The sequence below is a fragment of the Bacillus sp. CGMCC 1.60114 genome (assembly GCF_042676365.1).
GTDB lineage: Bacteria > Bacillota > Bacilli > Bacillales > Bacillaceae_G > Bacillus_A > Bacillus_A rhizoplanae_A.
Genome location: NZ_JBHTHG010000004.1, coordinates 173,014 through 224,322 on the forward strand (window position 1 = coordinate 173,014; position 51,309 = coordinate 224,322).

Sequence of the window (51,309 nt, forward strand, 5' to 3'; positions counted from 1 at the left end):
ATTCACGGTTAACAGAAAAAGGGGGAACAATATGTTTCAAAAAATGAGTATTCGAGGTCGCATTATAAGTCTAGCTGTTGTTCTTATGTTATCTCTTGTGATTGGATTTGGAATTTTTACGAATGTGATATTGAGAAGTGGTGTTGAAAGTAGTATTGCCACATTTGGGATAAGCATTGAACAAGCAATTGCCAAGAATTTTGACGTAGATTCTTATAAGGAATGGCTGCAGAATCCAAAGAAAGATGATACTTACTGGAAACTTCGCGAGCGTTTAAATACGATTCGTGAAAACAATGGAGCTCTATACCTTTATACATTACAAATTAAGAATGGCAAGACATATATGATTATTGATGGACAACCAAAGGATTCAAAGATACAAGTTGCCATTGGAGAAACGACAAGCATGAACTATCCCGATATAGACCAAGTATTGTCCGATAAAGCAATTCATACTGAGATTATTAAAGACGAAAAGTATGGAGATTATATGACTGTCATTGTACCTATTAAGGATAAAAGCGGCAAAGTATTTGGTGCTCTTGGGATGGATATAGATGCGTCCAAAGTTAAAGATATTGCAGGGGAGGTTGCCAAGGAACATGTTCCCAAATTACTTTTATTTATCATAGTGATTTTTGTTTTCTCTCTTATTATCTTAACTGTATTTATTCGTCGCATCTTAAAGCCGCTCGGCGCAGTAGAACAAGCAGCCACACGCATAGCACAGGGGGATTTACGGGATACAAACATTGCATATACAAGAGAGGATGAAATAGGTCGTATTGTAGGAGCATTTCAACATATGACGCTCTATTTGCGATCTTTAGTCAATGACGTGCAGACAACGGCGCAGACAGTAAAACAAGCATCCAGTAATCTTGTATCTTCTTCTTGCTATCTTCAAGAGCAGAATAATATGATATTGGCCGCAAGCGATGAAATAGCATCTAGTAATACCCATACGGTTCAGTCTATGGAACGGACGACTGAAAATATTCAAAGTTTTGAACAAGAAGTCAAAGGAGTCGCAGAAGCTGTTGAACAGATGGATTTTATTTCAGGAGTTGTGAAAAAAGCCGGTCATGAGGGGGAGCAATCTCTGCAAGAATCACTGAACCGGAGTGAAGTGACTGGAAAGAGCTTTGAGGCACTCTGGAATACAATGAATACCCTGTTAGAGCGTGTTAAGGGGACCGAAGAAATTGTGCAAACTATTGACGATATTGCAATACAAACAAACTTGCTTGCTTTAAATGCCTCCATTGAAGCGGCACGTGCGGGGGAAAGCGGAAGAGGATTTGCGGTTGTAGCAGAAGAAGTTCGCAAGCTGGCTGAAAAAACAGCAGAGCACACTGACCGTATCCAGAAAATAACGCAAGATATCCGTACTGAAACAGAAGAGGCTAATCTAGAACTGACTGCTGCTTTAAAGAAATATACCGAACAAAATAACCAGGTCAAGGAAGTAAAAAATCAAATGCAGGGATTAAAGAGTGTAACGAATGAATTGAATGAAGCGCTTCAAAATGTAACAAATCGTGTTCATTCCATTCAGCAGCAACAAACATCTATTCAAAATGAAACATTATCTGTAATGTCTGCTAGTGAAGAAACTGCTGTGGCGACAGAACAAGTAAATGAAATTATTCAAACAACAGCTGAAAAAATTAATGAATTTGTAACTGAAGTGAATGTTATTGATCGGGATGTAAAGGAGCTTGTTCAAAAAACAAATCAATTTATTCTTAACAGTTAGGGTACTCGCTACCATATGCATGAATACGGAAAAATTCTGTTCACAAGGTGTTGAAACAGGCTTTCTCCGTATTTTTTTCTACCTTTTTCCAATATATCGACATAGGAATTTGAAATTTGATATAATATCTATAATCGCATTATTTAGAAAAATTAAAAAATAATAAATGGTGCAAATCAATCATAATGTTTACTGAGTGAACTTGTATTTGTAAGGGGGGAGAGGGTTTCACAATGGCAAATGTATATGAAAACAGTTATATGATTGTCGTCATTTTTTTGCTATTAGGTATATTACTGCCGATTGTAGCGCTCACATTAGGGAAGTTGCTGCGTCCACATAAACCGAATGCAGTGAAGGAAACAACATATGAAAGTGGAATTGAGCCGTTTCATGATGCAAACGTGCGCTTCCATGCTCGTTATTATATTTTTGCATTGCTTTTTGTCATTTTTGATGTAGAAACTGTATTTTTATATCCGTGGGCGGTAGCGTATGACAAGCTAGGTCTATTTGCATTAGTGGAAATGCTCATCTTTGTTATTATGCTACTCATTGGTCTTGCATATGCTTGGAAAAAGAGGGTGTTACAATGGCTATAAATTTTGAAGATATTCATCCGCAAGAACGTGCTGAATTAGAACGAAATATATTTTTTACAACGCTTGAACAAGTAAAGGGCTGGGCTCGCAGTAATTCGTTATGGCCGATGACATTTGGACTGGCCTGTTGTGCGATTGAGATGATGGGAGTTGGCTCCTCACATTATGATTTAGATCGATTTGGTTCTTTCTTCCGGACGTCACCGCGTCAATCAGATGTCATGATTGTATCTGGAACAGTAACAAAGAAAATGGCACCAATCGTTCGTCGTTTATATGATCAAATGCCAGAGCCGAAGTGGGTCATTGCGATGGGATCTTGTGCAACGGCAGGAGGACCATATGTGAACTCCTATGCTGTTGTAAAAGGGGTGGATCAAATCGTACCAGTGGATGTATACATTCCTGGATGCCCGCCAAATCCAGCAGCTTTAATTTACGGTATTAATAAATTAAAAGAGAAAATTCGTTACGAAGCAAAGACAGGGAAGCAGGTGACGAATAAATGAGCGACCAAGATAAAAATATAGATGATGCGAAAAAAGAAGCGGCAAGACGTGCAAAGGAAGAAGCGCAGAAGCGAATGGCGGCGCGTCAGGAAAAGGAGATTCCTATTGTAGAAGAAAAAGAGAAAGCGCTGTCAAATGAAAGTGAAATAGATGCAGCAGAAGCAAAGCGCCGTGCAGCAGAAGAAGCGAAAGAAAAGGCGAAGGAACTAGCGGCGCAAAAGGCATCGGAAAGACAAGCATCCGGTGATGATGAAAAAGCGAAAGCAATCGCAGAAGCGAAGGCGGCTGCGCTAGCGAAGCAGAAAGAAAAGGAAGAAGAATCGCCAGAGGGTGACGAGAAAGCGAAAGCAATCGCAGCAGCAAAAGCAAAGGCGGCTGCATTAGCGAAGCAGAAAGAAAAGGAAGAAGAATCGCCAGAGGATGACGAGAAAGCGAAAGCAGCGGCAGCAGCAAAAGCAAAGGCGGCTGCATTAGCGAAGCAGAAAGAAAAGGAAGAAGAATCGCCAGAGGGTGATGAGAAAGCGAAAGCAATTGCAGCTGCGAAGGCGAAAGCAGCTGCAGCAGCAAAAGCGAAGGCGGCTGCGCTAGCGAAGCAGAAAGAAAAGGAAGAAGAATCGCCAGAGGGTGACGAGAAAGCGAAAGCAATCGCAGCTGCGAAGGCGAAAGCAGCTGCAGCAGCAAAAGCAAAGGCGGCTGCATTAGCGAAGCAGAAAGAGAAGGAAGAAGAATCGCCGGAGGGTGATGAGAAAGCGAAAGCAATCGCAGCAGCGAAGGCAAAGGCAGCTGCAGCAGCAAAAGCAAAGGCAGCGGCAAAAGCCCGGGCGGTTGGAGGAAAGCAAGAGGAAGAAGAACAGAAAGTAGAAGAGCCGTCGCGAAATCAGCCATATTTAGATGCGTACGTTCAGGCAATTACAACGAAATTTGGCGAAGATGTACTAGAGGATTTCTATATTAATACATTGTCTAAGGACGTTCCGACGCTCATTGTGAAGCTGAAGCATTACTATGAAGTGATGGAACTTTTAAAAAAGAATCCTGAATTTGTATTCAATTATATGTCGGAATTGCATGCGACAGATTTTGTGACACATATGGAAGTGTACGTGCATTTATTTTCTTACGGTAAGAAGCAATCTGTAGCGGTAAAAGTAAAACTTGACCGGGACGAGCCGAAAGTACCTTCTATTGCACCGTTATGGAGCGGGGCAGATTGGCCGGAGCGCGAGGCATATGATTTACTTGGTGTTGTGTTTGAAGGGCATCCAAATTTAAAGCGTATTTTGATGCCGGACGATTGGGTTGGCTATCCGCTGCGAAAAGATTATGAGCCTTTTGATGTGGAGGTGTAGCAAATATGATTCGTACAGAAGAAATGCTTTTAAATGTAGGGCCGCAGCATCCGAGTACGCACGGTGTATTTCGGCTCGTTATTAAAATTGACGGGGAAATCATTAAAGAAGCTACGCCTGTCATTGGATATTTGCACCGCGGTACAGAGAAAATTGCGGAAAGCTTGCAGTATACGCAAATTATTCCGTATACAGACAGAATGGATTATTTATCAGCTATGACAAATAACTACGTCATTTGTCACGCGGTTGAGACGATGATGGGATTAGAAATACCAGAGCGTGCTGAATATTTACGCGTACTTGCAATGGAGCTCGGGCGCGTGGCCAGTCACCTCGTTTGGTGGGGGACAAATTTACTTGATATCGGAGCGGTGAGTCCGTTCTTATATGCATTTCGTGAACGCGAGATGATTATTAACCTACTGAATGAATTATGCGGCGCCCGTTTAACATTTAACTATATGCGTGTTGGCGGGGTGAAGTGGGATGCTCCGGATGACTGGATTGAAAAAGTGCGCGAGTTTGTTCCATATATGAGAGAGCAGCTAAAGGGGTATCACGACCTTGTGAGCGGCAATGAAATTTTCTTAAACCGCGTAAAGGGAGTCGGTATTTATTCGGCAGAGGATGCATTGCAATATTCATTAAGCGGAGCGAATCTGCGCTGTACTGGAGTCAAATGGGATCTTCGCAAAGGCGAACCGTACTCGATTTATGATCGTTTTGACTTTGATGTTCCGGTCGGTAAAGTAGGCGACGCTTGGGATCGTTACATTTGCCGGATGGAGGAAATTGAAGAGTCGCTGAAAATCATTGAGCAAGCGGTAGAGCAGTTTCCGAAAGAAGGAGCTATTTTAGCGAAGGTACCAAAGATTATTAAAGCACCAAAAGGTGAGGCGTTCGTTCGAATTGAATCACCGCGCGGAGAGATTGGCTGTTACATTGCGAGCGATGGAAAAAAAGAGCCGTACCGCTTAAAGTTCCGCCGTCCATCCTTCTATAATTTGCAAATCTTACCGAAGCTTTTGAAAGGCGAGAATATCGCAAACTTAATTACAATCTTAGGCGGCGTTGATATTGTACTTGGGGAGGTTGATGGATGATGATACAAAACCTCTTAGAGTCACCCGCAAGCTGGACGAATTTTCTTATCTTCTTCGGATTAGCAACGTTGTTATTGTTTGTCGTTCTTGGCTTTGTTACATATGGGATTTTAGCAGAGCGAAAAGTAATGGGATTTATGCAAGGGCGCATAGGGCCAAACCAAGTGGGCGGCCGTTTTGGGCTCCTGCAAACAGTAGCGGATGTGTTAAAGCTTCTGTTAAAAGAAGATACAATCCCGAAAGCCGCCGATAAACCGCTCTTCATATTAGCGCCTGTCATTGCGTTTGCGCCGGCATTTATGGTACTGGCGGTTATTCCGTTTACAGATAAATTGCAGTTTGCCGATATTGGCGTTGGCTTACTATACTACATTGCCATCTCCGGTATTACCACAATTGGCGTTGTAACCGGGGGCTGGGCGTCTAACAATAAATACTCCTTACTAGGAGGAATGCGCGCCGCAGCGCAAATGATCTCCTATGAAATTCCACTTGTTATGAGCGTAATTGGAGTAGTTCTTCTAACAGGCAGTTTAAATTTAAATGAAATTGTCGAGGCACAAAAAGGAGTTTGGTATATTTTCGTGCAGCCAGTTGGTTTTGTCGTATTCTTAATCGCAGCTGTTGCCGAATTGAACCGGACGCCGTTTGATTTACCGGAAGCTGAATCGGAGCTTGTTTCTGGATACCATACGGAATACTCAGGATTCCGCTGGGCGTTCTTCATGCTCTCTGAGTACGTGTATTTCTTTGGAATGGCATCGCTTATGACGGTACTATTCTTAGGAGGATGGCAGCCAATTCCGTTTCTATCGTTTATTCCAGGAGCTGTTTGGTTTGCACTGAAATTTAGCACTGTTGTGTTTCTATTAATTTGGTTCCGCGTGACGTTTCCGCGTATACGAGGCGATCAATTAATGGAGTTTGGCTGGAAAGTACTATTGCCAGTAGCGCTTGCGAATATTTTCTTAGCTGCACTTATAAAAGAATTGTTCTTCTAATCTAAAAAGGGGGGTAGGAGTACAATGAAAGGATTATTTAAAGGTTTAAAGTATACGCTTAGTAACTTAAGTAAGAAGAAAGTAACATACGACTATCCAAATCAGCCACTGCCACTTCCAGATCGCTTTCGCGGTATTCAAAAGTTTTACCCAGAAAAATGTATTGTTTGCAATCAATGCGCAAATATTTGCCCGACAGACTGTATTCAGCTAACAGGGAAAAAGCATCCGGATCCAGAGAAGAAAGGGAAAATCATTGATACGTATGATATTAACTTTGAAATTTGTATTCTTTGCGATCTTTGTACAGAAGTTTGTCCTACAGAAGCAATTGTGATGACAAACAACTTTGAGCTAGCTGAATATTCACGTGATGATTTATTTAAAAATTTACAGTGGCTGGATGAAAATGATCAAAATGTGAGAAGGGAGAATAAAGCATGAATGGCGAGTTAGTAGCATTTTTAGCATTAGGCTTGCTTGCGATGATGGGCGGCGTACTTATGCTGAACTTAACGAAAGTGATGCATATGATGCTCGCTCTAGTGTTTACGTTCCTTAGTATTGCTGGGCTGTATTTTATGCTATCAGCAGAATTTGTCGGGGTTGTTCAAATTTTGATTTACTCCGGTGCAATTACAATCATTATGATTTTTGGCATTATGCTAACGAAGCATAATGATGAGGAAGAAACGCGTTTTGGGTGGCGGAAATTGCTTGTTTTTCTTGCAGTTGCAGTATTTGGTGCGGTGATGTATTTTGCGGTGAATAACGTAGGTTTTGAGAATCAAAACGTTCAAGATGGGGTATTGCTTCATGAGCAAAATACACTTCATATTGGAGAATTGTTGTATTCGAAATATATAATACCGTTCGAGCTAACGTCTATTTTATTACTGGTTGCTCTTGTCGGCGCCATTGTACTTGCGAAGAAGGATGAGAAAGAGGGGGATTCGCATGAGTAGTATTCCAGCTTCTGCGTATCTGACGCTTGCGATTATACTGTTTTGCATTGGTTTATTTGGAGCATTAACGAAGCGTAATACAGTAATTGTATTGGTTTGTATTGAACTGATGATGAACGCGGCAAATTTAAATTTAGTTGCCTTTAGTAAATTAGGGATGTTTCCAAATTTAAAGGGACAAATTTTTTCACTGTTTACGATGTCCGTCGCTGCAGCAGAGGCTGCGGTTGGCTTGGCAATTTTAATCGCTTTATACAGAAACCGCGCAACGGTGAATGCGGACGAAATGGATTCATTAAAGCATTAATGTTGTGACCGAAAAGGGGGGAGAAATTAATGATGGACTATGCATGGCTAATACCGCTTTTCCCGCTTGTATCTTTTGTTTTACTCTTAGTATTTGGCAAGAGGCTGAAAGAAGGAAGCAGCTTACTTAGCACCTTTCTCGTTTTTCTTTCGTTTGCGGGTGCGGTACTTGTATTAATAGAACGGCTATCGGCAGGAACGGTAAAACAGCAATGGACATGGCTGCAAATCGGAGATGTGAATATTTCCTTCGGTTTTGAAGTAAATGCGTTAAACGCATTGATGCTCTTTATTGTCACGCTTGTGAGCTTGCTCGTTCATATGTATTCGAAAGGGTATATGCACGGCGATGAAAGGTTCCATATTTTTTATGCATACTTAGGGTTATTTACATTTGCAATGCTTGGGCTTGTGATTTCAACTAACTTACTACAGCTTTATATATTTTGGGAGTTAGTAGGACTCGGCTCCTTCTTGCTAATTGGTTTCTATTTCTTTAAAGAAGAAGCAAAGGCAGCTGCCAAAAAGGCGTTTATTATGACGCGTATTGGGGATGTCGGCTTGTTTATCGGGATGATTCTATTATTCTGGCAAGTTGGCAGCTTTGACTACGATGCAATCTTCCAGGCGGTACAAGCTGGAGAGATTTCAGGGACGATGATTACACTAACGGCGATTTTAATCTTTGTCGGCGCAATGGGGAAGTCCGGTCAGTTTCCGCTGCATACGTGGCTTCCGGATGCGATGGAGGGTCCAACGCCAGTATCAGCGCTTATCCACGCAGCAACAATGGTTGCGGCTGGGGTATATTTAGTTGCTACCATGTTTCCGCTTTTCTCAGCGAGCGAAGCGGCGATGCAAACTGTTGCCATCGTTGGCGGCGTTACGGCAATCTTTGCAGCATCCATTGGCTTAGTGCAAACAGACATTAAGCGTGTGTTAGCGTACTCCACAGTAAGTCAACTTGGTTATATGATGCTTGCACTTGGTTCAGCAGGGTACGTGGCTGGTGTTTTTCATTTAACGATGCACGCGTTCTTTAAGGCATTATTATTCTTAGCAGCCGGAAGCGTCATTCATGCCGTACATACACAAAACATCGAAGAAATGGGCGGCTTGTTTAAGAAGATGAAAATAACCGGCTCGTTGTTTTTAATTGGTACGCTTGCAATTAGCGGCGTTCCGTTACTTTCTGGTTTCTTTAGTAAGGATGAAATTTTAGCGGCGACGTGGGAGCACGGCAATTACGGTTTATTCGTCCTTGCGGTAATCGCAGCGTTCTTCACTGCCTTTTATATGTTCCGCCTTTACTTCCTTGTCTTTACGGGAGAGGCGCGCGGGGAGCAGAAGAATGTGCATGAATCTCCTAGCGTAATGACAGTGCCGATGATGGTTCTTGGTGTCTTAGCTGTTATAGGCGGTTATGTGAATACACCTTGGTTCGGAACATTTCTTGGGGATTGGCTTACAAAAGACGCAGCGTTTCAGGTGAGGGAAATTCATGGTCCGGCCTGGATCATGATTGTGGCAACGCTCGTTTCATTAGCAGGGATTTTCTTAGCGTATTTGATATATGGAAAACGTACAATTTCCCGTGACTGGATTGGCGGCGAGAATACTGCAATATACAGCTTGCTGAAGGAGAAATATTATATTGATGAATTGTATAGCGTAACAGTGATTCCACTCGTAAAAGGAATTGCATATGTTTTGTACTTCTTTGAAACGTATATTGTCGAAGGAATTGCGAAGCTAATCGCTGGCATTGTAAGAGGTGTGAGCGCGGTCTTCTCGAGATTACAAAACGGGCAAGTGCAAATGTACGGCACAGTTACAGCAATTTGTTTAGCTGTACTAGTAGTGATTTTGCTATTGACAGGGGGGCATGGACAATGAGTTCTTTTCTATTATCTTTCTTCATTTTCTCCCCGCTGTTAGGTATCGTACTGTTGGCATTTGTACCGCAGAAAGAGGAGAAAGCGGCGAGGATTGTTGGTCTGCTTGGAACATTACTTCCGCTTGGGTCTGCGCTCTTTATCGCGAGTACATATGCATCGGGAAAAAGTTTAACGATGTTTGCAGAAAAGGTAAAGTGGATTCAATTTGGGAACTTTCCAGGTATAGAGAAAGAATTGTTTACGATTTATTATGAGCTTGGCATTGATGGTTTCTCGCTCGTTATGATGCTTCTGACAGCATTGTTAGCAACATTAGCGGCCATTACGGCGTTTTCTATTACAAAGCATGTAAAAGGCTTCTATATGCTATTGCTTATGCTTGAAATCGGAATGCTTGGTGTCTTCGCTGCTGAAAACTTGCTGCTGTTCTTCGTTTTCTTTGAAATTACATTGCCAGCTATGTTTTTACTCGTTGGCAAATGGGGCAAATTCAACAGTGAAAAAGCAGCGTACAGCTATTTGATTTATAACGGCATTGGTTCTGCGATTTTACTCATTGCCTTTTCGATTTTATTTGCAAGGGCAGGCACAACAAATATAGCAGAGCTGCAAGCAGTTTTAGTAGGGGGAAAAATGACAACAGTTGGCCCAATATCTGATTCCTTGCAGCTTGGGTTATTTCTAGCCATTATGGTTGCATTTATGATTAAGCTCCCGGTCTTTCCGCTTCACCGCTGGATGGTAAACGTTCACGTGCAAGCGCACCCGGCGACTGTTATGCTGCATGCAGGTGTTCTCTTAAAGATTGGGGCATACGGGATTGTCCGCTTTGGAATGTGGCTTTTCCCAGAGCAGTTTGAAAAGTTCGCAGTTGTCTTAGGGGTTTTAGGAGTTATCAATTTACTGTATGGTGCTATTCTAGCGCTTGTTCAAACAGATTTCCGAAAAGTGCTCGCATATTCAAGTATTTCGCATATGGGAATTGTGCTGATCGGTTTAGCTGCGCTGAACGCGGCAGGGATGAAGGGGGCATTGTTCCAAGTTGTTTCCCACGGTTTAATCGCCGCACTGTTATTCTTCCTTCTTGGCATCATCGAGCAGCGCTTTGGCACTTCTGACATTACAAAACTCGGCGGCTTAGCGAAGCGAGTACCAATCCTTAGTGGTTTCTTATTAGCGGGAAGCATGGCTTCGCTCGGACTTCCTGGAATGTCTGGTTTTGTGAGTGAATTTCTAGCGTTTCTTGGCTTGTTTCAAGCGCATCCAATCTTAGCGGCGGTCTCGGCAATCGGTATTATTTTAACAGCGGTGTACGTACTCCGGGCAGTTATGCAAGTTACATTCGGACAAAGGGAATGCGAAGAAAAAAGCGATATGCGCGGATTGGAATACATCCCCGTTGTGATTTTGCTGGCGTGTATTTTGATTATTGGTATCGTGCCAGATGTACTTGGTGAACCGCTTCGTGACACACTACAATCTTTAGGGGGGAGATAGAAGATGGATATGAAAACATTACTAGGCTTATCATGGTATTTAATGACGCCGGAGTTTATCCTCATTGGCGGCGCTATTCTTCTATCTCTTCTTGATCTGTTCGCGAAACAAACGTTTCATCGCCGGAATTTATCATACGGGGCAATTGCGACTGTTATACTCGCACTCGTTGCACTCGTTACATTATACGGTGCACCGGCTGGAGAGATTTTAGATGGATCATTTATATTAGATGGATTTTCAAAAGCATTTAAAACACTCTTATTGCTTGGCGGTCTTCTCGTCTTATTCATTGCAATGAGCGACGATGCCAAGCAGCCGATTGAAGACCTGGGAGAATATTATTACTTATTTTTAACGGCGCTTCTTGGTGCGATGGTTATGGCGTCTAGCAGCGATCTTATTACATTGTTCATCGGTCTTGAATTATTATCATTGTCTTCGTACATTTTAGTCGGCATTCGTAAGAACAATAAAGCTTCGAATGAGGCGGCAATGAAGTATGTAATTAATGGCGGGATTTCTACAGCAATTACGCTATTTGGAATGAGTTATTTGTACGGACTGACGGGTTCAACGAATATTTTGGATATGCAGCGTTTATTCATGCAAGGAGTGAGCGGTGATATACAACTTTTATTGGCACTTGCGTTTATCCTGCTCTTTGTCGGTTTGTCTTTTAAAATTGCGACTGTCCCATTTCATATGTGGGCACCTGACGTGTATGAAGGAGCGGCAACGCCTGTTACAGCGTTTTTAGGAACAATATCGAAAATTGCTGGATTTGTGATGATTATTCGTATTTTCCTAGTTATTTTTGCAACAATTCCTATTCAAAATGAAACAACATCGTTATTAAGCAATATGAGCATCTATATTGCAGTTCTTGCCGGTGTAACGATGATTGTTGGAAATAGTGTTGCCTTAAAGCAGTACAATATAAAACGAATGCTTGCATATTCTGGAGTGGCACATGCCGGTTATTTACTTGTACCGTTCGTAGCGTTGTCACCATTTCTTATGGATAGTATGTGGTTTTACATGCTTGCTTATGTACTGATGAATATCGGAGCATTTGCGATTATTCACGGGATAATCTTACAAACGGGACAAGAAAATATATCCGCTTTTGCAGGTTTATATAAACGATCACCATTTGCGGCGGTCATGATGACAATTTTTATGTTGTCACTTGCTGGTATTCCGGGAACAGCAGGATTTATCGGAAAGATTAACATCTTTTTAGGAGCCTTTATCGTTCAGCCGGCTCATTACGTGCTAGCATCAATTATGATGGGGACAACGGTAATCTCGTTCGTCTATTATTTCCGTATTTTGCAGCAAATGTTTTTCCGCCGCGCAGAAAGCGAAGACCGCATCGTTCTTCCGATTAACTTGAAAATAGTTGTAGGCCTTTGCGCGATTGCGACAGTTGTGCTCGGTATATTACCAGCAATCGGATACAATTTCTTTTATGATTATTTTCCGCTTATGAAGGATTTCTTCTTTGTTGGGAACGTGGTACAATAGTAAAAATTGAAAGTGTAGAGCATATACTCTACACTTTTTATTTTGGTTATTTTTATTTACTACAAAAGTAGTAAGTGGATTGAACCAATCGGGTTCATACAGGCAATTATGCACCAAGATATACGGAAGTTACTGCCTGTTAGAGCGGGATGAAGGGATCGATTTTTATGGCGCAAATTTTAGGGCAACAAGCACTCATTGCGATTGTTTCGCATTTACTGTTTATTACCATCACGTGGTGGGCGCTGCAGGGCCTTCACGTAGAACGCCTGATGAAATCAGGGAAGGTACTGCAAATGAGAGTGTTGATGATTCTTGTAACGATTGCTATCGGTGCATCTGTAAGTAACTTTTTCCTTGATTATTTAGGGTATTCAAAGAGCTTAACGTACCTTGTAAAGTAAAAAAGTACAACGTATAGAACCATCCTTCTCCGTCAACAATGGGGACTAGGAGGGGATGAACGTGAAAAAGATGCAAGCCATGCTTTTGATTGTTGTAAGTGCTGTTATATTTTTAGTCGGATATAGAGAAATGAAACCTGTGAGCGATCAGGAAAAAATGGAAAGTATGATTGCTGCTTTAGAGAAAAATGGTACTGATGTTCAGCATTGGTCTTGGTTAGCGCGGGAAACAAAGACAATTTCAAATATACATACGTTTGAAGAGTTACTTAGTCAAATTAAGCAACGTGCAAATGTAGAAGAGTGGGAAATTGAACAGTCTAGGGATGGTTATAAAGCAACAGCACAAAAAAGTTATTCTTCTTATGAAGAAAGGCTAGTAGTTACATGGACAATGGAAAATACTAAAGAAAACACTTTCATTATATATGAAGTGAGCGGGGCGAAATGGGACCCTAAATATACGGATAAAACGAATAAAATTTTTAGTACAAAACCAAAAATTTATACTTGTATTCAAGGTACGCTCAGTGATAAGATTGAAGGTGTTTTGCAAGATAAAGCCGATGAAGTTTTGAAAGATCTTTCAGCAAGAGCAATTGAAAAAGTAGAAGAAAGAGCATTTGTGTCAGTCTCCGCATATAATAAAAAATGGAATGACGCTCTTTCAACAAATAAAGAGAAAATCAATGTGCAAATAGCAATACGTTCTACGAACAACAAGAATACAATTGTGGTTGGCACACCGATCATAACTTCTGAGTATTGAATATATGTGAAATAAGGACACGGAGGGGAATAACTTGGAAAAGATCATCGTCCGTGGCGGAAAGCGGTTGAACGGCACAGTGCGCGTAGAGGGCGCAAAAAACGCTGTATTACCTATAATCGCTGCAGCCCTATTAGCGAGTGATGGAAAGAATGTACTATCTGAAGTACCAGAACTTTCAGATGTATACACAATTAATGAAGTACTACGTCATTTGAATGCAGAGGTATCTTTTGCAAACAATGAGGTAACAATTGATGCATCCAAAGAACTACAAATCGAGGCACCATTTGAATATGTACGTAAAATGCGCGCGTCCGTTCTGGTAATGGGACCGCTTTTAGCACGTAATGGTCGTGCACGCATTGCGCTTCCTGGCGGTTGTGCAATCGGTTCACGTCCAATTGACCAACATTTAAAAGGCTTTGAAGCAATGGGAGCAAAAGTAAAAGTTGGTAACGGATTTGTTGAAGCGTATGTAGACGGCAAATTAACAGGTGCGAAAATTTACTTAGATTTCCCGAGCGTAGGGGCAACAGAAAACATTATGTCTGCTGCTGTATTAGCAGAAGGGACAACAATACTTGAAAACGCAGCAAAAGAGCCAGAAATCGTAGACTTAGCGAACTTCTTAAACGCAATGGGCGCAAAAGTACGCGGCGCTGGAACTGGCACAATTCGTATTGAAGGTGTCGATAAATTATATGGTGCAAACCATTCAATTATTCCTGACCGTGTAGAAGCAGGGACATTTATGGTTGCAGCAGCAATTACAGGCGGAAACGTGTTAATTGAAAATGCTGTACCAGAACATTTACGCTCTATTACAGCGAAAATGGAAGAAATGGGCGTTACAATTATTGAGGAGAACGAAGGTGTACGCGTTATTGGCCCAGAGGAGTTAAAAGCGGCTGATATCAAAACGATGCCACACCCAGGATTCCCAACAGATATGCAATCACAAATGATGGCATTATTATTGAAAGCAAACGGCACAAGCATGATTACAGAAACAGTATTCGAAAATCGTTTCATGCATGTGGAAGAATTCCGCCGTATGAATGCAGATATTAAAATCGAAGGCCGTTCTGTAATTATGAATGGACCTGGTAACCTGCAAGGTGCTGAAGTAGCAGCAACAGATTTACGTGCTGCAGCAGCATTAATTTTAGCTGGTTTAGTATCTGAAGGTCATACGCGCGTAACAGAATTAAAACACCTTGACCGCGGATATGTAAACTTCCACGGCAAGTTAGCTGCATTAGGTGCAGATATTGAACGTGTAACTGAACAAGTGGAAGAAGTAACAGAACAACAAGTATCTGATCTTCACGCTTAATAGAGATGGCTTCTATGCTTTGGCATGGAAGCTATTTTTTTATGTATTGTTACTGTTATAGTCAGGAAATGCAATATTTATGCCTGTTTCATTACAAATATTCTAAAAATTTAATTTTGGTTTTCGCTAGAAAGAAGAAAAGAACTTGTTCTAAATGCTTGTCTTACTCCATAAGAATGAAATGAGTCTAATTTCATAGTGGAGGAAAGCAATGAAAACTACGAAGCCAATTATGGTCATAGTAACGCTGTTAGTAGCGTTAGTGATTATCGTACCAAGCATGCTTGTTTTTCCGTTTGCAAAAGCGAAAGAGGAAAAGCATAATACGCCTTCTGCTCCTCCAGCAGCGCAAAGTGCGCAAGCTCCTTCTCCTACAAAGACAAATGTGCAAGTATCTGTGTATCGCAGCAAACAAAAGAAGGTTGAAACTGTTGGAATTGAAGACTATGTTGCCGGAGTTGTCGCTGCAGAAATGCCAGCAAGTTTTGAAGTAGAAGCATTAAAAGCACAGGCATTAGCAGCACGTACATTCGTTGTGAAGCGGATGTTAAGCGGGCAAAAGCTTCAAAATAAAGCAGACGTAACAGATACAGTAGACAATCAAGTGTACAGAAATAAAGAAGAGCTAAAAGAACAATGGGGAAAAGAGTATGAAGGCAAAATGCAGCGTATTGAAGAAGCTGTATCGAAAACAGCCGGACAAGTTTTAACGTATGAAGGGAGTCCCATTACAGCGTCATTTTTCTCGACAAGTAATGGCTACACAGAAAATGCTGCAGATTATTGGGGCAGCGACTATCCATACTTAAAAAGTGTAAGTAGTCCGTGGGATCAACAAGAACCAAAAGAACAAACCTTTACTGTTGCTGACTTTCAAAAGCGCCTTGGCGTGAAAGTATTAGCAAACGGGAATGTTGGTAACATTAAAGAACGAACAGAAGGAAAGCGTGTGAAGGAAGTTGAATTTCAAGGGAAAACGTTAACGGGAAAAGATGTGCGGGAAAAGTTGGGCTTACGTTCCTCTGACTTTACGTGGAAGCAGCAAGGCGATCAAGTTGTTATCACAACGAAAGGTTATGGTCACGGCGTTGGGATGAGCCAATACGGTGCAAACGGAATGGCGAAGGAAGGTAAGACGTATACAGATATCGTGGCGTATTATTATAAAGGCGTGGCAATTTCGGCATTGAATCAGTATGAGGGAAAAATAACGGCGAAGAAGTAAAAGCATAGCGCGGCGGCGCTATGCTTTTTTATGTGGGTGAGAGGATGGCATCTGATTTTGTCGAAGTGCCGATAAGTGATACAGAATCTGTATGAAAAATATCATAAATTTCCATATAACCCCTGATATAATGGAGTAAAAAACCAACATAGGGGTGAGAGGATGGCGTTATTAGAGCTGAACCAATTAGCAAAGACAAATGTGTTGCCATCTATTCAGTTAGAAATTGAAAAGGGGCAGTGTGTTGTATTGCAATGCAATAATCATATCGGCAAAACGCTGCACCGGATTATTATGGGAGTGGAAGAAGCATCGACCGGGACTGTGTTATTTGATGGGAAGCCGCTTGGGAAACATTCTTTTTCTCGGATTGGTTTCTGTTTTTTAGCAGATGAAGCGTACGAACGATTAACGGTAAAAGATTATTTTATTTTCTTGCGAGGGTTATATGGTAATGGATTATCAGTAGATGAAGTTGTTCAGCTGATTGGCCTTTTAGATAAGAAAGAAGTAAAGATAAGGGAGTTAACCTTTTCCGAAAAACGTCGTCTTCATATTGGCAGGAGTATTTTACATAATCCAGAGCTTGTTATTTTGGAAGAGCCGGAACAAAACGTAGATATTGAAAGTACAATTATTATTCGGAATGTCATTACAAAGGTAAAAGAGCAAGGGAAAGCCATTTTTATTACTTCCGCATTTCTTTCAGATGCCTTATCTTTAACGGAAGATGTGTATGTACTGTACCAAGATGGCGTGAAAAAAGTTGAAATTGAGCAAGAAGAAAGGATAGAAGCGGAAGAAGAGAAGGTTATCGAAATGATTCCGCAAATGAAACTAGAGCGCATACCCGCTAAAGTAAACGATAAAATCATTTTATTGGATCCGATGGAAATTCAATTCATTGAAACGCAAAATGGCACAACACATATTCATGTGCGTGATGGTGATTTTATTTGTGCGCTTACATTAAGTGAATTAGAAGAACGCTTAAAAGGATTTGGATTCTTCCGTTGTCATCGCTCTTACCTCGTGAACTTACAACGTGTACGCGAAGTCATTACGTGGACACGAAACAGTTACAGTTTAATCCTTGATGATGAGCGAAAAACCTCTATTCCGCTTTCAAAAGGAAGAATGGATGAATTGAAGGGTGTAATTGGATTGTAAATGGTATGTATCGTCATTGTTCCATTCAACCCTATATTTGCTCCGATCGTCCGTATGCTGTTCCGGCGGACTGAAACTATGCTCCATTCACCGGTAAAAATACTCCTTTTACCGGTATTTTAATGCGTCCCCTTTTTGCTTTTCATATGATGAGATTAATAAGAAAACGAAAAGCGGAAGCGGCTAGGGCATATGGCTCCTGACGCAGAGCAAAGGGGATGATGAAATGACGTTGGCAATTGAAATGAAAGATGTGATGAAAACATTCGATAGTAAAACAGCACTTCGCAATGTAAATATTGAAGTAAAGACAGGGGAAATCTTTGGGTTCCTTGGACCGAGTGGATCGGGGAAAACAACCACTGTGAAAATCTTAACTGCACAGTTGCTTCATAGTGTAGGAAAGGTGAGAGTACTAGGTCAAGATATTACAGGGCCAGGCAGCATTGATTATAAACGAATTGGTATTTTAACAGATAATAGCGGTTTATATGAAAGACTTAGTATTTATGATAACTTACTATTATTTTGTGACTTATACGATTGTGAAAAAGAACGAATCGATGAAGTATTAGCACAAGTGAACTTGCTAGATGATAAAAAGACACAAGTGAAAAAGCTCTCAAAAGGAATGAAGCAGCGCGTGACGCTAGCGCGTGCCATTTTGCATAAACCGGATATTCTGTTCTTAGATGAACCAACATCAGCGCTTGATCCGGTGAATGTACAAAATATTCATAACATATTAAGAGATTTAAATAAAGAAGGGACGACAATCTTCTTAACGACTCACAATATGGATGAAGCAGAAACACTTTGCGATCGTATTGCGTTCTTATGCGGTGGAGAAATTGTAGCGCTGGATACACCGGAAAATTTAAGACTTCAATATGCGAAAGATAAAATTGAAGTTGTGTTAAAAGATAAACGAAAAGAAACGGTGCAAAAAGATGAACTCGGAGCAAAACGAATTTCGGAGTGGATGAAAAATGGTGAATTGTTATCGATTCATTCTTACGAGCCGACGTTAGGGGATATTTTTATTGAAGTAACTGGGAGGGGATTATAATGACGTTTTCAATGAAGAGGTTTTCAGCTATTGTTCGGAAGGAAATGTATGACGGAGGGAAAAATTCACAAGTTGTAATTATGGCGTTGCTGCCAATTGTACTTGCCATATTTTATAGTAACATCGAAGGGAATAAAGAGTTTTTTGCAGGCTTTACGATTGCGATGACCCTCACTATGGTAGGGAGTTTTGTGCAAGCGATTATCATTGCTGAAGAAAAAGAAAAACATACATTACGTGTATTGATGTTATCTCCGGCAAATCCATTGGAAGTTCTTTTAGGGAAAAGTGTATTAACAATTTTCTTTGTAATTGTATCCAGCTTCGTTAGCTTACTCATTTTCGGGACTTTAAAAGGAAACATTGGAATGCTAATTGTTATTCTCCTCGTGGGCACATTGTTATGTATTATATTAGGTACAATTGTTGGGCTATTGTCACAAAATATGGCACAGACGTCTATTGTAGGGATGCCGATTTTCTTATTGTTTACACTGGGGCCAATGCTGCAAGAGATTGTGAAAAATGAAGTTGTAAAAAAAGCAGTGGGTTTTCTTCCAACAAGTCATATTATGGAAGGCATGAAAAAAGTAATACAGGGAAAAGGTTTCTCCACAATTCAAGAACATCTGTTTAATAATGCGATTTGGATAGCGCTTCTGATTGTAGTTTGCTTCTTCGTCTACAAAAAGAAACAACTAGACTAAAAAACTGAGCATTTTGGCTCAGTTTTTTCTTTTTTTTTATCATTTCCTCGGAAATTTTGTAATTCGGATGCATATTTTTACAAATTTTGTCGAAAAGTAATCAGTTATAGATTGTATAGGATGGATGAATCTTGTTCAAAATGATTGCTGAGGTGATGATAGAATGAGAGAGAGGGAAAACAAGAAGTCTTCTCGAAAAGTAGTGCATTTATTTCAAAAGCGTTGGGTATTCCCGACACTATACATTGTTTGCGCAGCGGTAATTTTAACAGTTGCATTATGGTATCAGGCAGCTAATCCGAAAAAGACGCCTGAGAAAAATGAAGCAGCGCAAAACGTAAGTGAGATTCCTACAATGCCAGTTACAAAATCTTCGGAGTCCCTGAAGATGCCAGCTGCAAATGCAGCAGACGTTGTTGTAAAGAAGAAGTTTTACGAAGATAAAGCAGCAGCCGAGGAGCAAGAACAAGCACTTGTCTTTTATAACAACACATACTCTGCGAATACAGGAATTGATATTGCAGCAAAAAATGGAAAAGAGTTTGATGTCACAGCGGCATTAAGCGGTACAGTTACAAAAGCGGAAAAAGATCCACTTCTAGGCTATGTTGTAACGGTTGACAATGGTAATGGCGTTACAACGTTTTATCAAAGCTTAGGCAGTGTAAAAGTGGAAAAAGGTGCGAAAATCAATCAAGGTGAAATGTTAGGAAAAGCAGGACTAAGTGAAATGAATAAAGAGGCAGGCTATCATGTTCATTTTGAAGTTCGTAAAGATAACGTTGCAGTAAACCCGGAGCGTTACTTCGACAAGTCTGCTTCTGATATTAAAGTTGATAAGCAAGAAAAGCAAAAAGAAGAAAAATCAACAAATGGTTCAACTGACGAGAAACAACAAAAAGAAGAGAAATCAACAAATGGTTCAACTGACGAGAAACAACAAAAAGAAGAGAAATCAACAAATGGCTCGGCTGACGAGAAACAACAAAAAGAAGAAAAATCAACAAACGGCTCAGCTGACGACAAGAAAAAAGAAGAGAAATCAACAAACGGCTCAGCTGATGACAAGAAAAAAGACGAGAAGTCTACAGATAGCTCAGCAAATCAAGATGATAACTCTTCCGTTGAATAAGCAAGGTAACATACGAAACCATCAGTCCTCTATACGAGGATTGATGGTTTTATTTTTATATAAAAATAATTAATATATCTAAAAAAACCAGTAACAGCAAGGAAATTGGACAGAATTCTCGAATATATATTACTAAAAGGAGGGGATTACTTTACTATGTCATTACTGTTCGTTTTGTCCATTGCACTTATTTTATTGTTTGTTTTATCTTCATTATATTATTTAATTACAAGCAAAAGGAAAGTCCCCCGTCAAAACCTTTGGGAAGAACAAGTAGATCGAGAAGAATGACGCCTTTATTAGGCGTCATTTTTTTGTTGTCTTTTCATGAAATAAGACGCGAAATTTTCATTTTTCACACATTTCTCATGAAAAAATGTAATTTTTGTCAATGTAGTCCGCAAAAATACAGAACTTGTAGCATATAAATACAATGCGGGCAATAGAATGGTATAAACCAAAGCAAAGAGAGTGTTTGAGGTGAGAAATCGTGGATCATTATATTATAAATCCCAGGAAGTATAACGCTTACAAACAGCATTCGAACGTACAGCTTAGTCATATGCAGCGAGTCTCATTTCACCCTTCTCACATCCAATTTAGGGAGGCGAGTGGTGTGCACGATTACATCAAAGAGAGAACAATCAAGATTGGCAAGTATATCGTGGAGACAAGAAAAACAGTTCGTGTTATTGCGAAGGAATTTGGTGTATCCAAAAGTACTGTGCATAAAGATTTAACAGAACGCTTACCAGAAATTAATCCAGAGCTCGCAAATGAAGTGAAGGAAATTCTTGATTATCATAAGTCAATTCGTCACCTTCGCGGAGGCGAAGCAACGAAGCAAAAGTACCAAAAAGAGGATACAGAAAAAATCGTGCGTCGGTAATCTGACATTCGGCAAACATTCCTAATAAAAGGTGAAAAAATTTGAGTAAAATTCATTTCTTCAATATTACGTTTCTACAAAGAGTATGCTAAAATTAGAAATTAGGTGTAAAGTATTCGGGTTTAGCCTGATTTGTATATTGAGGAGGAAAACACAGGAATGTTTGCGAGAGATATCGGAATTGACCTTGGCACGGCCAACGTATTGATTCATGTAAAGGGTAAAGGGATTGTATTAAATGAACCGTCTGTTGTGGCAATTGACCGCAATACGGGAAAAGTATTAGCGGTAGGTGAAGAAGCACGACGCATGGTAGGGCGTACACCTGGAAACATTGTAGCGATTCGTCCGCTAAAAGATGGTGTAATTGCTGATTTCGAAATTACAGAAGCGATGTTAAAACATTTCATCAACAAACTCGACGTAAAAGGCTTCTTGTCAAAACCTCGCATTTTAATTTGCTGTCCAACAAACATCACATCTGTAGAACAAAAAGCTATTCGTGAAGCTGCTGAGAGATCTGGCGGTAAGAAAGTATACTTAGAAGAAGAACCAAAAGTAGCTGCTGTTGGTGCTGGGATGGAAATCTTCCAACCGAGCGGAAATATGGTTGTAGATATTGGCGGAGGTACAACGGATATTGCAGTACTTTCTATGGGCGATATCGTTACCTCCTCTTCCATTAAAATGGCGGGCGATAAGTTTGATATGGAGATTCTAAACTATATTAAGCGTAAGTATAAGCTATTAATTGGGGAACGTACAGCGGAAGATATTAAAATTAAAGTAGGTACAGTGTTCCCAGGTGCACGCAGTGAAGAACTTGAAATTCGCGGCCGTGACATGGTAACAGGTCTACCTCGCACAATTTCAGTATGCTCTGAAGAAATTACAGAGGCATTGAAAGAAAACGCAGCTGTTATTGTACAAGCTGCAAAAGGTGTATTAGAACGTACACCGCCTGAATTATCTGCTGATATTATCGACCGCGGCGTTATTTTAACGGGCGGCGGAGCATTACTGCACGGCATTGACATGCTTCTTGCAGAAGAATTAAAAGTACCTGTATTGATCGCGGAAAATCCAATGCACTGTGTAGCAGTTGGAACGGGTATCATGCTTGAGAACATCGACAAATTACCACGCCGCGCTTTACTATAAGTAAGAAAAAACGTTAGGTATATTGCCTAACGTTTTTTTATATTTATCTTTAAAAATATATGGTTTTTTTAAAGGTGTAGAAATATGAAGGAAAATAAAGAAAAATAAACCTTTATTAATATATTTTAGCAAATTTGCCGTTTTTCATATTAGAAATGGTTATATTATAATGAAGCCGAATACGACACATAAGGCAATATGCCTTCTGGCATATTGCCTTCCCCTAACTTGGGCATGCACTCTTTTCTACCTCAGTGTCAACTGTATTTATTTCTGTTATACAAAAGTTGGTAGAAAAGAAAGAGTGTATGCATTTTTTTGAAGTGATACGAAGCAGGAAAGGCTGCTTCGTTTTTTTAATAATGACAAATTATAAATAAAATGGGATAATAAAAAAATATATAACCAAGTACTAAGACTAATTTCTAAAAAAGGAGCGAGATAGTATGTTGAACATAGAACAAATTAAAGAAATTATCCCGCATCGTTACCCATTTCTACTTGTTGATCAAGTTCTTGAAGTAGAAGAAGGAAAACGTGCAGTCGGTATTAAAAACGTATCTGCAAATGAAGAATACTTTAACGGTCATTTTCCTGACTATGCGGTAATGCCGGGAGTATTAATCGTTGAGGCACTCGCACAAGTCGGAGCAATTGCTGTTTTAAAGAAAGAAGAAAACCGCGGTCGCCTTGCTTTCTTTGCTGGGATTGACAACTGCCGTTTTAAAAGACAAGTACGCCCAGGCGATCAGCTTCGCTTAGAAGTGGAAATGACGCGCGTACGCGGTCCGATTGGTAAAGGGAAAGCAGTCGCAACCGTAAACGGTGAGGTTGCTTGTGAAGCGGAAATTACGTTTGCGCTTGGAGATAAGAAGGAATAATTTTAAAAAGGACGCTCGGCAGAGTGTTCTTTTTACTCAGAAATTTCACTACATGTATATTTCTGAGTAAGAATAGTTTTTGCAGTAAAATCAGCTGTGTATAACATCTTAATACATTTTCTTAACAATACACAGAATAGACGGAAAATATAGAATAACCATATTGTAAAATAAATGGACTTTATGTATGATTTGTATATCTCATTTATTGTAAAGAATAATATTCTTATATGAGAAAGAAACATAAGTTTATTTTTTATATAAGCGATAAGACAACGCTTCTAGTAAATTGCTAGGAGGTGTTTTGAATGACAAAAAGCAACAAATGGATTAATACGGATACTATTAATAGAGAAAACCAATGAAAGAAAATTATAGGCTTTCTCTATCTATTGGGTGCTTCACAAGTAAAAGCTTTTTATTGGAAAAAAGGTTTTGTAGGAAATTTATGGCGAATGTTGTAAAATTTAATGATTTTATGTAAGATTATATGTGCTGGTCTTATTACAATGCCACAGAAAATTAACATGTCCATATTAAGATGACACAAAAAATTAACATTTTTACATTTAAATCTCACAAAAAATTAACATTTTTGTATTAAAATGGTATATTATCAGTGTGATTTTTTGTGTGTAAAATGAAAGTTGGAGGAAGTTATGGAAGAAACGATTAGTTTAAAAGAGTTATTTCACATTTTACGAAAACGCCTAGCAATGATCCTTTCAATTACATTTGGCGCTGCTATTATTAGTGCAGTAGTAAGTTTTTTCCTTATAACGCCAATCTATCAAACTTCTACACAAATTCTTGTTAACCAAAAGAAACAAGAAGGTGCAGCTATTCAGGCTGGTGAAGTTCAAACAAATATCCAATTAACAAATACATATAAGGTAATTATTAAAAGTCCAATTATTTTGGATCAAGTAAAAGAAAAGCTAAATTTAGACATGACAACACAAGCTTTAACACAGGAGATTGATGTTGCAAATGAGAAAGACTCTCAAGTTATTTCGATAACTGTTAAAGAGAAAGATCCAAAGTTAGCGCGTGATATTGCAAACACAACAGCAGAAGTATTTAAAGGTGAAGTTGCAAAGATTATGAACGCAGATAACGTAACTGTTCTTTCGAAAGCAGAAATAGTCAAACATCAATCACCAATTAAACCACGTCCGACAATAAACATTGCAATTGCGTTTGTTGTTGGATTCATAGCTTCTATCGGTCTTGCGTTCTTACTAGAATACTTAGACAACACAGTGAAAAAAGAAGAAGATATTGAAGCATTACTTGGTTTACCTGTATTAGGGATTGTAGCGCATATGGATGAAGAAGAAGGGTCTAGAAAACATGCAGCATCAGCGCAGAGAGTAGGGGGACATACAATTGGCTCTTAAAGGTTTATTCAAGAAAAATAACAATCATCGTCAACGTCGTCAATTAATCGCATATGACCAGCCGAAGTCTCCGGTAGCAGAACAATTTCGTAACATTCGTACAAATATTGAATTTACGGCGATAGATACGAATATTCATTCTTTAATAGTAACATCTCCAAATCAAGGCGAAGGAAAAACAACAACAATAGGGAACCTCGCTGTTGTCTTTGCTCAGCAAGGAAAGAGAGTGTTACTTGTCGATGCAGACTTACGGAAACCAGCAATGCACCAAATGTTCCAAGTCAATAATATTTTTGGTTTAACAAACATTTTGACACATGGTGAAAAACTTGAAAAATGTGTGCAAACAACAAATGTTGAAAATCTATATTTTCTTCCGTGCGGACCGATTCCGCCAAATCCAGCAGAGCTGCTCGGTTCTAAGGCTATGAGAGAATTTCTCGGACAAGTTTACAACATGTATGATTTAGTCATCTTTGACTTACCGCCTATTTTGCCAGTATCAGATGCACAAATTATGGCAAATCAATGTGACGCATCTCTGCTTGTTGTACGTAGTGCGTACACGGAAAAAGAAGCAGCATTAAAAGCAAAAAAATTACTAGAAGCAGCAAAAGGTAAATTATTAGGTGTTGTTCTGAACGATCGTGAACGTGAGCAAAGCTTATATTACTATTACGGCACAGATTGAAGAGAAGAGGTGTGTGTGGAATACGCACACCTGGCTATTTCCTATTAAACCTATATGTATAGAAAGGATGGAAAATGTGATTGACCTGCATTGTCATATTTTACCCGGTGTTGATGACGGGGCACAAACAATAACAGATAGCATAGCAATGGCTAAAGCAGCAGTAGTAGAAGGAATACATACAATTGTAGCAACTCCTCACCATCAAAATGGAAGATATCTCAATGAGCGTACGCATATTCTTCATCGGGTAAAACAATTAAATGTCTTATTGAAAGAAGAAAATATAAATTTGACGGTTTTACCAGGTCAAGAAGTTCGATTATATGGCCAAATGCTACAAGACTACGAAGATAATAAAATCGTCACATTAAACGAAACAAGCACATATATATTCATAGAATTCTCGTCTAGTCATATACCACGCTATGCAGAAGAAGTGCTGTATGAATTACGAGTAAAGGGATTAATCCCAATCATTGTTCACCCAGAGCGCAACGCAGAGTTAATCGAGCATCCTGATAAGCTATACAATTTTGTCAGCAAAGGAGCACTTACTCAAGTAACAGCAGGAAGCTTACTTGGTAACTTCGGCAAAAAAATTAAAAAATTCTCACTTGAGCTTATCGAACATAATTTAACACATATGATTGCATCTGATGCACATAACACAACAACACGCGGATTTCATTTACAAGCTGGTTATGATGTTATTGAAAAAGAATTTGGTACTAGCATGTTTATGGATTTTAAAGAAAATCCATATCTACTCATAAGCGGAAAAAGTGTTTATAAAGAAGATCCAGAACAAATTCGTCGTAAGAAATTATTCGGTATCTTTTAATACGTATATGGTAATGTCTCCTAACCGTTATCAATGGAGGCACTCGGCCTTGCTGTGGGTAGAACTATATTTTACCTACCTTAGACGCGTGTCGTCAGGAGCATGGTGTGAGGATGGGTTAGATGCCCAAAACTATTCTAAAAACTCTAGTTATAGGTGGTGCTTAAGGACACTATAGCTAGTCGGTTTCATATTTCCTTATATTTATATATATAACTATAATTAAAAAATATTTAGGGGGACTAACAATGAAACAAGTAAAAAAGGCAATTATTCCAGCAGCTGGTCTTGGAACACGATTTTTACCAGCCACAAAGGCAATGCCAAAGGAAATGTTACCGATTGTCGACAAACCGACAATTCAGTACATCGTAGAAGAAGCAATCGAATCAGGAATTGAAGATATTATTATCGTAACGGGAAAAGGAAAACGTGCTATTGAAGATCACTTCGATCATTCCTTTGAACTAGAACAAAACTTATTAGAAAAAGGGAAGTATGACATGCTTGAGAAAGTACAAGCGTCTTCCAAAATTAACATTCACTACATAAGACAAAAAGAACCAAAAGGATTAGGACACGCAGTATGGTGCGCACGCAAATTTATCGGAAACGAACCATTTGCAGTATTACTTGGAGATGACATTGTCCAAGCAGAAACACCGTGCTTACGTCAATTAATGAACGAATATGAAGCAACAAAAGCTTCTGTCATCGGTGTGCAAACAGTACCAGAAAACGAAACACATCGCTACGGCATTATCGATCCAATTCAGCAAAATGGTCGCCGTTACCAAGTGCGTAACTTCGTAGAAAAACCAGCACAAGGAACAGCACCATCAAGCTTAGCGATTATGGGTCGTTACGTTTTAACACCAGAAATCTTCATGTTCCTTGAGGATCAGCAAACAGGTGCGGGTGGAGAAATTCAATTAACAGATGCAATTCAGCGCTTAAATGAAATTCAACGAGTGTTTGCCTATGATTTTGAAGGAACACGTTACGATGTTGGGGAGAAGTTTGGGTTTATTAAGACAACGATTGAAATGGCACTTCAGCATGAGGAATTACGAGATGAATTGATGAAATATATGAATGAATTGGTACAGAAAGAAAGTGTATATGTATAAAAAGTGAGGTGGGAGAACATTGAACTTGGTAAAACTATCAAGTGGAAATGCAGTGAGAGAAAATAATAGAAAGCTAATTTTGAAAGATGTGAATAGTCGCAGAGGGTATTTAGTAGCTAAGCGTTGCATCGATTTTATAGGAGCATTATGTGGCCTTATTTTATTGTCTCCTATCTTTTTAATTATAGCCTTACTTATTAAATATGAAGATTCAAAAGGCCCTGTATTTTTTAAACAAATTCGTGTTGGCAAAGATGGAAAAGAGTTTTATATGTATAAATTTCGCTCTATGGTTACAGATGCGGAAGAGCGATTACAGGATTTATTGAAACATAATGAAGTATCAGGTGCAATGTTTAAAATGAAAGAAGATCCTCGTGTTACGAAGATTGGAAGATTTATTCGTAAAACGAGTATTGATGAACTGCCACAGTTATTAAATGTATTAAAAGGTGATATGAGTCTTGTAGGACCAAGGCCACCACTGCCGAGAGAAGTAAAAGAGTATACAACTTATGATAAACAGAGATTACTTGTTACACCGGGGTGTACGGGTTTATGGCAAGTGACGGAAAGAAATAGCGTTGGTTTTCAAGAAATGGTTGAGTTAGATTTAGAGTATATAAGTAAACGCGGATTAATATATGATTTGAAAATTATATTTAAAACGATTCAAGTTATGATTAAATCTAATGATGCATCTTAATACAATTAAAATAAAGGAGTTCAGAAGGATGAAAATATTAGTAGTTGGTACAGGATATGTAGGACTTGTAACGGGTGTATCACTTTCCGAAATTGGTCATAGTGTTACTTGTCTAGATATAAATGAAGAAAAAGTAAATCGATTACGACAAGGAATCTCTCCGATTTATGAACCCGGAATTGAAGATTTGATAAAGAAAAATTTAAGTAGTGGAACGTTATCCTTTGAAGTTGCCGATGAAAATGTGTATAGAGAAGCTGATATTATATATATTGCAGTTGGTACACCTGAGTTGGAAGATGGTTCAGCTAATTTAACATATATTTATCAAGTTTGTGAGGATATTGCTAATTCTATTACAAAAGATGTTACGGTTGTTGTAAAGAGTACGGTACCAGTGGGAACAAATCATAAGGTTAAGGCGTATATTGAAGAATGTTTACAAGGGAAGGACTTGAATATAGAAATTGTATCTAATCCAGAATTCTTACGAGAAGGTTCAGCTATCTATGATGTGTTTCACGGTGATCGAATTGTAATTGGTGCGGATAATAAAGAAGCAGGGGATTTAATTGAAGAGATTAATAAACCATTTGGATTATCAATTTATCGTACAACTATTTGTAGTGCAGAAATGATTAAATATGCATCAAATGCGTTTCTTGCTACAAAAATTTCGTTTATAAATGAAATTTCCAATATTTGCGAAAAAGTTAATGCGGATGTAGAAGAAGTAGCATTAGGTATGGGACTAGATAGTCGTGTGGGTAATCAGTTTTTACGAGCGGGCATCGGATATGGCGGATCTTGTTTTCCAAAAGATACAAAAGCATTAAAGAAAATTGCTGATAATGTAGAATATGATTTTAGCTTATTAAGTGCAGTTATTAAATTTAATAATAGACAACAACGTAAGCTATTGGAACAGGCTGTAGTTGATTTTGGTTCTTTAAATCAAAAAAATATTGGTGTGTTGGGGTTATCCTTTAAACCAAATACTGATGATATCCGTGAATCAGCTTCACTAGTCATTGTGCCAGAGCTTATAAAGATGGGAGCGAATGTAAAAGTTTATGATCCTGTTGCAATGGAAAATGCTAAACGAGAATTACCCAATGAGGTAATGTATTGTGAAAATGCAATTGAAACAATTGAAGACACAGATTTAGTATTTATTTTAACAGAGTGGGATGAAATTAAAGAATTACCTTTAGCTACATTTATAGAAAAAATGAGCACTGCTAATGTATATGATGGTAGAAATTGTTATAGTTTGGAAGAAGTAGAGGGCATGAAGGTAAATTATTGCTCAATTGGACGTAAAAGAATACTTCATCAAAAGGTATTAGCATAATTTAAAGTATACCTCCTTTATTGTTGTAATAATCGAATAATAAAGGAGGTATTTATTATTTAATTGCTAGAATAACTCAAAAAAGTAATTGCATAGCAATCTCTTAAAAGATTGCTATGCAATTACTTTTTTTAAGTTAAAAAATTTCATATGTGTATGGGGTGTATAAAGATTTGGAGAAATTAAATAAGATTTTTTTTATAGTTGATATGAAGGAAGAGCAAAAAACGGGTCTATTTAATGCTACTTATAATAGAATAAATAGTTTGACGAGACACATCGATAATTATGAGATATATTCTTTAAGAGAATATGATGGGAAGATATTATCTTTATTGAAGAAGATGTTTAATAAAAAAGTAAAAGTAAAACTAAAAGAAGATTACATATATAGGGGGTGTAAAATAAAATATTTTTACATGAAAAATACTATATTAAAAACTATATTTAGAAAAATGGGGATATATTATCCAATATTTACGGCACTAAAGATGAAGAAATTAGTACAAGGACATCAGTTAATAAATGCACATTGGGGGCATCCTCAAGGTTCAGTAGCTCACATTGTGTCTAAATTATTAAAAATCCCCTACACTATAACGTATCATGGTAGTGATGTTCATTCTATACCATTCGAAAATAGAGTTTTTTCAAAAAATATTAAGAGAAACCTTAAGAATTCAGATTTAAATATTTTTGTTAGTGAGAATTTAAAAGAAGTAAGCATCAAACGTCTTAATAATCCGAATAAGAATAATGTAGTTATTCCTAATGGAATTGACCTTAACATTTATTATGAATTACCGCCAAATGAAATACTTCAAATGAAAAATAAATTAGAATTGAAAGAGAGAGTAGTAGGTTTTGTAGGGAATTTATATGAAGTAAAAAGAGCAGATAAACTACCAGAGATTTTTAAACAGATTCAAATGTCATGCCAGTTTAACGTAGAATTCATAGTTATAGGTGATGGGGAATTTAAAAAATATATCGAGAAAAAATGTAAAGAATATGAGCTTAATGTATTATTTATGGGGAAATTGGAGCCAAAAGAAGTTAATAAATTTATGAATATAATGGATATACTAATTATACCAAGTAGAAGAGAAGCTTTTGGGTTAGTTATTTTAGAAGCGCATGCATGTGGCACTATAGTAATAGGAAGTGATGCTGGTGGAATACCAGAAGTAATGGGGAATGATGATTTTATTGTTAAAGACGGTAAAGATTTTGAGAAACACCTAGCTCAAAAAGTAGAGTACTATTTAGAAAATGACTATGATAAGAACCAGTTAATGAAAAGAGTGAAATCAACATATGATTTAAATATAATTGCAGAGAAAGAGTATGTTAGTTTGCAAAAAGTCTTAAATAAATCAAGAAAATATAATAGGTAGGATTTTGTGATGAATAATATAATTTTATATAGTTTATTTTTCTTTTCATTTTTCTTTATTATAGGTAGTAAATTCGAAAATATTAATATATACGCATCTAGTATAATTTGTTTTATTTATATTCTTTATACCTTTTTAAACATAATAAAGACAAAATCTATAAGAATTAATATAACTAAACGGGAACTAATTTTAGTGTTTTTTCTTGTAATATATATAATTTATACTCTAGTACTTGGATTATATGTCGGAGTAGAAAATAGATCCATATACAAAGTGTTATTTAATAGTTTATATATGGTTACTTTTATACTTATACTTATAAATTCTGTATGGGATTATAATTTTTCTTCTAAATTTGCAAAGATGTTTGGATACTCTTTGATAATTATGGGTTTAATGGGGATATTAATGTATATATTAAAAATTTATGCAATAAGAATTTCTTTCACTCCCCCCTTTCTACATTTTTATGATGCAGGTAAAATGCTAGACTATTTTGGAGAAATTAGATTTCAGTCAATATTCTCTCATAAGACTAAATATGCATACTATTGTTTAATTGGTATTTTTATACTAAGGATTAATACTTGTTTAAGTAAGAAAATAAGAGTTTTAGGTATTTTGATACTAACTATTAATATTGTTCTTACTAATTCTATTATGTCACTAATTGCGACTATTATATTGCTAGTGTCTTTTATCAATTTCAAAAAAATTAATAAATACTTTAGGCATATTATCTTTTGTATAGCTGTTGTCGCTATAATTGTATCTGGAATAATGGTTTATAATTATACGTCTGATGTTAGGGATTTGGGTAGCTGGGGTTCAAGAAAAATTATTTGGGAGAGTGCTATAGAGTTCTTTAAGGGGCATCCTATAGGTGTTATAGATAATTGGTATTTTTATAGATTAGATAATCATTTTCAAGGGGCGCATAATGTCTTTTTAGATGAGCTTCTAGATTATGGAATTGTAGGAGGAGGATTATTTCTTATCATTTATTTTGGTATTTTCTATAACCTATTCAAGATTGATAAGAGAACATTAGGTCTATTTTTAGCTACTACAATTTTATTTATGGTTGATAATCTATTGTACTACGATATAGTACCGGTCTTTTGGTTATCCTACTTGGTAATAAAAATAATTTCACAGAATAATAATAGGCTATCAGGTATAGGAAATAGATAGAAGGAGCTTAATTGTGTCTAAAAATAATTTACTTAAGAAATTTATAGAGTATGCTTTAGGGAGTGGAATAGTCCTTTTGTTGGGATTTATTTCTGCACCTTTAAATACTCGGTTATTTACTCCAGAAGAGTATGGGAGATTTTCAATGTTTCTCATGTATGCCAATATAATTAATATAATTATATTGATGGGTCTTGATCAATCCTTTGTTAGATACTTTTATATAGAAAAGGGTAACCAAACACGTTTATTATATCGTTCGCTTAAGATTCCTTTTTTAGTATGTTCACTGGTTACAATTGTGACTATTATTTTTAATAAACAAATTTCAATGAGTTTATTTGGAACCTATAATAGCCAATTGGTGATTTTATTTACAATTAATAATTTTGCTATGCTGTTAAATAGATTTTCCCTTTTAGTTATAAGGATGCAACAAAAGGGAAGACTGTATTCTACAGTGCAGGTTGGCCAAAAGTTGTCAAATATTATTGCCATACTACTGCTATTTATTCCACTTAATAGTAGTTTTCTTACATTAATATATGCGTTTGTTTTTTCAAATATTATAGCAAGTATTGTTGCTATAATACTTGAAAAAGAGTTATGGGAAATTAGTAAACAAAAAGTGAAGAGTAAGAGACTGAATACATCAACAAAAGAATTGTTGCAATTTGGAATACCCTTAGTATTTACCCTTTTAATTACTTGGCTATTTCAGTCAGCAGATAGACTATTTATTCAACATTATCGTGGTTATACAGAGCTTGGTCTATTTTCAGCAGCCTTTTCCATAATAGCGTTATTAAATGCTGTTCAAGGGGCTTTTACTACCTTTTGGGTTCCTGTTGCTTATGAACGTTATGAAAAAGATAATAATAGCCAGGATTTTTTTAAAAAAGTTACATCTATTGTAGCTTTTTTTATGTTCTTCATAGGTATAATGATTATCTTTTTTAAAGATATGATTATTTTTATTTTGGGAGAGAACTTTAGAGCAGCAAGTAATATTATGCCTTTTCTAGTGTTTATGCCGTTAATGTATACTATTTCAGAAACTACAGTTTTAGGAATTAACTTCAAAAAGAAATCCTATTACCATATAACTATCGCTCTTCTTTCTGCTGGTGTAAATGTTATTGGGAATTTTTTGTTAGTACCTAAATTAGGTGCGACAGGTGCAGCGCTTTCTACAGGAGTAGCATATATATTTTTCTTTAGTATAAGAACATTTATATCAACTAGGTTGTATCAAGTAAATTTTGATTTGAAAAGAATCTATTTGATGACAGCGTGTTTACTAGTCTTCACTTTTTATGCAACTTTTAATTCTTTTGATCTATATTACTTTCTTATAGGTGTATTAAATATTGGAATGCTAGTAGTTCTCTATAGAAATGATATTTTGAATTTAATTAGTCTCAAATCAATTAAAACAGAAGAGAAAAATAAAATAGTTTAAATAAATTAATGCTACAAGTAGTAGGAGGGCCACTATGAATATTAAAAATATAATTTAAAAAATTTTTAGAAGGAAAGGCTACGTAGAACTTTTGGTTGAAAGAGGATTAACTGTAGGAAAAAATTTTAATAAGTTAAGTGAGTAATACAGGCTAATTGATATAATGGATAAATTTAATTTATTATATGGCCATTTATTATTTGCGGGAGGTATGTCTCTTGAACAATGATAAATATTTAGTTAGTGTAGTTATACCAACATATAATAGAAGTTCTTTAATTAAACGTACAATAGATAGTGTTTTGAATCAAACATATACAAATTTTGAGTTAATAATAGTAGATGACGCTTCTACAGATAATACAGAGGAGATTATTAAGGAATATAATGATTTAAGGATAAAGTATATTAAGCTTAGTGAAAATTCAAGTGGAACAAAACCGAGAAATGTTGGTATCCAAGAAAGTAAAGGGGAATATATTGCTCTGTTAGATTCAGATGATGAATGGTTACCGACTAAATTAGAAAAACAGTTAAAATTTATACAGCAATTTAATGATGATAGAGTAGTTTGTTTTACGGATTTAGTATTAACAGGTGGAAAAAAGGTTGGTTATTTTGCTAATAGGGATATCGATGAAGGGGAAAATATCCTAGAATACATATTATTGGAAAAGAATTGGGTCCAAACTAGTAGCTATATGTTTTCTAGTAGTATTGGAAAAGAAACTTTATTTGATCCAGGATTGAAAAAACATCAAGATTGGGATTTTTGTTTGAGGTTAAGTAGGAATGGTGCAAAGTTTGTAAGGATTCCAGAGTACTTAACAATATATTACATGGATGAAAGGAGTGGAAGAATAGGAAATAATAATAAATATCTTCAATCGTTAGACTGGATAGAAAGTGTTAAAGATAGTATTTCTGAAAAGGTAAAATATGCATTTTTAGTTCGAGTAGTTACAAAGCCATTAATATTTGATCATCAAAGAAAGAAAGCTTTATCAATTTATATGCAAGCATGGAGACATAATGTAATAAATATTAGTGCTTTTTGTAAAGGGGTTATTAAATGCATAACTCCCTTAGTTGTATATAGAAATATTATAAAATTAAAAAGTTAGGTGATTATGTGAGTTTACAATCAAATGAAAATAACATTCTGTTATCTATTATCGTACCAATTTATAATGTAGAGAGATATCTTGAAGAGTGCATAGTGTCATTGATAAAACAAAAGGTGGAAAATATAGAAATCATTCTTATTGATGACGGGTCTACAGATGATAGTAGATCTATAATGGAAAAATATAGAGTTATGGATAGTCGAATTAAATGCATTTATAAGGAAAATGAGGGATTGGGTCCAACTAGAAATGTTGGTACACAAATAGCAAAAGGTGAATATATTATGTATTTGGATTCAGATGACTATATTCAATCCAATTCACTAGTTCTTTTAATTGAAGAAATACAAAATGATAAAAAAGATATTATTATTTTTAATGGCGAGGGTTTTTATGATGAAAGTCGTAAGGTCTGCCAAAAAAAATACTTTTTAGTTAAGCCTACTGTAAATAAATATAAAAATAGTTTAAAAAAATATTGTTTACTAGATCTCCATCAAGCGTGTTTAAAAGTACAGTCTAAAAAGTTCATAGAGAAATATGATTTATATTTTCCAAATGAAAATACTTATGGAGAAGATGTGTCATTTTGGCTTAATTGCATTGGAAAAACCGAATCTATAAAATATGTAGACTTGAATGTATATAGACGTAGATATCGGGAAGGGTCTATAATGACTAATCCAGGGAGAAATGCACGAGATCGCTTGCTAACTTATAAAGATTTGATTAATATCTCAGATGATGATGTAGTTTTAAATTTTGTCCGGAACTATTTCTTTAAGTGGTGGGGAAGAGGTATAAAAAGTAAACAATATGAAAATGAAATAGAGTCTATTGTGAATGAAATGGAGTTTCAAGAGTTTATTTATGATAAAGGAAAATGGGTTCATAAAATAAAATTTCATATTTGGAAAACCAAAAGTAAACTATTAATAGATTTATTTACATATGCCAATATTGGTTTGAGAAGATTCGTATTATTATTTTTATAGTTAAATTAAAGTGGATATAAATAAAAAATGGAGGGTTATCCATTGCAAAAAATATGTTTTATTAGCTCAACCGGGGGACACTTAACACAGTTGAATAATATAATGAAATCCTTTGACTCATCAAGTATAAATGTGATTACTGAAAAAAATCAAACGACACTTTCGTTACAAGAGAAATATAATGTTTTGTATTTAATCCAACAGGAGAGGAAAAACATTTTCTTTCCATTTATATTTATGGCCAATGTTATCCTTTCTCTGTGGTATGTATGGAAGGTTAAACCTCAGTATATTATCTCTACCGGAGCCGGGGCAGTTATTCCTTTTTGTATTTTTGGGAAAATTTTTGGAAGTAAACTTATTTTTATTGAAAGCTTTGCCAAAGTGCAAACCCCTACCATAACGGGAAGAGTCTTATACCGTTTTGCAGATAAATTTTATGTACAATGGGAAGAACTTCTTTCAGTGTATGAGAAAGCGGAATTTAAGGGGAGATTATATTGATTTTTATAACAGTCGGAACACAAAAATTTCAATTTGATAGACTTTTAAAAGAGGTAGATGGACTGTGTGCAAGTGGGATAATTCAAGAAGAAGTTGTTGCCCAAGTAGGATATTCAACATATATACCTGCAAACTTCCAAGCACATAAGTTACTTAAGCCTGAACAAATGGAAACATACATTAATAAGGCCTCTTTACTTATTACTCATGGGGGAACTAGCAGTATTTTTAATGCTTTAAAGAAACAAAAAAAAGTAATAGCAGTCCCACGTTTAAGTGAATTTCATGAACACGTAGATAATCACCAAATCGAAATTTGTGATGTTTTAGATAAAAAAGGGTATGTTAGTGTAGTTTGGGACATGAAAAAATTAGGTACAGCAATTAGTAGTATTCATCATCAGACTTTCAATACCTATAGTTTTTCAAAAAATGAATTAGTAAAGGATATTAAGGAATTTATTAATAATTAAAATACATAGTGTGTTATATAGAAATAGCAAAAAGGTAGATGATATTTCTAAAATATAACATTGGTTTAAGAAGATCTAATTTAGGTAGTATAAGACACTATTATATAACAGAGAAGCTGTATATATTATAGTTCTTTGATATACTTAAATTATCAAGAAAAAGTAATTTTTTTAAATCCAACTACTCTTACAGTAGTTGGGTTTATTTGTGTATGCTTTTATACTTATTTAATATGATCTATTGTGAAACTATTAATAGGTTAGCTGAGTAGTAATAATGAAAGATATAGAAAAAATTAATAATTATTTTGCGGTATCCTAATTTCATGTTGTTAAAATTTAGTAAAGGGCAATATGGAAGGTAAGATATGAAGTAAACAAGAGGAAGCAAAACGACAAGAAGAGGCTAAAAAGCAACAAGAACAAGCTTCGCAACAAACACAATCTCAACCAGAACAAAACACTCAAACTAATTATAACTTTAAAAGTTGTAAAGAAGCAAAGGCTGCTGGATTCTCAAATATTAAAATAGGTGACCCAGCGTACTTACCTAAACTAGATCGTGATGGCGATGGAATTGCTTGTGATAAATAAACAAAAACCCCGATTCTACGAAGGAGCCAGTTTTTTTGTTTATTTATCAAATCTGACGTATTCACCTGATACCCATTGGTTTCCGCCGACATTGTACCAACCATCTTTATATCCCCATGATCGATACTTTTCACCTTGATACACCTTTTTCACAACATCATAATTTGTTCCTGGGCCAGTGCGTAAGTTAACACGATTACCTTCAATATATGCGATACCTTCACCACCATTTGAAGAAGGAGGGGAATCTGGTACATCTTGAGCTCCACTTCCATTGAATGTATCTGTTCCATACCCTTTATGATTCCATTGTAAATGAGGTGAGTCAACAAATTCTTTCCAGTCTCCTCCCCATTCAAATCCAATATTTTTAGCATAACGGATTACTGAAGCCCATGGCTCTTTCCAGTACTCCTCCCAATCCTCTGTACCATTAGAATTGATAGGCACAAAGTCTAATGCTTGTCCCACTAAATGATAAGAGCGCATCGTTTGTGATGCACCTTTCGCTACGTTCTTGCGTTGCTGCTCAATTGTACGAATCGTTTCATAGATTAACATTTCGATGCCATTATCGATGCAATATTGATACCACTTGAATGCTGCAACCTTCGTATGATCAGCCAATTTATTTAAATTGTTTATATTTCGAGTATGATATTTCATTATTCAGCATCTCCTTTAATTTCTTCATGATCAGTCCAAATACCTAAAGCGATACCAAACATATATACAGCCTGTCGAACCTTTTCTAAGTTACCTTCAGATCCAGTTACACCAAAAACTTGTAAGAGCAATCCAACGTATGAAAAAAGTGCAACCCATGTGCGCCGGTTATGAAATCCTTTTTTGATATTTTCTTTGTTCATAATACTTCCCTACTTTCCTGCGAATTCGAAAAGTGCCATAATAGCGCCTGTAATCACTGCACCAATTACTGTCGTACCAAGCCAAAATCCTATTTTGTCTAATCGATCTAGACGTAGATGAGCGCTCTTTGCAGACTGCTGTACTTCGATTGCAATTTCTCTTACGTTACCAAGCGCATCGATTTTTGTTTCCACTCTAGTTAACCCCACAAGTCCCTCTTTCATATCATCATGCTTCATCACTGGTTCAGCCATATTGCACCTCCTTTCAAAATAAAAAGAGAGACTAATTGTCCCTCTTTGTTATACAAGCCGTATTTTATAAAATTGTGCAAATATCAAATTTGCTACTATCAAAAATTAATCAACCAATCCTTATGATGATGAATTTGTACTAACAATATCTTTACCCAACCCAAAAATGATATCCATAGAATGATGGAAAATAAGCTACCCCATAATAACCCTACAAAAAAGTTACCATCTTTCTTCATATTGCCTCTCCTATTATTTTCACAAGTAATACAGCGTATAATATCTTGCTGTTGTGTATTAGCGATGTATTACTTGTGAAGTTTTAAAGATATATAAGACATAAATTTGTTCAAAATAAAAAAAGAGTAGTCGGGGGCACTCTTTTTTTATCAATGCCGTATTTTATTAATAAATACTCATTGCACACTATGAATCTATTCTGCTTTAGCTATATTATCAGGTGTATTTTTTTCAACTTCCAGATAATATTCCCCATCTTTATTCTTAATCGATTTTCTACCAGACCCAACATTAGAAACCTTCCTTGCTGGAGCGCCTACTACAGTAATATTTGGTTCGTCAATTGATCTAGATACCACAGAATTCGCACCAATTCTTACTCCATCAGCTATTCGTACATTACTCAGTATCTTTACACCCGGACCTATAAATACATGGTCTCCTATTACAACATCAGCTGCAATATTTGTAGAACATTGTATTTGACAATATTTTCCTATTTTACAAGTCTTATTCACTATTATTGTCCCATGATGAAATAAAGTAAGACCTTCATCAAAAACGTTTGGCGGTATGGAGAATTGGGTCTTTATACTTAATCTGTGTAATTTAAATTGATAATAAGCTTTCATAAGTTTACTAAATAAACCAGTTTTACAGTTTTGAATGTACTCAATCTTTCTCATTGTTCTAGTGTATTTTAATCTCTCATCCATAAAAGGTAAAGGTTTTTTTCTTTTAATATAAGTTGCTAATCTGTCAGCCTCCATGTATCTAATGTAATCTTCCTTACTTTTAATCAAACATTTCTCCTCCAATATAACGAAAATATGATATGGTTCTTTATGGATATAATACCATAAAATATTAATGAAAAATGCTTTAAGATGATCCTTGTTAAATTTCAAACAGTGTTACCTATAGCATCCATCCAGTACCAATATAAGTTATAATTTTGTTTATTGATGTGTCACAATAAGGGCCACCTGTTTTAACTAATGTTCCACTAGGTCTTTGTGTGGTTGTACCTCTTTTACGAGGTCTCATTTCTGCATAAGAACAAGACCCAATTGGATAGCCAAAATCTGTGTAGTTACTTCTTAGGACGTTGATATCAATTCTAGGGTCTATGGTGCAATTGAACAGGTTACAGTTTTGGTACATGCCCTGAGATGTTCCGCCAAACGGTAATACTTCATATACTGTTTTGAATTTCCTATCAAGAATAGGGGAACCATTTGGAAGCACTGGATTTTTCGGAAGACCCTTCACCCTAGATCCAACATTAAACTCATAATCGTAATCATCATCAGCACAAAGTTCCAACGCTGCCCGCAATGCACTCATAAGACCGTTCACACGCGCATTAGACATATTCATTTCTTGGAAGATAATACACAAGTTGCGGATATTTTTCCTCGTTAGATCAACAAGGCCTTTATTTTCAAAATGCTTATAAATGAGATACAAAATAATTCGTAAATCCCATTGGTATTGTTGCAGAGTACTTTTTGCTTTTCCTTGCGCTTTTTTCTCAATCAGAAAGTCATTCACCAAACTTTTATTGGTCGGACTGACATGTTTCTCGTAAATAGCATGGTCTACAATTCGTTTCACAGCAATCACCTCATTTCAAAATAAAAAGAGGAGCAGCTGCCCCTCTTAACTTATAAATCTATTCAAAGCCGTATTTTATTCAAAAGTTAATAATTTCTTGAATCCTTTTTCATTTATAAAGCACCTCTTGAAGTGCTTTATACGCTGGTTTTGGTTTATAAATCTCATCAAAAATAAGTGGTTGTTCATCTTTAGATATAGAATTTCGAACCCATGTAAATTTATCTGTAAATCCCCACATTACAAACCCAGTACAATTTTTATTGGAAAGACAAACATTTAATGAATCTTTATACATATCTGCCTGCTTTTTTAATTTTTTCGTTTCTGCTTCTTCATTGCCTTGGATTTGGACATCCATCTCAGTAATTTGTACTTGTAAACCTATATTAGCTAGACGCTCAATATTTTTAGAAACATCTTCATACCTTATAGGTTTATTAATGTTATTGTGCATTTGGAATCCTATACCGTTAACGGGAACCCCACGTTCCTTAAATTCCTTAAACAATCGATATATAGATTCTGACTTCGCATTTAACCCTTCATTTCTATTATCATTATAGAATAAGAGAGCATTAGGATCAGCTTCATGTGCCCAACGAAAAGCAAGCTCTATATATTCTGGGCCAATCTTTCTTAACCAAAGATTATCACGCAATGTTCCATCATCATTAAAAGCTTCATTTACAACATCCCATGCATATATTTTCCCTCTATATTGACCTACTACAGTTTGAATATGATTTTTAAGAATTTGTATGAATTGATCTCTTGAAAAGTTACTCTTCGTTAACCAATCTGGCAAATCATAGTACCAAACTAATGTATGTCCTCTTACTTTTTGATTATTCTCCATCGCAAAATCTATTAAACGATTAGAGTTTGTAAAATCATACCTGTCGATTTGGGGATGAACACTCGCAAACTTTAGTTCATTTTCTAGAGTTAATACATTAAATTCTTTTTTTAAGGTATCTCTATATTGCTTATCTTTCAGGAACGCGGAAGTATTTACAGCTGTACCAATTTCCATATTTTGTTTTTCAGCCAATTCGCGTAGTGATTTATCACTTGTATTTATACTTGGAATGAGAATAAAGCAAAATACTGATAATAAGATCGCAAATAACAAGGCCTTTTTTCGTTCCCGAATTAAAATTTTTATAAGTTCCATTCTTTCTCCCTCTAACATATGTTTAGTCAAATACCCCATAATTAATAAGTATAGAATAATATGTTGTTAAAAAGAAAGGATTATAGGAACAATTATGCTGTTTAAAATGATATTTAAGTATTATATCATTTAATAAGTTGATGCTAAAAATCCATAAATTTTATCAGTTAAAAGCTGGTTTCCGGTATCGTTCGGATGTAATCTCTCTGCTAAATAATGTGGAAGCGTGGGAGGAACAAATTGACCCAAGTAAGGATTACAAACTAAAACGCTATGATTCAACAGGGGCTAGTTTTGACAATCCTATAAATGTTGTAAACTCAACTGAAGCTGTTAAAATTTTAGGAACTTGGGGTAAACCATTTTATTTAGGTACTTATGCTTTATGGGTTAGTTCAAGTGGTAAATCAATGATTAAGAATGGGGCACCTTCAAGTGATACAGACGGAACCATTGTTGGAACACAATTATAATTGTTGCTTTTTATAACAATTTAATATTGAGAAATAATATGCCTACCAAAATATAGTATAATTAATTTAAAAGTTCCATTGGAGGTATATTTAGTTGATAATGTCAAAAGAAGATTATCAAAGATTCTTAGAAAAAGATAGAAAAGCATTAGAAATCACAAGAAAAAGACCGAAATTAATCGGTGATGACATTTGGAAATTTCAAAGGTTGATGCGTAAGTTAGAGTACATTAATAATTGTAAAGGAATAATGTACAAACCATATTTTTTCTACTTGAAGTACAAGTATAGAAATTTAAGTCATAAGTTAGGTTTTTCTATTCCGATTAATGTATTCGACGAAGGTTTAAGCATTGCGCATACAGGGACTATTGTAATAAATCCCAAAACAAAAATCGGTAAAAATTGCAGAATTCATGTGTGTGTAAACATTGGTGGTACTAAAGAAGATGTTCCGCAATTAGGAGATAATATTTATATTGCTCCGGGGGCAAAGTTATTCGGTGGGATAACGATAGCAGACGGAACAAAGATTGGCGCAAATTCCGTAGTAAACAAATCTTTCTTAGAACCTAACACAACAATAGTTGGCGTTCCTGCTAAAGTAGTAAGAAAAGAAAAATTAATTGCACAATAGTCTCCTATTGTGCGACAAGCAGCTTGAAAAAATACGAATTTGAATTAGTTTTATACATTAAGAGGGACGAATAACGTCTCTCTTTTTATTTTGAAATAGGAGATAATTAAGTGGATCGTATTGATGTATCAGTAAAAACATTTGTAGCAATGAAGTGACCCCTGCCAAGTAGGCAGTATTCCAAAAGCATAACTAAGCAACCTGATTTCTATATTTATATGGACTCAGGTTATTTAATTTCTTTTGGAACCTTTGGTTATTATAAAAGTGTATATATTTGCGCACGGCAAACTTGACCTTATCGGTTGTGCGGAAAGAGTATAAATGAAAACACTCTGACTTAAAGTGACTGAAGAAGCTTTCTATACAAGCATTGCTCCAATAGTTTCCCTCTCTGGACATACTAATCTTCATCTGATATTTTTTAAGTAGTTAATTATATTGAAGAGATGTGTATTGGAGCCCCTGATCACTAGTTTCAGGTCATTTCTATGGCTAATTTATTTACAACATCTTAATACAGAATAAATAAAGCAGATAGATGAAGTAGGACGGAGGTAAATCACCTCCGTCCTACTTCTTTTTTTCCATTATCTGGTTTGTAAAATACTGAGAAACAACTTGCTCCAGTTGTGCTTTGTCCATTATCAATTCATCATTATTATTCTTTAAAATATCATCATACATGGTTTTCCATTCTCCACCAATTTGATGATATTGTAATTGTTTCGCAGGATCAAAGTCTTTTACAGCTAGTCCTAAGCTTAGCATATCTGATGTTGTCATGTTAGACGCGATTAAGAAGTTTGGAATTTGTTTAGCGAATTCCGGAAGCTTTGTTACGTTTGATGGTTGCAGCACTTTCTTTGCAATCCCTACTAATGCTTCTTCTTGTAATCTTTGTCGATCATATTCACCGTTTTTAAGAGAGTAGCGTTCATGCACAAGCTCTGTTACCATTTTGCCATCCACTGAGTGTACACCGGCATTTATTACCTTGTTTTTATTTTCTGGGTACCAAGGATGTGTGAGCTTCACATCAAATGGTACATTCATTTCGATGCCACCAATTGCATCTACCATTCCCTGCAAGCCTTCGTAGTTTGTTTCTACGTAGTAGTTAATATCTACACCTGTTAGCTCGGTAATGGCTTTTATTGCAGCATCCACACCTTGTTGTTGACCTTCTGTCGCTTGTTTGATGTATTGGACGCTTGTTAATTTTGTATAGCCGTAGCCGTCAAGGTGTACGCGTGTATCGCGAGGAATACTCATTGCATGATATTCTTTTTTATTCAAGTCTACATGAATGATCATCATAGAATCGGAGTGACCGATTTTTTCGCCTTTTCGCTCATCTGAACCAATTAATAAAATATTAAAAGCACCGTTTTGTACTTTAGTGTTCTGACTCGCTTTTGCTTTTTTCGTAGAATCAGAGTTTACTACAGGAACGTTTTTGAAATGGTTTTCTGGCTTTAATTTTTGGTATGCATAAGCGCCTGCAGCACCAGCAATAATCAAAATTGCTAGCAAGCTGATCCCAATAGTTTTGCCTATTTTCTTTCCTTTTTTCATAGAAGCCTCCATTATTTTTTCGTTATCTAGATAGTTAAAGACAAATTTATTACATGCATATAAAATAATTCTACTATATATTTAGAGTGTTTTTCTACTTAGTTTTCTTGGTTTTTGAGTTTGTAACAGGTATTTGAATGAATGACACGCCTTGTGTAGAATAATAAAATCTTCAGATATATACCAAGGAGTGTTAATGAAAATACTAGTGTTAAATTTCAGTGATATAAACTGAAATCTAATTTATGTTATAATAGGTTAAAATTACTAATAATCTGTTAATTCGAAGGGAAGAAGGCATAAAATATGAAAAAGAAAATTCTATTCTGGATTTTTGGTATTATAGGCGTTCTCGTAGTTGCGGGAGGAGCTTATGCGTATCATATTTATTCCAACGTATCGAATACATTAGAGGCCGTACATAAACCATTAGATCGTGATAAATCAGATAAACGTGAGCAAAAAGTAGATGTAGTGGATCAAAAACCTATTTCTATTCTACTAATGGGCAGCGATCAACGAAAAGATGAGGTTGGCCGTTCCGATTCTTTAATGTTATTTACTTTAAATCCAAAGACAAAATCGATGAAAATTGTAAGTATTCCACGTGATTCTTATACAGAAATTGTTGGTAAAGGGAAGAAAGATAAGATTAACCATGCGTATGCATTTGGTGGAATTGATATGGCTGTGAAAACGGTGGAAAACTTCCTTGATGTTCCAGTTGATCATTACATTGAAGTAAACATGGCTGGCTTTAAAGATATTGTTGATGCGGTTGGTGGTGTCGATGTTTACAATGATTTAGACTTCACACAAGATGGTCATCACTTTGCAAAAGGCGATATTCATTTAAATGGTGATGATGCACTAAAGTATACTCGCATGCGCTATGAAGATCCGCGCGGTGATTTCGGTCGTCAAATGCGTCAACGTCAAGTTATTCAAGCTGTAATCAAAAAAGGTGCGCATGTATCGTCTCTAGCGAACTATGGCGACGTGTTAACAGCAATTCAAAAGAACGTAAAAACAAGCTTATCTCAAGAGCAAATGTTTGATATTCAAAAGAACTATAAAGATTGTATGAAGAGCACTGAGGAAATCCAAATTCCTGGTGACGGTCACAAGGCTGAAGACGGTATTTGGTACTATTTTGTAACAGATCAAACACGCAAAGATATTTCTAACAAGTTAAGAGAACACCTTGAATTACCTAAGAAGTAATCTTTTAAACCCAACTACTCACATAGTAGTTAGCTTTATTTTCTTATTAATTTATAATAATATTATGTAATATAAGATAAATAATGGGGTGAATTCATGAATAAGAAAGTTTGGTTCGTGCTTGTGATTTTCGTATTGTTTGTTTCTTCTGTTGTGAGTGGTAAGATGTATTGGAATAAGAAGGTTGCGAAGGCAACGCAGCAAGAGACTCAAGTGAAGGAAGCGAGTACGAAAGAGGAAGCTACGAAGAAGGAAGAGAAGAAGTCGGAGACAAAGGTAGCTTTTGATGAAGCGTATGCGAAGAACTTACCGGATGCGGTGAAAGAGAAGCTGAAGAAAGCTGCCAGTGAGAAAAAGGCAGTGAACCTTGTGATTGTTGGTGATGAAGCGTCAGCGGCGACAGGTGCTTGGCCAGAGAAGTTTAAAGCAAACTTAAATGCGGCTTATGGTGAAGGTCCTTGGAATGTAACGGTTCAGGAGTATAAAGGGGAAAGTACAGACGATCTTATTGCGAAGAACCGAGCGAAAGAAATTGCGGATCTAAAGCCGGATGTTATATTATTTGAGCCGCCTTTTATTACAGATAATCAGAAGATTGGTAATGGTAATTCAGTAGCAAATACACAAAAGTTTATAGTATCACTGCAGGAAAGTGTGAAGAACGCAACGATTATGATTCAACCGCCAAATCCAGTATACAATGCGAAGAATTATCCAAAATTTATTACTGCTTTAAAACAATTTGCAGAGCAAAACGGTTATACATATATCAATCATTGGGAAGTATGGCCTGATCCAACGAAAAAGGACATCTTACCATATTTACAAGATGAGTTCGGTTTCCCGAATGCGAAAGGTCAAGAGCTTTGGGCGCAGTATGTGACAAATTATTTTGTTGCAAAATAATAGAAAGTAGAGAAGGTCATTTTAGCATAGCTAAAGTGACTTTTTTTCGTTTCAAATAACCTGCGATTTAAGGGAGAATGCCAATACATTTATATTAAAAATCTTAAAGAGAACCAACAGTGGATAGAGAGTTTTTCTGAAATTCCTTATTTTAATCAAACGTTTGTTTAAAGTGTATACTTCTTATGTATAATTTGATTTTTTTATCCTTACATCAAGTTATACTAATGTATTTACAATCCTAATATTTCCTTTACAAAAGATTTACATAGTAGCCTATCGGTGATAATATGGTTACGTATTCAAAAATTGAACGTATTTTTAATGTTGGAGGCTATTGGTATGCAACATGTTTTAAATATATTAGAGATTATTAATAAAGAGCCGCAGATGAGTCAGAAGAAGATTGCGGAGCGCTGTCATATTTCGGTTGGTAAAGTGAATTATATTATGAATGATTTAACGGAAAAAGAGCTCATTTATAGCAAAAAGTCCGGTAAACGTATGAGCTATTATTTACATGATAAGGGGCTTGCTCTTTTACAGAAGGAGCTTACGGTGTTTCAAGGGAAGAAGATTCGTATGCATCCGCAGCAAGGTTATAAGAAAGTAACGCAAGCGGTTATTTTGGCAGCTGGGAATCGTAAGGAAATTGGTAAACCATCTTGTTTGTTAGAGGTTGGAGAACAGCTCCTTCTTGATCGTCATTTAGATGTACTGCAAAATAACGGAATTGAAAAGGTTGTTATTGTGACAGGGTATCAGCCGGAAGCATTTGAGAAGTGGGCAAATCATAGTGGTGTGCATTTCACAGAGAATCATAAGTATAAGTGGACGGGATCGATGGCGTCGCTTGCTTGTGTGAGTGAATTGATTACAGATGATTTCTTATTAATTGAAGATGATATTGTCATTGAAGAGCGCGCGATTTCACAAGTGCTACAATACCCAGAACGTGATTGTTTATTAATTACAAGCGAGAGCGGCTCTGGTGATGAGGCGTTCGTTGAGATTCAGAACGGACATTTGTATAAGATTTCAAAGGATATTCATCAGTTAAACCGTATTGACGGCGAGATGATTGGTGTTTCGAAAATTTCTTATGACGTATTCTCGAAGATGTTAGAAGCATTTCGTCATAATAAAAACTCGTATGTGAACTATGAGTATTTACTTCTTGATGTTGCGAGAACGTATGATATCGGATATGTGAAGCTGCAAAGTGTTGTGTGGGCAGAAATTGATACGAATGAGCAATATGAACATGTACAAAATAAAGTGTACCATCAGTTGAAGCGAAAGGAAGCGGAGTTTAAGGAGAAGCAAATTAAACGTCACGTCGCAGAAGCGCTTCAAATTTCGCCAGATGAGGTGACGGATATTCAGCCGTTTGGCGGGATGACAAATACAAACTTTAAAGTCCGGGCATTAGAGAAGGAGTATGTACTTCGCATTCCAGGCAGCGGCACGGAAGAGATGATTAGTCGCCATGATGAGATGGTAAACTCGAATGTAGCAAGCGAGCTTGGCATCGATGCGGCGCTTCTATATTTTAATGAAGAAACAGGCGTGAAAGTAGCGGAGTTAATTCCTAATGCGGAAACGTTAAATCCGAAAACAGCGAAGCGCAGTGATAATATGCAGTTAACAGCGGCTGTGCTAAAACAGCTACATACATCTGGTGCTGTGATGCACAATACGTTTAATGTGTTTGAGAAGATGGCGCATTACGAAAGCTTATTACAGAAAGTAAATGGTCGTAATTTCGATGATTATGAAGAAGTAAAGCGCGCTGTAATGAAGCTAAAAGTTATGTATGAAGAGATGAATGTTACATTAACAGCTTGTCATAATGATACGGTTCCTGAGAACTTTGTGAAGAGCGGGGAAGAGAAGATTTATTTAATTGACTGGGAATACGGCGGTATGAACGATCCAATGTGGGATTTAGCAGCGCATAGTTTAGAGTGCGATTTCTCACCAGAAGAGGAAGAGTTATTTTTAGATTACTATTTTAATGGAAATGTAGAAGAAGAGCATAAGACACGTATTTTAATGAATAAAATCTTCCAAGATTTCTTATGGAGCATTTGGACGAATATTAAAGAAGCGAAGGGTAGTGATTTCGGTACGTATGGTATCGACCGCTATAACCGTGCGAAGAAACATATACAAATCTTTTATGGAGCATAATGGAGGGAGAATAACATGGGGATAAAGCGAAGTAAAGGCGCATTTTATGGACTGTTTTCTGGATTCGCTTGGGCTTTAGATACAGTTTTAATTGGAATTGTGTTATCATCACAATTGATGATGGCAACGGAGCAAGTGATTTTTCTTGCACCGCTAGTAAGTACGTTTTTACATGATTTTATGTCCAGTATTTGGATGATGCTGTACATGGCGATGAAAGGACAATTGAAGACAGCCCTTTCGAAATTGAAAACGAGAAGCGGCCGCTTCGTTATACTGGGAGCGCTTATGGGCGGACCGATTGGGATGACGTTTTATGTATTAGCTGTTAAATATATAGGTGCTTCATATACGGCTGCGATTTCGGCTGTATATCCAGCTATTGGTGCATTTTTAGCGTTTATTTTCTTGAAGGATCGCCTTCGTTTGTCGAACTGGTTTGGATTGTTGATTAGTATTGTATTTATTATTATTATTGGGTTTACTGGTGATGGATTTACGTCAGACAATTATATGTTAGGATTTATCTTTGCATTAATTTGTACTGTTGGCTGGGGCCTTGAGTGTGTTATTTGTGCATACGGTATGAAAGATGAAGAAGTATCGCCAGAAGAAGCGCTGCAAATTCGTCAGCTTGTGTCAGCAGCGACGTACGGTCTTGTCATTTTACCGGCATTTGGCGGTCATTTCTTAACAATGGGAGTCATCATGAGTGCAGAGTTTATTTTAATTCTGTTCATTGCATTAGTCGGAACGGCATCATATGTGTTCTATTACAAAGCGATTCATGAAATCGGCCCAACAAGAGCGATGGCGCTGAATATTACGTATTCTGCCTGGGCAGTTGTCATTTCAATGGTAGCGCTTGGGTCACCGTTTTCGTGGAAGCTTATTATTTGCTGCGTGGCGATTTTGATCGGATCCATCTTAACAGTGGCAAATCCAGATGAATTTATTAAATCAAAGAAATATCGAGGTGAAACAGCATGAGAGCGATTCTTTTAGCTGCTGGTATGGGGACGCGCTTGCGCCCATTAACATTAACAACGCCAAAGTCGCTAGTAGAGGTGAACGGAAAACCGATGCTAGAGAGACAAATTGAGTATTTACAAGAAAAAGGCGTAGAAGAAATTATTGTTGTAACAGGCTATTTAGCAGAGAAGTTCGATTATCTTGTGGAGAAATATAACGTCAAGCTTGTGCATAATGATAAGTACGATGTGTACAATAACATTTATACAATGTATTTAGTACGCGACTATTTAGCAGATGCATATGTAATGGATGCAGATGTGTATTTACATCGCAATATCTTTATTGAAAATCCAGAGTCATCCTTATACTTTAGTGCGAAGAAAAATGACTTCCATAATGAATGGATTATTAAGCACGATAAAGATCGTAAAGTATATGACATTGAAATTGGCGATGGTGATAATGACTACATCTTATGCGGTATTTCTTATTGGTCAGAAGAAGACGGCGCATATATTGTGAAGAAATTAGAAGAAGTAGTTGCGCACGGCGATTTCAGCGAGCTGTACTGGGATAATATCGTGAAAGATAATATTCAAAGCTTAAATGTTCATTTATACAAAATTGGCAGCGATGATAGCTTTGAAATTGATTCTGTACAGGATTTAGAGAAGGTAGAAGAAGCGATTGCTTGTTTAGTTTAGTATAAGAAAGAAAATCCGATTTCTCACAAGGAGAAATCGGATTATTTTGTGTTTTCGTCTGTAAATTGTAGGTTTCCCATATGAATGCGGCGCTCGCTTTCTGCTGGCGGTTTCATATAATCACCATACAATAGTGTTAAATAGTGATGCGTATCGCTTGGAACTTGGAAGTATTTTCCTTCAAAGATTCCTTTTTGAAGCGGGAAGATTTTATCCACTTCGAAATAGGCCCAGCCAAAGAATGGTGTTTCTACGCCGTATGTGACGATGTTGGATTTCTTGGTGAATTTCGCATATATTTTTTGAACTTGCATGTTGTTAATCGTGCGGCAAATGAAGTCTTTGACGCCGTTTATTTTCATTGGATATTCAAGACGCGCTAAGCGATGAACAAGCTTTTGAACTTTACTCGTTTCATGTACATAATCAAACGGGAAAATATCAATGGAAAGTCCTTTTCGTTTCACACCGTCCCAGTCAATCCATTCAAATCCATCTAAATAAATAAGTTTTAGCCAGTTATGTTTTCCTTGCGTGTTTTCTTCTACCGTTTCTACTTTGAACGGCTCAGGTAAGTTTGCAGCAACAACGTTTACAAAGCGCTCATAGTCTTCGCGCAGCATAGCAATATCTGCATCATCATCCCACGGAATAAACCCTTTATGTCTTGCTGATCCAAGCAATGTGCCATCTGTTAGCCAGTACGGAATTTGATGTGCTTCGCAAATATCATGAAGCGCGACCATCATCTTAAGCATAAGACCTTGTGCTTGTTTCAGCGGATCTTTTTCAACTGTATACAACACCTATGTCCCTCCATTATTCGAAAGCTCTCTCTATATATGTTTCGACAGAAATCGAGTTTATAACTATTAAAAGTGTACCGCAAATATGAATGATAGTGCAAGAGAATAACGAAATTGTAAATTTTTTGTATTATCTTATTTTAATCCAACATTTATTTAGAAAAATAAAATAAATAATGTAAGGAAATTGATGGAATGTTTGTTTTATGTAAGATTATGTTAAAACAAAAAATTTCAAAAACTTGCAGAATTTGTTACAATCTATAATGGAATGCCAAACTTTGTAATATAAATTTGAGAAATATCAGATGTCTGTTGATGGTTTTTGGAAAAATTTATATAATTTTATTATATAAATAAATCAAATAAAAGGAGAAGAACTATGTTACCAGATACCGTTCATACCCCATGCCCATCAACTTAAGAAAAAGAAATGCCCCCAAAACGAAAAAATGAGCGGCTTCTCAGAATAACTATCTGTAGAGAAAGAAAATTTTAATTTAGGGG

52 protein-coding genes and 2 pseudogenes are annotated in these 51,309 nt (G+C 36.5%); 44 read left to right on the forward strand and 10 right to left on the reverse strand.

Annotated elements, in window-relative coordinates:
- The first annotated feature begins 550 nt into the window (after window positions 1–550).
- The 37 genes and pseudogenes from ACFQZ1_RS02050 to ACFQZ1_RS02230 form a co-directional block, all read left to right on the forward strand.
- Window positions 551–1,762 carry a methyl-accepting chemotaxis protein gene (locus ACFQZ1_RS02050; protein ID WP_377880482.1) on the forward strand — a complete coding sequence of 404 codons (1,212 nt, stop codon included), beginning with the start codon at window positions 551–553 and terminating at the stop codon, window positions 1,760–1,762.
- 233 nt (window positions 1,763–1,995) lie between these two features.
- The gene (locus ACFQZ1_RS02055; RefSeq protein WP_377880432.1) at window positions 1,996–2,364 is read left to right on the forward strand and encodes an NADH-quinone oxidoreductase subunit A; all 369 of its coding nucleotides are present in this window, start codon (window positions 1,996–1,998) and stop codon (window positions 2,362–2,364) included.
- On the forward strand, window positions 2,355–2,873 hold the full coding sequence (gene nuoB, locus ACFQZ1_RS02060; protein ID WP_020061447.1) for an NADH-quinone oxidoreductase subunit NuoB: 519 nt from the start codon (window positions 2,355–2,357) through the stop codon (window positions 2,871–2,873). Before ACFQZ1_RS02055 ends, nuoB begins: the two co-directional genes overlap by 10 nt.
- Window positions 2,870–4,222, forward strand: a complete 1,353-nt coding sequence (locus ACFQZ1_RS02065; RefSeq protein WP_377880433.1) for an NADH-quinone oxidoreductase subunit C — start codon at window positions 2,870–2,872, stop codon at window positions 4,220–4,222. The genes nuoB and ACFQZ1_RS02065 overlap by 4 nt, the downstream gene beginning before the upstream one ends.
- Window positions 4,223–4,227: 5 nt before the next feature.
- On the forward strand, window positions 4,228–5,328 hold the full coding sequence (gene nuoD, locus ACFQZ1_RS02070; protein ID WP_377880434.1) for an NADH-quinone oxidoreductase subunit NuoD: 1,101 nt from the start codon (window positions 4,228–4,230) through the stop codon (window positions 5,326–5,328).
- Window positions 5,328–6,329, forward strand: a complete 1,002-nt coding sequence (gene nuoH, locus ACFQZ1_RS02075; RefSeq protein WP_377880483.1) for an NADH-quinone oxidoreductase subunit NuoH — start codon at window positions 5,328–5,330, stop codon at window positions 6,327–6,329. Before nuoD ends, nuoH begins: the two co-directional genes overlap by 1 nt.
- A gap of 24 nt (window positions 6,330–6,353) precedes the next feature.
- On the forward strand, window positions 6,354–6,773 hold the full coding sequence (nuoI, locus tag ACFQZ1_RS02080; protein ID WP_336482189.1) for an NADH-quinone oxidoreductase subunit NuoI: 420 nt from the start codon (window positions 6,354–6,356) through the stop codon (window positions 6,771–6,773).
- Window positions 6,770–7,294, forward strand: a complete 525-nt coding sequence (locus ACFQZ1_RS02085; protein WP_377880436.1) for an NADH-quinone oxidoreductase subunit J — start codon at window positions 6,770–6,772, stop codon at window positions 7,292–7,294. The genes nuoI and ACFQZ1_RS02085 overlap by 4 nt, the downstream gene beginning before the upstream one ends.
- Window positions 7,287–7,601 carry an NADH-quinone oxidoreductase subunit NuoK gene (gene nuoK, locus ACFQZ1_RS02090; RefSeq protein ID WP_377880437.1) on the forward strand — a complete coding sequence of 105 codons (315 nt, stop codon included), beginning with the start codon at window positions 7,287–7,289 and terminating at the stop codon, window positions 7,599–7,601. The genes ACFQZ1_RS02085 and nuoK overlap by 8 nt, the downstream gene beginning before the upstream one ends.
- Window positions 7,602–7,630: 29 nt before the next feature.
- The gene (gene nuoL / locus ACFQZ1_RS02095) at window positions 7,631–9,496 is read left to right on the forward strand and encodes an NADH-quinone oxidoreductase subunit L (protein ID WP_377880438.1); all 1,866 of its coding nucleotides are present in this window, start codon (window positions 7,631–7,633) and stop codon (window positions 9,494–9,496) included.
- Window positions 9,493–10,995 (forward strand): NADH-quinone oxidoreductase subunit M, encoded by a 1,503-nt coding sequence (locus ACFQZ1_RS02100; protein ID WP_377880439.1) that lies wholly within the window; start codon window positions 9,493–9,495, stop codon window positions 10,993–10,995. The genes nuoL and ACFQZ1_RS02100 overlap by 4 nt, the downstream gene beginning before the upstream one ends.
- A gap of 9 nt (window positions 10,996–11,004) precedes the next feature.
- Window positions 11,005–12,525 (forward strand): NADH-quinone oxidoreductase subunit NuoN, encoded by a 1,521-nt coding sequence (gene nuoN / locus ACFQZ1_RS02105; RefSeq protein WP_377880484.1) that lies wholly within the window; start codon window positions 11,005–11,007, stop codon window positions 12,523–12,525.
- 167 nt (window positions 12,526–12,692) lie between these two features.
- On the forward strand, window positions 12,693–12,929 hold the full coding sequence (locus ACFQZ1_RS02110; protein ID WP_377880440.1) for a DUF1146 family protein: 237 nt from the start codon (window positions 12,693–12,695) through the stop codon (window positions 12,927–12,929).
- A 70-nt stretch (window positions 12,930–12,999) separates the two neighbouring features.
- Window positions 13,000–13,698 carry a YwmB family TATA-box binding protein gene (locus tag ACFQZ1_RS02115; protein WP_377880485.1) on the forward strand — a complete coding sequence of 233 codons (699 nt, stop codon included), beginning with the start codon at window positions 13,000–13,002 and terminating at the stop codon, window positions 13,696–13,698.
- Window positions 13,699–13,732: 34 nt separating this feature from the next.
- Window positions 13,733–15,037, forward strand: coding sequence for a UDP-N-acetylglucosamine 1-carboxyvinyltransferase (gene murA / locus ACFQZ1_RS02120; protein WP_377880441.1), 1,305 nt, complete (start codon window positions 13,733–13,735; stop codon window positions 15,035–15,037).
- Window positions 15,038–15,248: 211 nt separating this feature from the next.
- The gene (gene spoIID / locus ACFQZ1_RS02125; protein ID WP_377880442.1) at window positions 15,249–16,262 is read left to right on the forward strand and encodes a stage II sporulation protein D; all 1,014 of its coding nucleotides are present in this window, start codon (window positions 15,249–15,251) and stop codon (window positions 16,260–16,262) included.
- 162 nt (window positions 16,263–16,424) lie between these two features.
- Window positions 16,425–17,432 (forward strand): LytTR family transcriptional regulator DNA-binding domain-containing protein, encoded by a 1,008-nt coding sequence (locus tag ACFQZ1_RS02130; RefSeq protein ID WP_377880443.1) that lies wholly within the window; start codon window positions 16,425–16,427, stop codon window positions 17,430–17,432.
- 226 nt (window positions 17,433–17,658) lie between these two features.
- A complete protein-coding gene (locus tag ACFQZ1_RS02135) occupies window positions 17,659–18,501 on the forward strand; it encodes an ABC transporter ATP-binding protein (RefSeq protein ID WP_377880444.1) in 843 nt (280 codons plus the stop codon).
- A complete protein-coding gene (locus ACFQZ1_RS02140) occupies window positions 18,501–19,208 on the forward strand; it encodes an ABC transporter permease (protein WP_377880445.1) in 708 nt (235 codons plus the stop codon). Before ACFQZ1_RS02135 ends, ACFQZ1_RS02140 begins: the two co-directional genes overlap by 1 nt.
- A gap of 163 nt (window positions 19,209–19,371) precedes the next feature.
- The gene (spoIIQ, locus tag ACFQZ1_RS02145; protein WP_377880446.1) at window positions 19,372–20,340 is read left to right on the forward strand and encodes a stage II sporulation protein SpoIIQ; all 969 of its coding nucleotides are present in this window, start codon (window positions 19,372–19,374) and stop codon (window positions 20,338–20,340) included.
- Window positions 20,341–20,956: 616 nt separating this feature from the next.
- Window positions 20,957–21,229: a sporulation transcriptional regulator SpoIIID gene (spoIIID, locus tag ACFQZ1_RS02150; protein WP_377880447.1), complete on the forward strand. Its 273-nt coding sequence runs from the start codon at window positions 20,957–20,959 to the stop codon at window positions 21,227–21,229.
- A gap of 159 nt (window positions 21,230–21,388) precedes the next feature.
- Window positions 21,389–22,390: a rod shape-determining protein gene (mreB, locus tag ACFQZ1_RS02155; protein ID WP_377880448.1), complete on the forward strand. Its 1,002-nt coding sequence runs from the start codon at window positions 21,389–21,391 to the stop codon at window positions 22,388–22,390.
- 446 nt (window positions 22,391–22,836) lie between these two features.
- Window positions 22,837–23,271, forward strand: coding sequence for a 3-hydroxyacyl-ACP dehydratase FabZ (fabZ, locus tag ACFQZ1_RS02160; RefSeq protein WP_035430592.1), 435 nt, complete (start codon window positions 22,837–22,839; stop codon window positions 23,269–23,271).
- 659 nt (window positions 23,272–23,930) lie between these two features.
- On the forward strand, window positions 23,931–24,671 hold the full coding sequence (locus ACFQZ1_RS02165) for a YveK family protein (RefSeq protein ID WP_377880449.1): 741 nt from the start codon (window positions 23,931–23,933) through the stop codon (window positions 24,669–24,671).
- Entirely contained in the window at window positions 24,661–25,365 is a 705-nt protein-coding gene (locus tag ACFQZ1_RS02170; protein WP_377880450.1) for a CpsD/CapB family tyrosine-protein kinase, read from the forward strand. Before ACFQZ1_RS02165 ends, ACFQZ1_RS02170 begins: the two co-directional genes overlap by 11 nt.
- A gap of 76 nt (window positions 25,366–25,441) precedes the next feature.
- A complete protein-coding gene (locus ACFQZ1_RS02175) occupies window positions 25,442–26,209 on the forward strand; it encodes a tyrosine-protein phosphatase (protein ID WP_377880452.1) in 768 nt (255 codons plus the stop codon).
- Window positions 26,210–26,457: 248 nt separating this feature from the next.
- Entirely contained in the window at window positions 26,458–27,339 is an 882-nt protein-coding gene (gene galU / locus ACFQZ1_RS02180; RefSeq protein ID WP_377880454.1) for a UTP--glucose-1-phosphate uridylyltransferase GalU, read from the forward strand.
- 19 nt (window positions 27,340–27,358) lie between these two features.
- A complete protein-coding gene (locus ACFQZ1_RS02185) occupies window positions 27,359–28,045 on the forward strand; it encodes a sugar transferase (RefSeq protein WP_377880455.1) in 687 nt (228 codons plus the stop codon).
- Window positions 28,046–28,073: 28 nt separating this feature from the next.
- A complete protein-coding gene (locus ACFQZ1_RS02190) occupies window positions 28,074–29,399 on the forward strand; it encodes a UDP-glucose dehydrogenase family protein (RefSeq protein ID WP_377880456.1) in 1,326 nt (441 codons plus the stop codon).
- A 173-nt stretch (window positions 29,400–29,572) separates the two neighbouring features.
- Window positions 29,573–30,796, forward strand: coding sequence for a glycosyltransferase (locus tag ACFQZ1_RS02195; protein WP_377880457.1), 1,224 nt, complete (start codon window positions 29,573–29,575; stop codon window positions 30,794–30,796).
- Window positions 30,797–31,207: 411 nt separating this feature from the next.
- Window positions 31,208–31,993: an O-antigen ligase family protein gene (locus ACFQZ1_RS02200; RefSeq protein WP_377880458.1), complete on the forward strand. Its 786-nt coding sequence runs from the start codon at window positions 31,208–31,210 to the stop codon at window positions 31,991–31,993.
- Window positions 31,994–32,006: 13 nt separating this feature from the next.
- The gene (locus ACFQZ1_RS02205; protein ID WP_377880460.1) at window positions 32,007–33,455 is read left to right on the forward strand and encodes an oligosaccharide flippase family protein; all 1,449 of its coding nucleotides are present in this window, start codon (window positions 32,007–32,009) and stop codon (window positions 33,453–33,455) included.
- Window positions 33,456–33,673: 218 nt separating this feature from the next.
- A complete protein-coding gene (locus ACFQZ1_RS02210; RefSeq protein ID WP_377880461.1) occupies window positions 33,674–34,579 on the forward strand; it encodes a glycosyltransferase family 2 protein in 906 nt (301 codons plus the stop codon).
- Window positions 34,580–34,587: 8 nt separating this feature from the next.
- On the forward strand, window positions 34,588–35,577 hold the full coding sequence (locus ACFQZ1_RS02215) for a glycosyltransferase family 2 protein (RefSeq protein WP_377880462.1): 990 nt from the start codon (window positions 34,588–34,590) through the stop codon (window positions 35,575–35,577).
- 42 nt (window positions 35,578–35,619) lie between these two features.
- Complete coding sequence (gene pssD, locus ACFQZ1_RS02220) at window positions 35,620–36,081, forward strand: PssD/Cps14F family polysaccharide biosynthesis glycosyltransferase (protein WP_377880463.1); 462 nt, start codon at window positions 35,620–35,622, stop codon at window positions 36,079–36,081.
- Complete coding sequence (gene pssE / locus ACFQZ1_RS02225) at window positions 36,078–36,554, forward strand: PssE/Cps14G family polysaccharide biosynthesis glycosyltransferase (protein ID WP_377880464.1); 477 nt, start codon at window positions 36,078–36,080, stop codon at window positions 36,552–36,554. The genes pssD and pssE overlap by 4 nt, the downstream gene beginning before the upstream one ends.
- Before the next feature lie 492 nt (window positions 36,555–37,046).
- Window positions 37,047–37,148: pseudogene (locus ACFQZ1_RS02230) on the forward strand (excalibur calcium-binding domain-containing protein); the annotation flags it as partial.
- Window positions 37,149–37,187: 39 nt separating this feature from the next.
- Here ACFQZ1_RS02230 and ACFQZ1_RS02235 read toward each other — a convergent pair.
- The 7 genes and pseudogenes from ACFQZ1_RS02235 to ACFQZ1_RS02265 form a co-directional block, all read right to left on the reverse strand.
- Entirely contained in the window at window positions 37,188–37,814 is a 627-nt protein-coding gene (locus ACFQZ1_RS02235) for a M15 family metallopeptidase (protein ID WP_377880465.1), read from the reverse strand.
- Entirely contained in the window at window positions 37,814–38,017 is a 204-nt protein-coding gene (locus ACFQZ1_RS02240) for a hypothetical protein (protein WP_377880466.1), read from the reverse strand. Before ACFQZ1_RS02240 ends, ACFQZ1_RS02235 begins: the two co-directional genes overlap by 1 nt.
- 9 nt (window positions 38,018–38,026) lie before the next feature.
- Window positions 38,027–38,272: a hemolysin XhlA family protein gene (locus ACFQZ1_RS02245; RefSeq protein ID WP_377880467.1), complete on the reverse strand. Its 246-nt coding sequence runs from the start codon at window positions 38,270–38,272 to the stop codon at window positions 38,027–38,029.
- Window positions 38,273–38,370: 98 nt separating this feature from the next.
- Window positions 38,371–38,511, reverse strand: a complete 141-nt coding sequence (locus tag ACFQZ1_RS02250; protein ID WP_377880468.1) for a hypothetical protein — start codon at window positions 38,509–38,511, stop codon at window positions 38,371–38,373.
- 195 nt (window positions 38,512–38,706) lie between these two features.
- Window positions 38,707–39,315, reverse strand: a complete 609-nt coding sequence (locus ACFQZ1_RS02255) for a serine O-acetyltransferase (RefSeq protein WP_377880469.1) — start codon at window positions 39,313–39,315, stop codon at window positions 38,707–38,709.
- 442 nt (window positions 39,316–39,757) lie between these two features.
- Window positions 39,758–40,129: pseudogene (locus ACFQZ1_RS02260) on the reverse strand (tyrosine-type recombinase/integrase); the annotation flags it as partial.
- 109 nt (window positions 40,130–40,238) lie between these two features.
- Entirely contained in the window at window positions 40,239–41,306 is a 1,068-nt protein-coding gene (locus ACFQZ1_RS02265; RefSeq protein ID WP_377880470.1) for an endo-1,4-beta-xylanase, read from the reverse strand.
- Window positions 41,307–41,446: 140 nt separating this feature from the next.
- Between ACFQZ1_RS02265 and ACFQZ1_RS02270 the strand changes: the two genes are divergently transcribed.
- Together ACFQZ1_RS02270 and ACFQZ1_RS02275 are read left to right on the forward strand one after the other, a co-directional pair.
- The gene (locus ACFQZ1_RS02270; protein WP_377880471.1) at window positions 41,447–41,779 is read left to right on the forward strand and encodes a hypothetical protein; all 333 of its coding nucleotides are present in this window, start codon (window positions 41,447–41,449) and stop codon (window positions 41,777–41,779) included.
- Between the two features lie 100 nt (window positions 41,780–41,879).
- Window positions 41,880–42,416 (forward strand): serine O-acetyltransferase, encoded by a 537-nt coding sequence (locus ACFQZ1_RS02275; protein ID WP_377880486.1) that lies wholly within the window; start codon window positions 41,880–41,882, stop codon window positions 42,414–42,416.
- A gap of 192 nt (window positions 42,417–42,608) precedes the next feature.
- Here ACFQZ1_RS02275 and ACFQZ1_RS02280 read toward each other — a convergent pair whose 3' ends face one another.
- Both ACFQZ1_RS02280 and ACFQZ1_RS02285 read right to left on the reverse strand, forming a co-directional pair.
- The gene (locus tag ACFQZ1_RS02280) at window positions 42,609–42,830 is read right to left on the reverse strand and encodes an IS3 family transposase (protein WP_377880472.1); all 222 of its coding nucleotides are present in this window, start codon (window positions 42,828–42,830) and stop codon (window positions 42,609–42,611) included.
- A 159-nt stretch (window positions 42,831–42,989) separates the two neighbouring features.
- Entirely contained in the window at window positions 42,990–43,994 is a 1,005-nt protein-coding gene (locus ACFQZ1_RS02285; RefSeq protein WP_377880473.1) for an LCP family protein, read from the reverse strand.
- 306 nt (window positions 43,995–44,300) lie between these two features.
- On the opposite strand from ACFQZ1_RS02285, the gene tagU reads away from it, so the two are divergent.
- From tagU to ACFQZ1_RS02310, 5 genes are all read left to right on the forward strand, one after another.
- A complete protein-coding gene (gene tagU / locus ACFQZ1_RS02290) occupies window positions 44,301–45,218 on the forward strand; it encodes a polyisoprenyl-teichoic acid--peptidoglycan teichoic acid transferase TagU (RefSeq protein ID WP_377880474.1) in 918 nt (305 codons plus the stop codon).
- Window positions 45,219–45,314: 96 nt separating this feature from the next.
- Window positions 45,315–46,124, forward strand: coding sequence for an SGNH/GDSL hydrolase family protein (locus ACFQZ1_RS02295; protein WP_377880475.1), 810 nt, complete (start codon window positions 45,315–45,317; stop codon window positions 46,122–46,124).
- A gap of 342 nt (window positions 46,125–46,466) precedes the next feature.
- Complete coding sequence (locus tag ACFQZ1_RS02300; RefSeq protein ID WP_377880476.1) at window positions 46,467–48,317, forward strand: NTP transferase domain-containing protein; 1,851 nt, start codon at window positions 46,467–46,469, stop codon at window positions 48,315–48,317.
- 15 nt (window positions 48,318–48,332) lie between these two features.
- A complete protein-coding gene (locus tag ACFQZ1_RS02305; RefSeq protein WP_377880477.1) occupies window positions 48,333–49,307 on the forward strand; it encodes a DMT family transporter in 975 nt (324 codons plus the stop codon).
- Entirely contained in the window at window positions 49,304–49,996 is a 693-nt protein-coding gene (locus ACFQZ1_RS02310) for a sugar phosphate nucleotidyltransferase (RefSeq protein ID WP_377880478.1), read from the forward strand. The genes ACFQZ1_RS02305 and ACFQZ1_RS02310 overlap by 4 nt, the downstream gene beginning before the upstream one ends.
- 41 nt (window positions 49,997–50,037) lie before the next feature.
- On the opposite strand, the gene ACFQZ1_RS02315 is transcribed toward ACFQZ1_RS02310, so the two are convergent.
- Entirely contained in the window at window positions 50,038–50,802 is a 765-nt protein-coding gene (locus ACFQZ1_RS02315) for a LicD family protein (protein WP_377880479.1), read from the reverse strand.
- Between the last annotated feature and the right edge of the window lie 507 nt (window positions 50,803–51,309).

Excerpts from the sequence above, each read along its gene's own strand:
- ACFQZ1_RS02050 (WP_377880482.1), top strand. The coding sequence starts at position 551 with ATGGATATAGATGCGTCCAAAGTTAAAGATATTGCAGGGGAGGTTGCC.
- ACFQZ1_RS02055 (WP_377880432.1), top strand. The coding sequence starts at position 1,996 with ATGGCAAATGTATATGAAAACAGTTATATGATTGTCGTCATTTTTTTG.
- nuoB (WP_020061447.1), top strand. The coding sequence starts at position 2,355 with ATGGCTATAAATTTTGAAGATATTCATCCGCAAGAACGTGCTGAATTA.
- ACFQZ1_RS02065 (WP_377880433.1), top strand. The coding sequence starts at position 2,870 with ATGAGCGACCAAGATAAAAATATAGATGATGCGAAAAAAGAAGCGGCA.
- nuoD (WP_377880434.1), top strand. The coding sequence starts at position 4,228 with ATGATTCGTACAGAAGAAATGCTTTTAAATGTAGGGCCGCAGCATCCG.
- nuoH (WP_377880483.1), top strand. The coding sequence starts at position 5,328 with ATGATACAAAACCTCTTAGAGTCACCCGCAAGCTGGACGAATTTTCTT.
- nuoI (WP_336482189.1), top strand. The coding sequence starts at position 6,354 with ATGAAAGGATTATTTAAAGGTTTAAAGTATACGCTTAGTAACTTAAGT.
- ACFQZ1_RS02085 (WP_377880436.1), top strand. The coding sequence starts at position 6,770 with ATGAATGGCGAGTTAGTAGCATTTTTAGCATTAGGCTTGCTTGCGATG.
- nuoK (WP_377880437.1), top strand. The coding sequence starts at position 7,287 with ATGAGTAGTATTCCAGCTTCTGCGTATCTGACGCTTGCGATTATACTG.
- nuoL (WP_377880438.1), top strand. The coding sequence starts at position 7,631 with ATGATGGACTATGCATGGCTAATACCGCTTTTCCCGCTTGTATCTTTT.
- ACFQZ1_RS02100 (WP_377880439.1), top strand. The coding sequence starts at position 9,493 with ATGAGTTCTTTTCTATTATCTTTCTTCATTTTCTCCCCGCTGTTAGGT.
- nuoN (WP_377880484.1), top strand. The coding sequence starts at position 11,005 with ATGAAAACATTACTAGGCTTATCATGGTATTTAATGACGCCGGAGTTT.
- ACFQZ1_RS02110 (WP_377880440.1), top strand. The coding sequence starts at position 12,693 with ATGGCGCAAATTTTAGGGCAACAAGCACTCATTGCGATTGTTTCGCAT.
- ACFQZ1_RS02115 (WP_377880485.1), top strand. The coding sequence starts at position 13,000 with ATGCAAGCCATGCTTTTGATTGTTGTAAGTGCTGTTATATTTTTAGTC.
- spoIID (WP_377880442.1), top strand. The coding sequence starts at position 15,249 with ATGAAAACTACGAAGCCAATTATGGTCATAGTAACGCTGTTAGTAGCG.
- ACFQZ1_RS02130 (WP_377880443.1), top strand. The coding sequence starts at position 16,425 with ATGGCGTTATTAGAGCTGAACCAATTAGCAAAGACAAATGTGTTGCCA.
- ACFQZ1_RS02135 (WP_377880444.1), top strand. The coding sequence starts at position 17,659 with ATGACGTTGGCAATTGAAATGAAAGATGTGATGAAAACATTCGATAGT.
- ACFQZ1_RS02140 (WP_377880445.1), top strand. The coding sequence starts at position 18,501 with ATGACGTTTTCAATGAAGAGGTTTTCAGCTATTGTTCGGAAGGAAATG.
- spoIIQ (WP_377880446.1), top strand. The coding sequence starts at position 19,372 with ATGAGAGAGAGGGAAAACAAGAAGTCTTCTCGAAAAGTAGTGCATTTA.
- mreB (WP_377880448.1), top strand. The coding sequence starts at position 21,389 with ATGTTTGCGAGAGATATCGGAATTGACCTTGGCACGGCCAACGTATTG.
- fabZ (WP_035430592.1), top strand. The coding sequence starts at position 22,837 with ATGTTGAACATAGAACAAATTAAAGAAATTATCCCGCATCGTTACCCA.
- ACFQZ1_RS02165 (WP_377880449.1), top strand. The coding sequence starts at position 23,931 with ATGGAAGAAACGATTAGTTTAAAAGAGTTATTTCACATTTTACGAAAA.
- galU (WP_377880454.1), top strand. The coding sequence starts at position 26,458 with ATGAAACAAGTAAAAAAGGCAATTATTCCAGCAGCTGGTCTTGGAACA.
- ACFQZ1_RS02190 (WP_377880456.1), top strand. The coding sequence starts at position 28,074 with ATGAAAATATTAGTAGTTGGTACAGGATATGTAGGACTTGTAACGGGT.
- ACFQZ1_RS02200 (WP_377880458.1), top strand. The coding sequence starts at position 31,208 with ATGTATATATTAAAAATTTATGCAATAAGAATTTCTTTCACTCCCCCC.
- ACFQZ1_RS02235 (WP_377880465.1), bottom strand. The coding sequence starts at position 37,814 with ATGAAATATCATACTCGAAATATAAACAATTTAAATAAATTGGCTGAT.
- ACFQZ1_RS02240 (WP_377880466.1), bottom strand. The coding sequence starts at position 38,017 with ATGAACAAAGAAAATATCAAAAAAGGATTTCATAACCGGCGCACATGG.
- ACFQZ1_RS02245 (WP_377880467.1), bottom strand. The coding sequence starts at position 38,272 with ATGGCTGAACCAGTGATGAAGCATGATGATATGAAAGAGGGACTTGTG.
- ACFQZ1_RS02250 (WP_377880468.1), bottom strand. The coding sequence starts at position 38,511 with ATGAAGAAAGATGGTAACTTTTTTGTAGGGTTATTATGGGGTAGCTTA.
- ACFQZ1_RS02265 (WP_377880470.1), bottom strand. The coding sequence starts at position 41,306 with ATGGAACTTATAAAAATTTTAATTCGGGAACGAAAAAAGGCCTTGTTA.
- ACFQZ1_RS02270 (WP_377880471.1), top strand. The coding sequence starts at position 41,447 with ATGCTAAAAATCCATAAATTTTATCAGTTAAAAGCTGGTTTCCGGTAT.
- ACFQZ1_RS02275 (WP_377880486.1), top strand. The coding sequence starts at position 41,880 with ATGTCAAAAGAAGATTATCAAAGATTCTTAGAAAAAGATAGAAAAGCA.
- ACFQZ1_RS02280 (WP_377880472.1), bottom strand. The coding sequence starts at position 42,830 with ATGAAGATTAGTATGTCCAGAGAGGGAAACTATTGGAGCAATGCTTGT.
- ACFQZ1_RS02285 (WP_377880473.1), bottom strand. The coding sequence starts at position 43,994 with ATGAAAAAAGGAAAGAAAATAGGCAAAACTATTGGGATCAGCTTGCTA.
- tagU (WP_377880474.1), top strand. The coding sequence starts at position 44,301 with ATGAAAAAGAAAATTCTATTCTGGATTTTTGGTATTATAGGCGTTCTC.
- ACFQZ1_RS02295 (WP_377880475.1), top strand. The coding sequence starts at position 45,315 with ATGAATAAGAAAGTTTGGTTCGTGCTTGTGATTTTCGTATTGTTTGTT.
- ACFQZ1_RS02300 (WP_377880476.1), top strand. The coding sequence starts at position 46,467 with ATGCAACATGTTTTAAATATATTAGAGATTATTAATAAAGAGCCGCAG.
- ACFQZ1_RS02305 (WP_377880477.1), top strand. The coding sequence starts at position 48,333 with ATGGGGATAAAGCGAAGTAAAGGCGCATTTTATGGACTGTTTTCTGGA.
- ACFQZ1_RS02310 (WP_377880478.1), top strand. The coding sequence starts at position 49,304 with ATGAGAGCGATTCTTTTAGCTGCTGGTATGGGGACGCGCTTGCGCCCA.